Source organism: Puia dinghuensis (assembly GCF_014642875.1).
GTDB classification, from domain to species: Bacteria; Bacteroidota; Bacteroidia; order Chitinophagales; family Chitinophagaceae; genus Puia; species Puia dinghuensis.
This window is the reverse complement of record NZ_BMJC01000002.1, coordinates 512,586-570,256: the sequence shown is the minus strand read 5'-3', so window position 1 is coordinate 570,256 and position 57,671 is coordinate 512,586. Positions and strand designations below refer to the sequence as shown.

Here is a 57,671-nt window from a genome sequence, read left to right as displayed (position 1 = left end):
TTTCTTGTCGAGTCGCTGGTCATCACCTTTGTCGCCGGGTTCATGGCCATAACCCTGACCCAATTGGCTATTCCCGCCTTCAATATACTCACCAGGTGCAGCATCCACATCCCTTATGAAAGCCTCGTCTTCTGGGGCGTCATGGCGGTGTACATTTTTGCTACCGGCCTGCTTGCCGGCAGTCGTCCTGCGTTATTCCTCAGCTCCTTTCGACCGGTAATAGTGCTTAAAGGCGCGGCCCGAGCGGGCCGCGCCGCCACTCTTCCGCGAAAGGCGCTCGTCGTCCTCCAGTTCACCTGTGGCGTCGCCCTCATCATCGGCACCCTGCTCATCTATCGTCAGGTGCAATATGTCAAGGCACGCCCCGCCGGCTACGACGCCAACCGCCTCGTCCTCATCGACGGCAGCATCGATCTCAATCGTAATTACGCTGTCCTGAAGAGCGATCTTCTCGCTACCCGGCTCGTAACATCGGCAACAATGTCTTCCAGCCCGGTCAACGAGCTCTGGTCCTGGTCGGGTATAAAAGCCTGGAGCGGCCAGATCCCCGCCGAAACCCTCGGCCTCGCGGAGGTCGACATTGCCGATGATTATTTCAGCACCCTCGGCATACCCTTCGTCGCCGGCAAAAATTTCTCCGGCAATCTCGCGGCCGACAGCCTCAATGTTATTTTGAACGAATCCGCGGTAAAACGCATGCGCTATAAAGATCCGCTCGGCCAGACGATCACGATGTACGATCATGATAAAAAGATAAAGGTCATTGGTGTCGTAAAGGACGCGCTTATGCTGTCACCCTTCCAACCCGCCGAGCCTACGATGTTCGTCTATGACCCAAATGCCGGGAACCTCGCCTTCCGCCTTGCGCCCAATGCAGATATGCACGAGGCGATGCAGAAGATCGCACCGCTCTTCAACCGGTACAACCCCGCCTATCCCTTCCTCTATCATTTTGCCGACGAAAGCTATGCGCAGAAATTTCAACTTGAAGTATTGGTGGGAAGCCTTGCCGGGCTCTTTGCCGGACTGGCCATCTTCATTTCCTGTCTGGGATTATTTGGCCTTTCAGCCTATATGGCAGAACAACGGACCCGGGAGATCGGTATCCGCAAAGTGCTGGGCGCCTCTGTCACCCATTTATGGCTCCTCCTTACCAGGGATTTTATCGTGCTCGTAGCGATCAGTTGTATCGTGGCGTCGCCCCTGGCCTACTACTTTCTCCACAACTGGCTGCAAAAATATTCGTATCGCATCACCATCGGCCCCGGCGTCTTTTTGGTGGCAGGTGCAGTCGCCCTTGTAATCACCATCCTTACTATCAGCTTCCAGGCCATAAAAAGCGCCACAGCCAACCCTAGCCGCAGCCTGCGATCGGAATAGGGCTAATTCAAACTCGGGTCCTGGGCCATCTGGTCGAGATCGACATCCTTGTAATTCCTGATCTCGTTATACAGGGTGTCCCGCTCTACCGGCTCCCGCCCCACCTGCCTGATCAGCGACACCAGCTGCGTCGTCGACAGACTCGGCGTCTGCTCCTCGCTGCCCGCCATCGAATAGATCTTCGTCGTATCATCGATGGTGCCGTCGAGATCATTCACCCCAAAGGCCAGCGTCAGCTGCGCATTCTGTCTACCCAGCATCGGCCAGTACGCTTTCAGATGCGGGAAATTATCCATATACAGCCGCGCCACCGCGTACAGCTTCATATCCTCCACCACCGTCGACTCGGGCACATGACTCATATCATTGTCCTTGTTGCGGAATTTCAGCGGGATAAAGGTGTTGAAACCCTTTGTCCGGTCCTGCAGTTCGCGCAACCGGTTCATATGGTCGATGCGATGCGCATAGGTCTCGATATGCCCGTACAACATCGTCGCATTCGTATGCATCCCCAGCCGGTGCGCCGTCTCATGGATAGCCAGCCAGCCATCGGCATCCACCTTGTCCGCACAGATCACCTTCCGCACATCCGGGTGGAAGATCTCCGCACCGCCACCTGGCATCGAATCAAGGCCGGCTGCATGGAGGCGTTTCATTCCTTCCTCTATCGACAGCTTTGCCTTGCGGAACATATAATCCAGCTCTACCGCCGTAAAACCCTTGATGTGCAGGTCGGGCCTGTGCGTCTTTATCTTCTGCAACACTTCGATAAAAAACTCCAGATTCATCTTGGGATGAACCCCGCCGACGATATGCACTTCCGTTACAGGCTTGCCGTCATAACTCCTGACAATATCCAGCATCTGCTGCTGCGACAGCTCCCAACCCTCGTCACGGTGCGAATAAACCCGCGAATAGGAACAGAAATTACAGGTGAAAACACAAACGTTGGTTGGCTCTATATGGAAGTTTCGATTAAAATACGTTTTGTTGCCGTGCAGGCGCTCACGTACCCCATTTGCCAGGGCGCCAAGAAAGGGTAGGGACCCCTTCTCAAAAAGCAGGATGCCTTCCTCCGGGCTGATCCGCTCCCCTGCATTTATCTTCTCGCCTATGCGCTGTATGTCCTTATCCGTCGTCTTCAACAAAATATCCGATCCCTTTGTCATGGTATTCATATGCCGTGATTTAAAAGGCAAAAATACTGTATCTTCCATTCTTGTACTAATTATATAAAGCATCGCATGAGTATCAAATTCCGCCTCATTGTAATGAACTTCCTCGAATTCTTCGTCTGGGGCGCCTGGCTCATCTCCCTTGGCGGATATATGTTCAATGTTCTGCATTTCAATGGCGTACAAGTAGGAAGCATCTATGGTACCATGGGCATCGCCTCCATCTTCACCCCTGCGCTCTTTGGCATCGTGGCCGATCGATGGCTCAATGCCGAACGCGTACTCGGACTCTGCCATTTCATCGGCGCCGGCATGCTCATCTGGGCCTCTACCCTCCATGACTACGGTACCTTCTACGTCGCGATGCTGCTCAACTCCTTCTTCTTCATGCCCACCATCGCGCTCAATAACACCGTCTCCTATATCATCCTCGAAAGAAAGCATCTCAGCGTCATCAAAGACTTTCCCCCCATCCGCGTATGGGGAACAGTGGGTTTCGTTTGTGCGATGTGGCTGGTCGACCTCACCGGGTGCAGCCTCAGCCCTCTGCAACTATACATCAGCGCCGGCGCCGGCGTCATCCTGGCCATCTATGCCTTCACGATGCCTCCATGTGCACCCGTCCCCAACACCAAACGCAGCTTCGCCTCTTCACTCGGTCTCGACGCCTTCACCCTGTTCAGGCGAAGAAAGATGCTCATCTTCTTCATCTACGCCATGCTGCTTGGCTTCGCCCTGCAGATCAGCAATGCCTTCGCCAGCGGTTTCCTCAACGATTTCGCCCGTGATGCCCGCTACGCCGATTCCTTTGGAGTGCGTCATTCCGTTCTGCTCATCTCCATCTCACAGATATCCGAAACGCTGTTTATCCTCACCATCCCCTTCTTCCTGCGCAGGTTTGGCATCAAGCAGGTGATGATCATGAGCATCTTCGCCTGGGTCTTCCGCTTTGGCCTCTTCGGCATCGGCAACCCCGGTAGTGGCCTGCCCTTTCTCGTACTTTCCATGATCGTCTATGGCATGGCCTTCGATTTCTTCAATATCTCCGGCTCTCTCTTCGTCGAACGGGAAGCCGATATAAAGATCAGGGCCAGTGCCCAGGGACTCTTCATGCTGATGACCAATGGCTTTGGCGCCTGGATCGGCACCTATATCAGCGGGCGGGTCGTCGACTATTTTACCACAGATGGCGTAAAGGACTGGCACAGCATCTGGCTGACCTTCGCAGCCTACGCCCTCGCGCTGGGTATCACCTTCCCCCTGGTATTCCGCTACAAACACGACCCAACAGCGGCTACCCCTGCCTTTCAACATTAAAAAAATGAAAAAGCCAACGGTCATCCTCGTCCTCACCGCAGCGCTGCACCTCGCAGCAGCCGCCAACACCCCCGCACCAGCCGGGCACGCCGCCAACACCCCAGTCGCAACCGCGCAAAGCGACACCACTGCCTGGCCGCAGGCCGATCTCTCCAATGGCTTTCTCCACGCCCGCTTCTACCTCCCGGACGCGCGTACCGGCTACTATCGCAGCACCCGTTTCGACTGGTCGGGCGTCATGCCCGTCCTCGAGTACCAGGGCCATACCTATTTCGGCCAGTGGTTTCCCCAATACGACCCCACCATCAACGATGCTATCATGGGCCCCGTGGAATCTTTCTGGCCCCTCGGTTATGACCAGGCCCAGCCCGGCGGCATCTTTGTGCAGATAGGCGTGGGCATCCTCACCCGGCCCGACACAGCCCGGTACAACCAATTCAGGTATTATCCCATCCGTTACCCCGGCAACTGGTACGTTACCAGGGCGCCCGGCGCCATCGAATTCCGCCACGACCTCGCGACCCCCGGCTATTCCTACATCTATATAAAGAATATCACCCTCACCCCGGGCAAACCCCAGATGGTCATCACCCATACCTTGAAGAACACCGGTCAGAATACCATCGAAACCGATGTCTTTGACCACAACTTCTTCGTCATCGACACCCAGACGGTAGCCCCCGGCCGGGTCTTAAAACTTCCCTTCCCCATCACCACCGAACAACCCCGGGGCATGGGCGAACTCGCCGACGTCCGCGGCGACTCCATCGTCATCCTGCAACCCTTCGCCGCAAAGCAATCTGTCTACGCCATCATTCATGGCTATAACGACAAAGCCGACGACTACGACTTTCGTTTGGAAGAACACCGGACAGGTGCCGCGGTGCGCATCAGATGCGACCGGCCGCTGGCAAGGCTCGCCTTCTGGGCTTCGGTAAAAACCCTCTGCCCCGAACCCTTTATCCATATCAAGATCGCCCCCGGTGAACTCTTCACCTGGACCCTCACCTACGACTTCTATACGTTAACACCATAGCCCTGGAAAAATCGGTACATTTATCACACCATGAGAAAATTGATCCCGCTCCTGGTATCAGTCCTCGCCTGCTCCCTGGTAGCCCGTCCGCAATCCAGCCAGGAAGCCATTTCTATGTCGAACGCTATCCAGGAGGCAAGCCGGCTGACAAACCCCGCCGACGCCGCCAGCTATAACCGCACCGGCAGTTTTGTATCCTGGCATGGTGGTGACAAGGATTCTACAAGAGGCAGCCGCCTGCTGTTCTACAACTGGCCAAAAGGCTATGTCATCGGTATCTACGACACCGTCTTAAGGGACGACCGCCTCTTTCTCAACTACGACAAGATCTCCCATGTCCTCTATTTTACCGTCGATGGCAAGACCATCATAAAGGTCCAGACGACCCAGGCCCGCGAACTCCACTTTGTCGACAGTGGCAAACAAACCGTCCTCGTCCGCATCGACGGCATCGACCCAAAAATCTTCTTTGAGCGATTGAGCGACTCATCCGGAAATTATCACTACACTCTCTACCGCGAGATAAAGACCCAATACCGCCGCGCCAACTACGAGACCAATGGCCTCACCTCCACCGGCAACAACTACGACGAGTATGTCGACACCTACGAATATTATATCGTCATGCCCGGTGACAGACTCTATACGCACGTCAGATTAAAGAAAAAGGACATCCGTCAGGCCCTCGGCCCCAAAGCCGATGCCTGGCTGGCGGTTCACTCCTCGGACCCGATAAACGAAGCCTTCCTCATTGGACTGGTAAACCAACTTAATAAGTAGTAAGGATATAATTAGGGTATTAGTCGTAAATTAATCACTCTGTTAAGCCCGCTCTGCTTACTTGCAAACGCATTTCCAGTACATTTAAATACAACTTCCATATGAACGATCGCATTCCCCGCCGGCAGCTCCTGAAAATGGTAGGCCTCGGCTCCGCAGCTACCGTCTTCAGCAGCCTCGCCGCATCCGCGTCAGCATCCCCCACGCCCCCCATCGCCGCAACACCCCCAGTGCCTCACAGGGACTCACCCCCCGGGGAAAACCGCACTGGCCTGCCCCCGGTCACTATCCGATCGGTAAAAGCCATCGGTACCGCCCCCCAGGGCGCCAACCTCGTCGTCGTAAAAGTAGAGACCTCCGAACCCGGCCTCTACGGCATCGGCTGTGCCACCTTCACCCAGCGTGCCGAAGTCGTCGTCACGGCCATCAATAATTATATGCCCGACTTCTGTGTCGGGAGAAATGTCGATGATATCGAAGACCTCTGGCAGGCCTTCTTCGTCAGCTCTTACTGGCGCAATGGCCCCGTGCTCAACAATGCCCTCAGCGGCCTCAACCAGGCCCTATGGGATATAAAAGGGAAAAGGGCCAATATGCCTGTCTACCAGCTGCTGGGCGGCAAGGCCCGCTTCGCGGTCGACTGCTATGCCCACGCGGACGGTCATACGCCTGAAGAAGTAGCGGCCAATGTGCAGAAATTCATGGACCAGGGCTTCCGTCACGTCCGCATCCAGCAAGGCGGCTATGGCTCCCTTCAATTGGCGAAACAACCCGACTGGCGCGATGCCGGCTTCGGCCGCCCCACCGACGACTTCATGGACGCCCGCGCTTATATCCAGGCCGTGCCCAAACTGTTCGCCACCGTTCGCAAGACCTGCGGCGAAGAGGTAGAGCTGCTTCACGACACGCACGAACGTGTCCAGCCACAGGACATGATCAACATGTGCCGGCGCCTCGAAGAGTTCGACCCTTACTGGATCGAAGACCCGCTCACACCCGAGAACATGCACCTCTTCCCTCAGCTGCGCGCCGCCACCACCGTACCCTTTGCCATGGGCGAATTGTTCAACAACCCCAACGAGTTCGTGGACTATATCGCCAGACGCGACTTCGATTATTTCCGTTGCCATGTCTCGCAGATCGGCGGCATCACACCTGCCATAAAAGTGGCCCACCTCGGCGAGTTCTTCAACGTTCGCTCCGGCTGGCACGGCCCCGGCGACGTCTCACCCGTTGGCCACGCCGCCCAATGTCATATCGATCTCGCCATCTGGAACTTCGGGGTCCAGGAGTCCGTCTTCTTCAATGATGTGACAAAAGAGGTGTTCCCCGGTACCCCCGAGATAAAAAAAGGCTATATGTATATCAACGAAGCCCCCGGCCTTGGCGTCGACATCAACGAGAAACTGGCTGCAAAATATCCCATCACCAACAACGCCGGCAAGTGGACCCTCCGTGGCCGTGACGGCACCATCATCCGTCCCTGACATGCAACACGCCCATCCGAACCTCACTCGCCTCCCCGGCATGCGCGCCCTCCTCGCGGCCGCCCTCTTCGTCCTCACCGCCTGCACCCACCGGCGCAACACCGACTATCCCGCATACGGGGGTAACAAAGAAAATAACCGTTACTCCCCGTTAACCCGGATAAACCCCGGCAACGTCAAAACGTTAAAGCTCGCCTGGATCTACAATTCCGCCGACACCGGGGCCGCCGTGGCAAAACACGAGCACGAGAACCAGTGCCAGCCCATCGTCGTGGGCGGCATCCTTTATGGCACGAGCTCTACCCTGCAGCTCTTCGCCCTCGATGCTGCTACCGGCGCCCAACGCTGGAAATTCGATCCCTTCGCCCACACAAAACCCCGCATCAACCAATGCCGCGGCGTCACTTACTGGACAGACGGCAACAACGATCACCGCCTCTTCTATGCCGCGGGCCCCAACTTGTATGCTATCGATGCGCTAACCGGTACGCCCATCCCAACCTTCGGCGACAGCGGGAGGATATCCCTCTACACCGGGCTCGATATCAATCACCCTGTCGAAGGGCTCTATGTCACCGCCACTACTCCTGGCATCATTTATAAGAACACGCTCATCATCGGCACGGCTGTCTCCGAATCCGGTGACGCGGCGCCCGGCTATGTCCGCGGCTTCGACGTCATCACGGGCAGGCTCATCTGGACTTTCCACACCATCCCTCAGCCCGGTGAACCCGGCTATGACACCTGGCCCGGAGACGCATACAAATGGGCGGGTGGAACCAACAACTGGAGCGGTCTCTCCCTCGACGAAAAAAGGGGTGTCGTTTACTTCGGCACCGGCTCGCCTTCCGCGGATTTCTATGGCGGCGATCGTCCCGGCGACAATCTCTACTCCGACTGTATCCTCGCCCTCGACGCCGCCACGGGCCGGCTGGTCTGGCACTTCCAGACGATGCACCACGATCTCTGGGATCGTGACATCCCCTGCCCGCCGAATCTCGCCACCATCGAACACGACGGCAAAAAGACCGACGTCCTCGTCCAGGCCACAAAGGACGGCGTCATCTATGTGCTCGACCGTGACAATGGCCAATCGCTATTCCCCATCGACGAGCGCCCTGTCCCCACCACCGGCGGCCTGCCCGGAGAACACCCGGCTTCTACCCAACGCTATCCGCGAAAACCGCTGCCCTTCGCCCATCAGACCATCACCGACAGCGATCTCACGACTATCTCCCCCGAAGCTCATGCATACGTCCAACGCATCTTCAACCAAACAACCAACGCGAAAACCGCTCCCAATAAATTCCTTCCGCCCGACACCACCGGCACCCTCCTCGTCGGCTACAGCGGTGGCGCCGAATGGGGCGGCAACGCCATCGACCCCGATGGCATCCTTTATCAAAATGGCAACGACGCCCCCTGGTTGCTCAGAATGATCTCCAAACAACAACGCGAAAAACAAGCGGCCGCCACCCGCAACACCGGCAGCGCCCTCTATGCGGTCAGCTGCGCCGCATGCCACGGCGCCGACCGCAAAGGCAACGGCCACGAGATACCCGATCTCACCACCGTCGGCAAACGCCTGAGGCCCGCCGACATCTTCGCCATCCTCGCGCACGGCCAGAACCGCATGCCTTCCTTCCCGCAACTGTCCGACCCGCAGCGCGCAGCTATCATTCACTACCTCCTCGATGGAAACAACTCCGGCAACACTCGCGGCGGCAACAGCAATCCGAACGTTGCCGTCCAAAACCGCGACGCAATGCGAAACCGCGACCCGGCAGCAATCGTCGCCGCCCAAAACTCCCCCTTTCCCTACCAACCCGCCTACTCGGCAGCCATCTGGGAAAAGCTCACCGACTCCGACGGCTACCCTGGCATAAAACCACCCTGGGGCACGCTCAACGCTATCGACCTGACCACCGGTGACTACCGCTGGCGGGTGCCACTCGGCGAATTCCCCCAACTGACAAAGAAAGGCATCCCACCCACCGGTATGGAATCCTACGGCGGTCCGCTCGTCACCGCCGGCGGCCTCCTCTTCATCGCCGGCACCCGTGACGGCATGATCCGTGCCTTCGACATCCGCACCGGCAACATCGTCTGGCAATACCACCTCCCCAACGCGGGCTTTGCAACCCCCATCACCTACGAAGTGGACGGCTTTCAATACATCGTCATCGCAGCAGGCGGGGGTAGGGGACTCCCCACCGGAGGCAATTACCTCGCCTTCGCCCTCCCTCACTAAAAAAATCTTCGAAATAACTCCTATTAATCACTGCATTAATGGATAATTAAAGCCTCCGTTAACCCTGGCCGCCTTCTTTTGTAAACAAATTATTTGCTGTATGAAAAAAATGCTGCTCCTGCTGCTATTAATAGCAAGCCTCCTTCGATCGTCTGCCCAAAACCAGGCGATCAGCGGTAAGGTCACCGACGAAGCCGGCAAACCCCTCGCCGGCGCCACCGTCACCATCAAAGGCACGACCCTCTCCGCTACAACCGACGAAAACGGCATCTTCCACATCAACACCGGCCCTCAGATCAAACCCGTTTTCACCATCTCCTTTGTAGGCTATGAAAGCTTTGACTACACCTATAAAGGCAACTCCAACTTCACCATTTCGCTCCACCAGGACACCCGCACCCTCGGCGACGTCATCGTCATCGGTTATGGCGAACAGCGCAAGCGGGATGTCACCGGCGCCACGGTCACAGTAAAAGCCGCCGACATCGTCAAAAAACCGATCGTGCGCGTGGAAGAAGCGCTGCAGGGCACCGTACCCGGTGTCACAGTGCAGAGCGTCAATGGTATGCCCGGCGCCGGCCTCGCCGTGCGCATTCGCGGCACCGCCTCTATCAACAATAACAACGATCCCCTCTATGTCATCGATGGCCAGATCGGCGGCGACATCTCCACCATCTCGCCCAACGACATCGAGTCGATTGAGGTTCTCAAAGACGCCTCCGCCACCGCCATCTACGGTTCCCGCGGCTCCACCGGCGTTGTCATCATCACCACCAAGCTCGGAAAGGAAAACAAGACCCGCATCGACATCAACCCCTGGGTGAAAAAGGAAATGATCGCGAAAGAACTGCCCCTCATGAACGCTTACCAGTTCGCCATTGCCACCAACGCCCAGTACGCCACCACCGGTCAGCCACCTGCTTTCTCCGATGCCCAGATCCAGTCATTCAAGACCAACCCGGGCACCGACTGGCAGCATGCTCTCCAGGATAAACCCTGGGTCCAGAACTACCAGGTGTCCGTCTCCGGTGGCAGCAACGACGTCAAGTACATGGTCTCCTACCTGCATCTCGACCAGCCCGGCCTCATCATCAACCAATGGTACCGCACCGACATCGCGCGCGCGAATTTTCTCATCAAGGCCAGTGACAGGCTCAACCTGCAATTCAATCTCACCGGGTCGCTCCCCCACAACCGCAACACCTGGTACCAGGGCGACATCACCGACCCCTTCGCCGAGGCCTATGCCTGGGACCCCACCTCCCCGATAAAGGATGCCAACGGCAATTTTATCCTGGAGTCATCGCATGCCGCACTGGGCATCAACCCCATCGCCCAGGAGACCAATGGACTCAACGATAACAGTTCGACCAACCTCACTGGTACGGGTATCCTTACTTATCGCATCATAAAAGGCCTCACTTTCACATCCAACAACACGTACTCCAATAGCTCCAATATCAACAGGCAGCTTTACGGACCCGGAACCAGCACCTATCTGGCTAACTCGAGCAACGGCTTCGCCTTACAGAACACGAGTGGTGGCCACAGCTTCCAGAACAGTAACTATTTTACCTATAAGGGCTCCTGGGGCGACCACGATCTCACCGTTACCGCGCTCTACGAACAGTCCAGCGGAACAGGGTATAACAACTGGAGCAAGGCCACTAATCTCTCCACCTATTCCCTGGGTTACTATAACCTCGGCCTGGGCGCTACACAAAACACCAGCTCCGGGTATTCTTCGCAGGCCCTGCAATCCTATATGGGTAGGGTAGAGTATAAGTTCAAGGACAGGTACCTCCTCAATGGAACGATCCGCGATGACGGCAGCTCGGTGCTTACCCAGAAATACAGCGTGTTCCCCTCCGCCGCCCTGGGCTGGATCATCTCCAAGGAAGACTTCCTGGCAAGCTCACGCGTGATATCCTTTTTGAAACTGCGCGCCAGTTATGGCGTGACGGGCAACCAGACAGTGGGTGCGTATAGTTCCATTCCCAAGATCAATGTCGGCGGGGTCGAAAATGCGACAGGCTATCCCTTCAATGGTAATCAATCTGCCGTATCTATCTACACTCCACTTGGCGGACCTGTGTCTACCAACCTGAAATGGGAGCGCGATAATCAGACCGATGTCGGCATCGATGCCGTCTTCCTCAATGGTCTCATCACCTTCACAGGAGATTACTACTACCGAAAAGTGACCGATCTTTTATACAATCTCACCGCCCCTTACTATAATAGCGGCCAGAACTATCAGATCAACCTGGGCAGTCTCTACAATAGGGGCTTCGAATTCAATCTCGGCGCGACCCCGGTCAGCACCCGCAATTTCAAATGGACCACCTCGGGCATAATATCTTTCAACACTAACAAGCTGCTTACCCTCAATGGCCTCGACAATGTGATCACCAGCAATATCGGTTCGGCGCAATCGGGTATTTCCATCCTGAAGGTCGGTATGCCGCTGGGTGAGTTCTATGGCTTTAAATTCCTCGGCACCTGGAAGTCCAGCGAAGCCGCACAGGCCGCCGTGTACGGCAACAAGCCCGGCGACTCCAAATATCTCGACGTGCTGGGCACACATACCATCAATGCCACCGACGACCGTATTCCCATCGGCAACGGTACCCCCAAGTACACCTTCTCCTGGTCGAATGACCTCACCTACGGCAATTTTACGCTCACCATGCTCTTCTATGGCAGCCATGGCGGCCAGATCTATTCGGGCACTCTGCCCTATACCTATGGCGGCCTGGGTGACGCGCGCAATGCGACCAATGCGGGCATCCTCAACGTCTGGACGCCACAGCATGAGACCGACGTGCCCACTTTCAGCCCCTCAAGCAACAACTATATCAACAGTAGCCGCTGGGTATTCGACGGCAGCTTTATTAAGCTAAAGAACATCGCTTTGTCCTGGCATGTCCCGCAACAGTGGATCACCCCGGCGAAAGTCCGCAACCTCGAGATCTATGTCAGCAGCCAGAATGTGTTCACCATCACCAACTATCCCGGCTATGACCCCGAGGTCACCAATATGACCAACGGCATCACCCAAGGCCTCGAAACTGGCGTCATCCCCAACCCACGTTCGTTCACCTTCGGTCTCCGCGCCGGTTTCTAAAATCCTCAAAACGAAAAAGCATATGAAATGCGAAGCATTCATGAGCACCTATAAAAAAAGACATTATGAAAGCGAATAATAATAGATATCTTCTCGCCATAACCACCCTCGGCCTGCTTCTGGCAACAGGCTGTCAGAAACTCGATGAGGATCCCAAGTCCAACCTCACTCCCAGCACCTATTTCAAAACCCAATCCGATCTCGACGCTTCGGTGGCCGCCGTCTATGCCGAGCTGACGCCTGATTATGCGTTTGGCTTCACCACCCGGATGACTTCCTGTTTTGGCGCCGACGATCTGACGACAGACCCGGGACTTAACAAGGCGATCTTCCGGGAATTCGATGAGCTCAATGCCTCCAGCAACAACTCAGGCCTCATCAACCAATGGCAGGGGCCCTGGGCTTCCATCTACCAGGCCAACAATGTACTGGCCAACTATACAAAGGTCACGGGCAGCACGCAAACAGCCCTGCAACAGTCGGCAGGCCAGGCATTTTTCTTAAGGGCCTTCTCGTATTACTACCTGGTGCGGGTCTTTGGACCGATACCCGATATCACCGCTCCCATTGCGGCAAATGCCCGGCCGCAACGCGACTCCGTGTCCAAGGTCTATGCGACCATCGTCAGCGACCTGCAGCAAGCCGCTGCGTGGCTGCCTGCTTCCTGGCCCAGCCAGCCCGGCCGTGCTACCTCCGGTGCAGCCCGTTCACTACTCGCCGACGTATACCTGAGTATGACCGGCTGGCCCCTCAACCAACAGCAGTACTATGCACAATCCGCCGCTGAAGCGGACAGCGTTATGACCTCGGGCGCCTATTCGCTCGACCCCGACTTCAATACCAACTGGACTACCAACAATGGACCGGAATCCATTTTCGCCCTCCAGTTCAATGTCACGGCAGGCGTACCCGAACGCAGCTTTGGGTCGACCTCTGTTCCCCTGGATGAATCCGGGCTCGACGGTTCCGGCGGCTGGGACGATTTTTATCCCGAGATCAATTTCTATCTCAATTCGCCTAAGTGTTACCGTTCGTGGTGCACCTACTACGACACCCTCAAACTCCTCAACTCCGACAAAAAGACCTTCACCCTCGTGCCGTGGAACTCGCCGCTTACTCACGCCGGTCATCCCTATTATAAGAAGTTCAGGCATGGTCTGGTCACCGGTGGCGTTGCCGATGGCGTGAAGGAGACAAGCAACTCCATCCTTTCCATAACCCCCAGCACTAACAAGGCCCAGGATTTCATCCGCTATGCCATGGTTCTGTTGGATTATGCGGAAGCTTCCGACATGGCCGGCAATGGCCCCTCGGCAGCGTCATATAGCGCAGTCAACCTCGTCCGCGAACGCGCCGGCCTCCCCGACATGACGCCCGGCCTTTCGCAACTGGCCTTCCGCGATTCCGTCGTACAAGAACGTGCCTGGGAATTCGCCGGTGAAAACGGCGTCCGCTGGTTCGATATCGTCCGGTTACAGATGCTGCAGAAGATCAATGCGGCCCGTAGCCCGCTGGAGAATCCCATCAACTCGAGCAATGCTCTCAGTACCCGTTATATTGCGCCTATTCCGTTCCAGGATATGAGCAACGACCCTAATTGGAAGCAAAATCCAGGCTATTAAAAAGTGCGGCGCCCCCGTCGGGGGCGCCGCCTTCAAACTCGCATATGAAGCATCTTTTCGCAATCCTCCTTTTAAGCATTTCCGCGACCCTTTCCGCTCAATCTCCCGCCCGCTATATCGATCCTACCATCGGCAACGTCGGCGCCCTCCTCGAACCCACCCGGCCTACCGCCAGTCTGCCAAACCAGCCCGTCCGCGTCTATCCTATCCGGAAAGACTACCTCGACGATCAGATCACCTGCTTCCCCCTCACCGCCGTCTCCCATCGCCTCGGCGAAGCCTTCGCAATCCGGCCCACCATCGGTGACGTCACGCCGGATGCCTGGTCGCAACGCATGCCCTACGATGACGAGATCACCCGGCCCTGGTATTATTGTACCCACCTGCTCAACACCGGCATCACCGTGGAATACACCCCCGGCCGCCTCACCGGCTTCTATCGCTTCACCTTTCCGGAGAACACAACACCCTCCATTCTCCTCGACAAACTCAACGGCGGTCCGGCCGGCTGGCATTTCACCGCGAATGATAAACTCGACGCCACCGAAACCTGGCAGGGCAACGTCAAAATATACGCCCACATCGAATTCACCACGCCCGGCAAACCCGACACCAGCCAGGCAAGTCCCGCCATCACTTTCCCCGCGGGAACAACAACCATCGGACTTCGTTACGCCATCAGCTTCATCAGTCCCGATCAGGCAGAAGCCAACTTCCAAAAAGAAATAGCCCACACCACCTTCGACGCCGTAAAACTCCATGCCGAACAAGCCTGGTCGAATATCATCAACCGCATCCGGGTTGAAGGTGGTATTGAAGCGCAGCGCCGGGTTTTCTATACGGCCCTCTACCGCTGTCACGAACGCATGGTCGACATCACCGAGGATGGCCGTTATTATAGCGGGTACTCCCATAAAATAGAAACCGATTCACGTCCCTTTTATGTCGACGACTGGTCCTGGGACACCTATTTGGCCCTCCATCCCCTCCGGACGATACTCCACCCGGCGCAGGAAGAGGACATGCTCGATTCCTATGTTCGCATGTACAAACAATCCGGCTGGATGCCCACCTTCCCCGTACTCTTCGGCGACTATGCCTGCATGAATGGCTTTCATTCCACCGTCATCTTCCTCGATGCCTGGCGAAAAGGTCTTCGCAAAGTCGACATGACGACAGCCTACGAAGGCATGCGGAAGAATGCCACTGACGCCACACTATTGCCCTGGCGCAACGGCCCTGCTACTTCCCTGGATAGCTTCTATCGCACCAACGGCTGGTTCCCCGCCCTCCGGCCGGGCGAAAAAGAGAGCGTCCCGCAGGTACATCCCTTCGAACGGCGTCAGGCCGTTGCCGTCACTCTCGGCGCTTCCTACGACGACTGGGCCCTGCAACAGCTGGCAAAAGACCTGGGCAAAACTGCCGATGCACAGACCTTCGCCGCCCGTGCGCACGACTATACCAACCTGTGGAGCCCGGAAAGAAAATTCTTCCTTCCCAAAGACGATAAAGGCGCCTGGATCGACATCGACCCGAAATTCGACGGCGGCCCCGGCGGTCGAGATTACTATGACGAGAACAATGGGTACACCTATCTCTGGCAGGTGCAGGAGAACATCCCCGCCCTCATCCACCTGATGGGTGGCAAAAAAGCGGCCGAAGAAAGACTGGATCAACTCTTCCGCGAAGGCCTCGGCCGCAGCAAACAAGAGTTCTGGAATAAATTCCCCGACGCCACCGGGCTCGTCGGGCAATACTCCATGGCCAACGAACCTTCTTTTCATATTCCTTATCTCTACAACTATGTCGGCACGCCCTGGAAGACCCAGGAAAAGATCAGGCTCCTGCTCTCCACCTGGTTTCGCGACGATATCTTCGGCATCCCTGGTGATGAGGATGGCGGCGGGATGTCTGCCTTCGTAGTCTTTTCCTGTATGGGCTTCTATCCTGTTACCCCCGGTCTGCCCGTCTACACCATCGGCAGCCCCGTGTTCAGCAAGGTCACCATCGCTCTCGACAACGGTAAACAGTTTACGCTCATCGCCCATCACTGTTCAACGGAGAACAAGTACATCCAAAGCGCCCGTATCGACGGCGTGCCACTGAAAAGTCCTTGGTTCACCCATCGCCAACTCATGGCCGGCGGCACGCTCGAGTTGGAAATGGGTCCAAAACCCAATACGCAATGGGGCGTCGAAGCCACACCACCGGGTACAGCCGACTGACGGCAGGAGCCGCCAGGACTATTCGCGCACATAGGTCTGCCTGTGCTTTCCGCGGGAAATCCTCTATCTTTATGACAGTTTATGAAGAGGTTACTTAATTGCATTGCTGCCGTTCTCCTGTTTGGTACAAGCGCGCATGCCCAATCCTATGGTCTGGTATTCAGCAGCCATGAAGTTGTACAGGAAAAGCGGACCGCTCTCGACCTCAGCCCCGACGACTCCCTCTGCCTCGCAAACGACTTCGAACTCTCTTTCGATCTCAACTTCCTTCCACACCACGAGATCTACTTCGGCTATGTCTTCCGCATCATCGCGGTCGGCAACGGCGGCAGCGATCAAAATATCGACCTCATCTACAATCAGGCGCTGCGCGCCTTCAAGGTCATCGTCGGCGAGAACTTCTCCGGCATCAGCTTCACCGTCGACAGTAGCAGGCTCTACCGCGACTGGAACCGCTTTACGCTTCATGCTTCTCCCGACAAGCGCCTCATCCAATTCTCCGTCAATGGCCACGTAGTCGGCAGTAGTCCCATACCCGTAATCGGCAGCTGCTTCAAATTTCTCTGGGGCGCCAACGATTACCGTAAATTTCGTACCCGCGACATCCCGCCTATGCAGGTAAAGGACATCCGCCTCACCAGCGGTGCTCAGCAGTATTACTGGCCACTCGACGAAACGACCGGCGAGACAGCCATGGATAAGACCGGCCACCACGCCGCCAGGATAAAGAACCCCATCTGGCTCAAACCGAAATACCAGCAGTGGGAGCTCGTCGGCTCCTTCGCTGTCAATGGCTATGCGGGCGCGGCTTACGATCCAAAACAGGATAAGCTCTACATCACCGGCGCTGACACCCTCACCGCATACACGTTTACGAAAGACGGCTACGCCTTGGATTACATCCCCACCCGTCACATGGAATTCCTCATCGGCCATCAGAATATCTATGACACCTTCACCGGTCGCCTGCTCGATATCTGCATCGATCGCAAGACCGTCTCCACCTTCTCCTTCACTACCCGCGCGTGGGACCCGAACTTCAGCTTTGGTCCGCTCACCGAATACTGGCACGCCAATAAATTTCTTTCGCCGGCCGACAGTTCCCTTTACATCTTCGGCGGCTATGGACAGCTGCGATATAAGAACCGTCTTCAACGCTATCATTTTCCCACGCATCATTGGGACACCGTAAAAACTACCGGCGACTACCTGCCGCCCCGCTATCTCGCCGCCCTCGGCGCCAGCGACAAATACGCGTATATAGCTGGGGGCTATGGCAGCCTCTCCGGCGACCAGATGCTCGACCCACGCAACTACTACGATCTTTTTCGCTACGATATAAAAAAGCGATCGTTCAGGAAACTGCTTTCCCTTAAAACCCTTAGCTATCCTTATACTTTCGCCAACAGCATGGTCGTCACCAATGACAACTGGTATGGTCTCCTCTTCGCAAACGACACCTACAACTCGCAGCTGCAGCTCGTAGAAGGCAGGCTCACCGACTCCACCTATCGCCTTGTCGGCAACGCCATCCCTTATACCTTTCACGACATTCAGTCCTTTGCCGATCTCTTTTACTCTCCCTCCAGCAACAAGCTCATCGCCGTCACGCTCTTCTATTCGAAATATACCGCCGACAACCAGAAGGATAAGAACACCCTGGTGCATATCTATACGCTCAACTATCCTCCCGAACCCGCAAGCCTCGCCATCACTACGGCCACCCGTCGCGTCCGCGATAACGGCACGCAGCTGCTCATTCTCATCGGCGCGGTCATAGTCGTAGGACTCACTCTCTTCCTGGTACTGTTCGCCACAGCCCGCATTGGCCGCCGCCGCCGCAAAACCGCCGCCGCAACCAACACCATGGCCACCAACACCGCGGCCAACACCCCCGCGGCCAACACTCCCCCCGGCCTTGGAACATCCGCCGCCGCAGGCACCACGATAGCCGCCACTGCGCAAATCCCAGCCACATCCGCAAGAGAAACACCATCTGTCGGAGAGGCGCCACCGCAACCGATTGCAGGCTGGCCCTCCACCGCATCCCAACCTGAACCCGAACTCTCCGCTGGCTTCACCGACCCCGCTGCAACCCCCAATGCCAGCCTCCATACCTCTGCTATCTACCTCTTCGGCCCCTTCCAGGCCTTCGACCGCGATGGCCACGACTGCACCCGCGCGTTTACCCCCCTGCTAAAAGAACTCTTCCTCATCATAACCACCTACACCATCCGCAATGGCCGCGGCATCTCCTCCGAGGGCCTCAACGAGATACTCTGGCATGATAAGGCCGAAAAAGACGCTAAGAACAACCGCTCGGTCAACCTCGCCAAACTAAAACCTATCCTCGAGAAGATCGGCAACTGCAGCATCACCAAAGCCGCCGGCTACTGGCAGCTCCAGGCGCAGGACGACACCTTCCTCGACTATAAAAGATTTGCCGGCCTTCTCGGGGAAACAACTACACCTGACGCCCGTCAGATACATGCCCTCATCGACATCATAAAAAGGGGGCCCTTCCTCCTGCAAACAGAATACAACTGGCTCGACGACATAAAGTCCGAAGTTTCGAATGCCGTCATCGACCGATGTCTCAGCTATCTCCGCCACCATGGCAGCACCGAAAACCCCGAATTCATCATCGAGATCACCAACTGCATCTTCTACTTCGATCAGCTCAACGAAGATGCTCTCACGTTCAAATGCAAAAGCCTCATCCATCTCAAACGCCATAACCTCGCCAGCAACACTTATCTGAAATTCGCAAAAGATTATAAGGACATCTACAACGCCGACTTCTCCCGGTCGTTCCAGGAGATCATCGCCTGAAAATGTTCCCGTTAACCGGAAAATTAAACCTCCTGTTAATCGCCTGCGCCCATCTTTGCAGCTATGAGCTATTGCTATCGCCTGCTTGTCACCATTCCTGTTCTCCTGATCTTTCTTTCCGCCCGGCCTGTGCATTTCCTAGGAGCCACCTCCGGTGGCTCGACCGAAGGTCAGACATTAGCCCTTTGCGCGAATAGGTCTAATTTTGAGAATAGGCCTATTCGCGCACATAATCCTCCCGTGCCGCCTTACAAAGACCCCCGTCTCCCCATCGCCCGCCGCGTAGAAGACCTCCTCGCACGCATGACCGTTGACGAAAAGATCCGTCAACTCGACATGTACTGGGGAAAAGAGCTCGCCATCATGTCCGGCCCCAAAGCCGATGGCCACGAAGCTGCAGCCTATGACCCCGCCAAAACAGCCGCATGCCTCGGCACTGAAGGGGCGGGCTCCATCCACGATTTCTACCCCCTCACCGCCGACATCGCCAACCGCATCCAACGCTATGCGCTGGAAAAGACCCGCCTGGGCATCCCCGTCCTCTTCATCGAAGAGGGGCTCCACGGTTATAGCGGCAAGGGCAGCACCACCTTTCCTATCCCTCTGGAGCTCTCCGGCGCCTGGGATACGACCCTGCTCCACGACGTTGGCCGCGCTATTGCCACCGAAACCCGTGCTCATGGCATCGACATGCTCCTGGCGCCTGTCCTTTGCCTGCCCCGCGATCCCCGTTGGGGCCGCGTCGAAGAAACCTATGGAGAGGACACCTGGCTCGACGCCCGCAACGGCGTCGCTATGGTCAAAGGCCTCCAGGGCCTGGGCGTCGACCACCCCGATGCCGTCATCGCCGAACCAAAACATTTCGCCGTTCATGGCATCCCCGAAGCAGGCAGCAACACCGCACCCGTCAACATCGGTGAGCGCGAAGCCCGCAGCTCGTTTCTCTATGTTTTTGAAAAAGCCGTCCGCGAAGGCGGCGCCCTTGGCATGATGGCCGCCTATAGCGAACTCGACGGCATCCCCTGCGTGGACAACAAATGGCTTCTTACGGACGTCCTCCGCAAGGAATGGGGCTTCAAAGGCTTCGTCCTCTCCGACCTCGGCGCCATAAAAATGTCCTTCGAGAACCACCACGTCGTCGCCAGCCCGGCCGAAGCCCTCGCCCGCAGCCTCAAGGCCGGCCTCAACATGCAGTTCTATGATTGGCCGCATGTGGAATTCCGCTCAGCCATGCATACGGCTATCGGGCAACACCTCCTCTCCATCGCCCAGCTCGACAACGCCGTCCGCGATATTCTTCGTGTAAAATTCCTGCTGGGCCTCTTCGATCATCCCTATACGGACACCACGCTCATCACCCGCGTATTCCATACCCCCCAACACCAGCAGCTTGCTCTTAAAGCCGCCGCCGAAGGCATCTGTTTGCTAAAGAACGACGGTAACCTCCTCCCCATAAAACAAAACATTCACAGCCTAGCCGTCATTGGCCCCCTCGCCACCAGCACTTATCTCGGCGGCTATTCCAATAGTGAAGGCAAAGCCATTTCCATCCTCGATGGTCTTCGTCAGAAGGCCGGCGCCAACCTGTCCATTCGCTACGAACCCGGGTACACACCCGGCAACCCCGACGCCCCTGACAACCCCGGCGCCCCCGGCAACCCCGACGCCACCGGCAACCCCGGCGCCCCCGGCAATCCAACGGATAGCACCACTGCCGCCCGCCCCGTCAACGATCAGCTCTCTGCCGCCCTCAGCGCCGTCCGCGAGGCCGATCTCACCATCGTCGCTCTTGGTGAAGAACCCGCCATCGTCGGCGAAGGCAAAGACCGCGCCCATCTCCAACTCAGCGAGCAGCAAACCCAACTCATAAAAGCAGTCGTCGCCACCGGGAAACCGGTCGTCGTTACGCTCGCCAATGGCCGGCCTCTCTGCATCGACTGGGTCGCCGGACACGTTCCCGCCATCGTCGAGACCTGGTTCTCCGGCGAACAGGGCGGGCTCGCCATCGCCGACATCCTCCTCGGCAACACCAACCCCTCCGGCCGCCTGCCCATGACCTTCCCCCGATCGGAAGGCCAGATACCTTTCTACTATAATCATAAACCGACAAGCCACCATCACTATGTCGACGAAAAGGATACTCCCTTATTCGCCTTTGGCCACGGCCTCAGTTATACTCATTTCGATTATGCCAACCTGCAGGTGACCCCTGCAACGATCCCCATTGACGGGTCGGCCGACGTCCGGGTCACCGTGACCAACACCGGTTCCCTCGCCGGCGACGAGATACCCCAGCTTTATATCCGCGATGTCGTCAGCAGCGTCACCACACCTGCCATTGCCCTGAAAGGCTTCGCCCGCGTCACGCTTGCACCGGGAGAAAGCAAGACCCTCCACTTCCGCCTTGGTCCCGATCAATTAGCCCTCTGGAATGTGGCCATGCGCCGCGTTGTCGAACCCGGCGAATTCCGCATCATGGTCGGTGCTTCTTCCACCGATATCCGCCTCACCTCAAGCCTCCTGGTCAAATAATTCTTCAGCCATGCCCAAAGCCTCAGCCAAAGACACCACCACCACAACCGCCGCCCGCGCCGCTACCCCAGCCGTACCACCCTCGCGCCTTCGCCTCTTCCGGCTCATCGCCCTTATCCTGCCGATAGTCCTCATCCTGCTCCTGGAAGGAGTCCTCCATCTCTTCCATTACGGCTACGATACCTCCGTCTTCATCAATGCCCCCGGCAACAAGGACTGGCTCATCTTCAACCCCGATGCCTCAAAACGATACTTCACCGATGAGGGTATGGCCACCACCGGCAACCGGGAGCCCTTCAGAAAAACAAAAGAACCCGGCACCCTCCGCATCTTTGTCCTCGGGGAATCTACCACCATCGGCTATCCGTACTTCCACAACGGGTCCTTTCATCGCTGGCTCCAATATCGCCTGATGTGCAACAACCCCGGGAAAAGAATAGAGATCATCAATGTTTCTCTCACCGCCGTCAATTCCTACACCGTCCTGGGCTTTGCCCGCGAAGTCGCGAAACAACAACCCGATGCCGTCCTCATCTACACAGGGCACAACGAATACTACGGCGCCCTGGGGGTGGGTTCTACCGATCGCCTCGGTGGTACCCCCTGGCTCGTCGACACGCTGCTTTGGCTCCGCCAGTGGCGCTTCATCCAGCTGCTCACCCGGGTATATCGTGCTATGATGCACCTCTTCTCCTCCGGCCCGCCAATGACGGGCCGTACCCGTATGGAGCTGATGGTTGCCGACCAGCAGATCACCTACGGCTCCGCGCTTTACACGCTCGGCATTCAGCAGTTTAGCACCAACATGGACAAGACCCTCGCGCTCTTTCACCAGGAAGGTATTCCTGTCTTCCTCAGCAACCTCGTCTCCAATCTAAAGGATCAGCCCCCCTTCAGCAGCACCACCACTAAGGGGCCTGACTCCACTACCGCCGGCTATAATTTTACGCTGGCTAACCAGGCCTGGCAACACGGCGACTACGGCACCGCCAAACAAGACTATACGCTCGCAAAGGACATGGATGCGCTCCGCTTCCGTGCCCCCGAAGCACTCAGCGACATCATCGAAAAGCTCTGTCGCAAATACAGTGATAACACCCATCTCGTCGACACCCGCGCAGCCTTCGACTCCGCCTCCGCTCATGGCATCATCGGCAACAGCCTTATGCTCGAACACGTTCATCCCAACCTGATGGGTTATGCGCTGCTGTCCGACGCCTTCTATCAGGCCTTGCAGCAGTATAGCATCATTCCACCGGCCGCCAAAAACGACCTTACCCTGCAACAGCTCATCGCCGAAATGCCCATCACCCGGGTCGACTCGCTCAGCGGCGCCTATAAGATCGACAATCTGAAAAACAACTGGCCTTTCAACGTTTCCGGTCGCGATGGCGGCCCCCCTTCCCGGCAGGCTTACCACCTCACCACCGAAGAAAGCGATCTGGCCTATGCAGTCGCCTTCGAACATCTCCCCTGGGAAGACGCCATGCGGCAATTGTATGATTATTACAGTAAGACAGATGATTGGGCGAGAGCCGCGGCCGTCATGGAAGCGCTTTGCCTCGAACATCCGACAGAAGCGGGGTTTTATGAAAAGACCGCTATGCTTTATGGGAAACTTAACGAGAGAGAAAAAGCCATCCGCTATTTCCGCCTGGCCTTCGATCGCGAGCCTTCCTTCGACAAGGCCCGTTACCTCTTCGTTCTCTGCCTGCAGACCGACCAACCCGCCGCCGCTATGCCCTATCTCGACTATGCCATCGCCAACAATACTACGGGTATCAACCTCCGATCGGTCCGCGTCGCCACCCTCGGGGTCATCGGCCTGGAAAGAGAACTCTCCGGCGATTCGGCCAACAGCACCATCCGCGACTCTATCGCCAACACCTACGATCGGATGGGCAACCACCCCGCCGCATTAAAATACCGGGAAAGTATTCAGAAAAAATAAACTTCAATACAATGGAATTCCTGAAAGAACTCTGGCTCTTCCTGCGCACCCGCAAAAGACTCTGGCTGCTGCCGTTGATCATCCTATTGCTCGCTCTCAGCCTCATCATCGTCCTCGGCGGCTCTACAGCCCTCGCTCCCTTCATCTATAGCCTGTTCTAAACACCATGCCAACTATCCCTTCGGGATAGCCTGCTGCGATGGCTACCGGTAGTGCGGCATATGTTCATCCGCAAACTTCCGCTCGGCGTCGTTAAAATCGTTGACTGCCTGCGATCTCGCGGCATTCACCTTCTGGTTGGTCTGGTTGAACCCTTTCACCGAAGCGTTGATATCGTTCACGGCTTTGTTGTAAGCATCCACATCCTCCTTCGTACGCCCGCTGCCCTTCGCATCAAAGGACTTCTTCAGCTTGTCGAATTCCTCCGACTTCACATAGAAATCCGTCAGCTTCGGGACATCCTTCTCGGCTTCCTGCTGGTAGAACTGCAACGCCCGCCGGCACGACGCGATCAGTGACGCATCCCCTTCAAAAGGCTTCACCGTATCAAGGTCCTTCAAACCCTGCGCGGCATAGCTCGCCAGCGCGCTCCGCGCCTGTTCCATATCGTTCACCTTCTTGTCATTCATCGCCTTCACTAATTGGTTGTCCTCCCAGTTGCATTTGAAGAAGGCCAGGTACACCGCGTTGATATGTTTGTCCAGCTTGTCGGCAGTCTCCAGCTTTTGCCCCAGCGGGCTCGCCTCCGATGTCAGCGTCACGTGATATTTGTCGGCAAACGCCTTCGTTGCCTTGTCCAGATTGGCCCAGCCTTCGGTCAGCTTTTGGCTCACCTTGTCCTGTAACAACAGGTAGGCCTGCATCTCATCCACCGACTGCTCGGCCAGTTCTTCCACATCGACTATCTTCTTGTAATCCTCGCTAAAGACGATATAGACCAGCTTGATATAGTCGATGCCCGCCTGCCGCAGCGAATTGTCGCCCTTATACATCGGCAGGTCTGTCATCTTATACCGGCAATCTGTGATATTGTCCAGCACCTCCTGCCGCAGCTTCTCCACCTTCCTGGCCCGGCGGCCATGCGCGGCGGCGCTTACATACGCCATATACTTGGCGTCCATAGCCCCAAGCGTCTTGCTGACGGCTGTCACATAAGTGCCGGGATTGTCCATGTCTTGCGCAACGCAGGGAATCGAAAACAGAAGGGTGCCCAACAAGGGCAGGAGTAAGAGTGTAGACTTCATATGTCAGGTTTGGTTTAGGTCGTTTGCCGAAAATAGAATTTTATTTGATCATGCCGGCAACTAATTGGTAAGCCACCAGCAAATAAGGATCATATAGTACGTCCTTCTTCCGCTCTTCGTTCATCTCTTTCAAGGTCGCATCGGCCTGCAACCGCTGATTCTCATAGGCCGGGTTCGACACCGTATACAGCACATTCTTCTCTTCTTCCTTCTTACCTCCGGCCGCCAAAGCAACGCCCCGACTCGCCGCCCGTTTCTCCGCTACCAGGTCATCCAGATTTAGCGATCGGTCGCTTTCAGTTTTTCTCTCCCGGCCATTGCCGTTAGCGCCACCCGCCGCACCAGTCCCGCCACTTGCTCCACCCGCCCCGCCGTGCCCCTCACCGGCTCCATCATGCGAAGTCCCCGATGCGGCCTTGAAGAACGCCATCCCGCTCATCGCCTGCGTCGCGATCACCCGTTCGGCCTCGACTGGTAAAGGCGCCAGCGGCAAATAATATTTATTGGCGGCAATCGGTGTCGGCGGCAAGGCAAAAGGCTCATCCGACTCCCGTTGCGTTCGTGCATCCGGCGGGTCGGGCAGCAACACATCCGGTTGCACCCCTTTCATCTGCGCTGTCTTCCCGTTGACGCGATATAATTTGGAGATAGTGACTTTCAGATAGCTCGACGCTTCCTTTTTGGGATCGAAATTCTCCAGGTCGATGCTCGTATCCATCGGCAGCACCACCTGCGCCGTCGCCTTCCCGTAAGTAGGTGAACCGACGATCAGCGCCCGGTTATAGTCCTGCAGCGTCCCGGCTACCATCTCCGATGCCGAAGCGCTGCTGCCGTTGACAAGCACCAGCAGCGGCCCGTCCCACACCGTACCCCTGGTGACGTCCTTAAGCGTAAATACCTTTGCGTCGCGGGATACCACTTGCCCAACCGCACCCGCATCGATGAATAGTCCCGACAGCTGCACTGCCTCATCCATCGATCCGCCGCCATTATAGCGGAGGTCGAGTATCAGTCCGCCCATATTCTCCTTCTTTAGTTTGATGATCTCTTTTGCCACATCGTTCGCACACCCGTTGACCCCCTTGCTGTCTTCCCAGTCCGAATAAAAGGCCGGCAGGGAGATATACCCCACCGTCTTCGCTCCCTTCAGCAGAAATCCCTTCACCTTGTCTTCTTCCTCCTCTGCCGCCGTACCGCTAACGCGTTGCTTCTGCAGGCTTACCTCCCGCGTCGTCCCATCCGCCTTCCGGACGCCCAGTATGAGCCGGTCACCGCCTTCGGTGCTCAATATCCCGTAGAGGTCCGCAACGGTGGCATCCGCCACATCTATCGCTTCCTTCCCATCCCAGCGCACCGCAACGATCTTGTCGCCCTCGCTAAGCGCCCCGCTCTGGAATGCCGGTCCGCCGGGCAGAAGATGACCCACCCGTGGATGTCCATCCTCGTCTTCGGTAAGCGTCAGTCCGTAGGACAAAGGCTTGTTGCCGATCTCACTCTCAAACTCCGCTTTTTCGTCGGGGGAGAAATAGGCCGTATGGGGATCGTAACACTCCGCAAGCGATTGACAATATACGATGCCGATCATATTCCCGATGCCCGTAGGGCTCTGCAGCAAGCGTTTGATCATCCGCTTGATAGATACCACCGCCCTCTTCCGCAGCTTCGGCTCCAGGCTGTCGATCAACTGCTGCCGCGTCTTTCCACCTGCCTTCACGGCCCCGCCCGTGTCCTGCGCAACGATCGCCGCCGCCAACCGGCTTCCAACCGACAACTTCAACAACTTATATAACTTCACCCGCCGCGCCGCCAGGTCAGCAGGGTAGGAGGTGTCCTCGGCCACCGTCAGCACCTCTTTCGCACTGAAAGTAAAAGGTTTTTGGGTAAGCCGCTCTATCATCGTATCCGTTTCTGTCAGCCGCTGCTGATAAAGGCCGATCAGCAGTTGGAGAAAGGCCGTCTTCCGTCCGAGTATCTCCTCGTCCAGCGTATACCGGTATACCGACAACTTTGCAATATCTGCCTGGGTGAAAAATAGCCGCTGATCATCCATTGCCCGCAATAGCTGGCCATAGATGGCCGCCGACATCGTCTTGTCCAAAGGCCTTGGCTGCACGTGGAATTTCTCCACCATGCGGGTGATGACATATGCATCAGTCGCCTTACTATCCGGAGCCTGGGCGTTTAACAGGACAGGAACAAACAAAAGGGTCAGGAAGACTCGCATAGCCCTAAAATAGCAAAAAAAAGCCCCGCGCGAAGCGCGGGGCGAAATATTAATATCGAATAATCTTACAGATGCGATTCGATCTTCTTCACAAAATTCGACTTCGGTTGTGCGCCAACCAGCTTGTCCACTACCTTACCGCCCTTGATAAAAAGGATGGCAGGAATGCTCGTAATACCATAGTTGATCGACAGCTGCGGATTGTGGTCGACATTCACCTTACCCACATTGATCTTCCCGTCATATTCCTTCGATAATTCCTCGATAACCGGCCCGATCGCCCGGCAAGGACCACACCATTCTGCCCAAAAATCTACCACCGTCAACTTGTCGGAAGAGATCACCTTGTCCTGGAAATTAGTATCTGTTAGTTCTAAAGCCATAAAAGAGTGTTTTTTATGTTATGTGATTATTTTATTACTGTACAAATGTCTGTTTATTTCGGCAACTTTTTCGTCGGATTCCTGACAATGTACAAAAACCCTTCCACGGCTCCTGCACGGTTATCCCGTCACTCCTTTACGCTCCAAAGGCGGTGGAACCGCCTCGTCCGAAGGACAATATTTCATGTCGTGACAACCTGTACCTCCAGCTCAGGCGTCCGCTCCAAAAAGACGGACAATTCGTCATTCATCTCAAATCCGCTCCCCATCGTGAACAGGCTTACCCTGGCATGCGTCTTCGACTCTATTATATTGAATTTCAACCCCGCCTTCCCCGGGTACTTCTTAACATTCGTTTCCAGGAAGCGCACTAATTCTTCATTGACGAACCTTGCCTCCACATCCATGATCACCTGCTTGGTAAGAATTGGCTTTATGCTTTCCAGCAGCATCATCCGGTCGATCTTGAACTCGAATTCCGCTTTGTTGAATCTAGGCCTGAAGCTACCCGTCAGGAAGAGGTTCTTTCCCTTCTCCAGGTAATTGCTATACCGTGCATAATCCTCGCTCCATAGCATAAATTCCGCCTTGCCCGTATAATCCTCAATTATAAACGAGCCAAACTGCTTCCCGGTCTTGCTCACCCGGTGTTGCGCATCGACGACAAGTCCTGCCAGCCGGTAGGGTTTCCCCGGGTTGCTCTGTAGCGTCACTGCCTCCTTCACCTCGTTGAATTCTCCTAATTGGGTAATGCCATAATGCGTTATCTCGAACTTGAAATGATCCAACGGGTGCCCGCTCATAAACATTCCCGTGACGTCCTTCTCATGTTCCAGCAATTCCGTCAGTGACCAGGGCTCACAGTTAGGTATCTTAGGCACGGCAATTTCCGGCATCGTCAACTCCCCGAACAGGCTGTTGCTGGTCTGGTTGGAATTGGTCTGGTACACGTTACCAAATTTGATGATCTTCTCCAGCCCCGTCGAAGTATCACCCTGCGGCATGAAGAAATACTGCGCCCGGTGCATCTCCTTGAAACAGTCGAAACTTCCCGCATAGGCAAGGTTTTCCAGCGTCTTCTTGTTCACCGTCCGCTGGTTTATCCGCTTGATCATATCGAAGATGGAAGTAAAATTCCCCCCCTTGTGACGTTCGCTGATCACCCCCTCCACCGCGGCTTCGCCAACGCCCTTCAGCCCGCCGAGTCCTACCCGGATCTCGCCCTTCTGATTCACCGCAAAGCCTTTCTTCGACTCGTTGATATCCGGTCCCAATACCTTAAGCCCCATTCGCTTGCACTCTTCCATAAAAAAGGTGATCTTTTCGATGCTGCCCGCATGGTTCAGCACCGCCGCCATATATTCGGAAGGGTAGTGCGCCTTCAGATACGCCGTCTGGTAGGCGACAAAGGCATAACAGGTGGAGTGCGATTTGTTGAAGGCGTATTGCGCAAAAGCCTCCCAGTCGGTCCAGATCTTTTCCAGCGTCCCGGCGGCAAATCCCTTGGCGGAAGCTCCCTTGACAAACTGGCTCTTCATCTTATCCAGTATGGCTTTTTGTTTCTTCCCCATCGCCTTCCGTAACACGTCCGCATCCCCCTTGCTGAATCCGGCCAGTTTCTGCGCCAGCAGCATCACCTGTTCCTGGTAGACGGTGATGCCATAAGTATCCCCCAAAAATTCTTCCATCTCGGGCAGATCGAAGACGATGGGCTCCCGCCCGTGCTTCCGGTCGATGTAATTGGGAATATACGCAATCGGGCCTGGCCGGTACAAGGCGTTCATGGCGATGAGGTCGTCAAACTTGTCCGGCTTCAGGTCCTTGAGATATTTCTGCATCCCGGGCGACTCGAACTGGAAAGTCCCGATCGTTTCACCCCGCTGATACAACTCGAAGGTTTGCAAATCATCCAGCGGAATGTCATCGATCACAATCTCCACCCCGTGATTTTCTTTAATAAGTTCCAACGCCGTCTTCAGGATATTCAGCGTACGCAGTCCAAGGAAGTCCATCTTTATGACTCCCGCCTCTTCGATCACGCTACCTTCGATCTGAGTAACCAACAGATCGGAATCCTTTGCCGTACAAACAGGCAAAATAGTCATAAGATCGTCCGGCGCGATGATGATCCCAGCCGCATGCAATCCCGTATTGCGCACCGAACCTTCGAGCCGCTCGGCCTCATGCAGCACCTTGCTCCGCATATCCTCACCGTTATAGATGTCACGCAGCAACTTAACATTTTGCAGATCATCCGGGCCTACGCCATCCTTTTCCTCCAGCGACTTCTCGCCGTCCTTTGCCGTCATCGGGGCATGCAACACCCGCTTCAGCTCGATGCCCGGCCGTTCAGGAACGAGTTTGGCCAGCGCATTCGACTCGGGCAGCGGCAGATCAAGCGCCCGCGCGACATCCTTGATACTCATCTTCGCCGCCATCGTACCATAGGTGACGATCTGCGCCACCTGGTTCTTGCCATATTTCCCCACCACATACTCGATCACCTTGCCACGACCCTCATCGTCAAAGTCAGTATCGATATCCGGCATCGACTTACGGTCGGGGTTGAGAAAGCGTTCGAACAGCAGCTTGTATTTGATGGGATCGATATTCGTGATCCCGATGCAGTAGGCGACAACGCTTCCCGCCGCCGAACCACGACCCGGACCTATAAACACGCCCATATCCCTCCCCGCCTTGATAAAATCGCTCACGATGAGGAAGTATCCCGCAAAACCCATCGTCTTTATCGTAAACAGCTCGAAATCCAGCCGCTCCTGTATCTCCGGCGTCAGGTCGCTATAGCGCAGCTTCGCCCCTTCATTCGTCAAATACTTTAAATACTCCCATTGGTCCAGGTTGCTATCGTTATGTATCTGGAATTCCTTTGGAATGGGGAAGGCAGGCAGCAGGATGTCTTTTTTGAGGTTCAGCACCTCCACCCGGTCGACGATCATATTTGTATTCTCTATCGACTGTGGCACATCGCTGAACAAGGCCTTCATCTCCTCCGTCGTCTTGAAATAGAACTGGTCGTTTGGGAATTTGAACCGGCGGTTCTTGGTGTTGAGGTCGTCATTCACCATGTCGTCATAGCCCGGGGTAGCTTGCTTTTCACCCGTATTGATACAGAGCAGGATATCATGCGCGTTGGCATCCTCCTTGTCGGTATAGTGGCTGTCATTCGTTGCGATCACCGGAACCCCGTATTTCTTCGCAAAGCCCAGGAGTACATGGTTTATCTTCTCCTGTTCTTTTATGTTATGGCGCTGCAGCTCGATAAAATAGTCTTCGCCAAAAAGGTCGAGCCACCATTGGAATTCCTTCTCCGCCTTCTCCTCGCTTTCGTGCAGGATCGTCTGCGGCACATAGGCCCCGATGCAGCAGGTGGTGGCTATAAGCCCCTCGTGATATTTGAGGATCAGCTCTTTGTCAATCCGCGGATATTTGCTGTAAAGCCCTTCGGTATAACCCAGCGAGGTCAGTTTGATAAGGTTCTGATACCCAACCTTGTTCTTTGCCAAAAGTATCTGGTGGTAGCGTTCGTCCCGCTGCTCCTTGGTAAAGGTCTTCCTGCTCCGGTCTTCCACCACATAGAACTCGCACCCCACTATCGGCTTCACTTTCAGCTTTCCGTCCTCATTCTTATGCTTGTAGGCTTCCGCTACAAATTCGAAGGCCCCGAACATATTGCCGTGGTCGGTGATGGCCAATGCCGGCATGCCATCCTTTATCGCCTTTTTATACAGGCTTTGGATCGACGCCGCCCCGTCAAGCAGGGAGAATTGCGTATGGGTATGAAGATGGGAAAATTTGCACATAGGACCTGCAATTAACAAACAAACCACGACAAACATCGTTCACTTCCAGGGTAATATGGCACATTCTTTCCACAGCATCACAACGCGCCAAAAACCTCTTCCAGGTCAAGCTCGAATCCGGGGAGGATGGGGGTGGTAAGGATATTGTCTTCAGTCAAAGGCCGTGCGCCAGCATAACGCCCATTGCCGTTGCGGACATACTGAAGGAGAGCTTGTATTTCGGGCAGGAACAACCAATATTCTTTTACCCCTGCCTCTTCATAAACATCATATTTAATCTCCAATTCCTTTTTATTGTTACCGGGCGAGAGAATTTCGATTACAATATCCGGCGCGCCCAGGCATCCCTTATCATCTAATTTGGACGGATCGCAGATAACACACAGGTCCGGCTGGACAACAGTTATAATATCCTTGTCATCCTTTGATTTCCGTGGCAGCCGCACATCAAAAGGCGCGGAATACACCTCGCAGGTTTTGCCCTTTAAGAAGTTAATCAACACCCCAAAAATCTCTCTCGACAATTTCTGATGCATCCTGTTCGGTGCAGGACTCATCTTGAATATCTTACCCTTGATTATCTCCAGCCGTTCTTCAAACGTCCACTTCAAATAATCGGCATAGCTGTACTCTTGGGAAAGATCAAGATCAGCAAATTCCATATTTTAAGGTTTTTATCCCTACAAATATACCTAAATTCTTTAGGAATTTGGAATACCACCCCCGGCCCTGCCACTCCCCGCCATTTTGGCAACATTTTTGTAATTTTTATCTATATTTGCGCCCATGCCAATATCCTCATTCTGAATAACATGTTGAGAATTATCCTTTACATAGCACCCATCGCCTGTCTCGCCGCAAGCTGCAGTGTCTTCAAACCGGCAGCCACAAAGCCAGCAGCCCAATCCACCGCGGACAACCCCAATGGCGTACAATTCATCTCCAACATCTCCTTAAAGCCTGACGGCCATCAGGATAAGTCCGGCAGCACGCTGGAGACCACCGCCAATTCCAAAACCGCCGCATATCCCGAAACCTCCGCCGGCGCAACCAACATCGAAGCCTATTCCGCCCTCAAATTCAAATACGCCATCCTCGAGAACTGCTCGGTCGAAGAGCTCGACAATCCCAAATTATTGAACTTCATGGACTCCTGGTATGGGGCCCCTTATCGCTATGGCGGCATCAGCCGCGATGGCGTCGATTGCTCCGGCTTCGCCTTTCTGCTCATGACCACCGTCTATGGTATTACCTCCCTGCCCAGAACGTCAAAAGAACAATACGAAGCCTCCCAGCATATCTCCCGCGATCAGCTACAGGAAGGTGACCTCGTCTTCTTCCACACCCTCGGCAAGCGTATAGCTGTCACCCATGTCGGCGTCTATCTCCGGAATAATAAATTTGTCCATGCCTCCGTCTCGGGTGTCATGATCAGCGATATGAACGACGGCTATTACGACAGGCACTTTGTCGGCGCAGGTCGCGTCATCGATCCCGCTCAAACCCAAATTCGTACCCCGGCGACCGCAGCCGGGGGGCTCTAGCCACCCACCCTCTACAGCCGGCCATCTCACCTACCTTACGTATCTTCGGGCATGCTCCGCATCAGCAACCTGTATATCTATCCCATAAAATCAATGGGCGGCATCCCGCTCGACACCGCCCGCGTCACCGACCGCGGCCTGGAATACGACCGCCGCTGGATGCTCATCGATGAAAATAACATTCAGCTGACGCAACGGGAATTTCCCCTCATGGCCCTCCTCCAACCCACCTTCACACCCGATGGCCTCACCGTCACCTATCGTCCTGCAAACACCCAACTCTCCATTTCCTTCCAGCCCCGAACAAACAACTATACCGAAGTCCGATGCTGGGATGACATCTGCCGCGCCCAATTCGTCAACCCCGAAGCCGATAGCTGGTTCAGCAATATCCTGGGAACTCCCTGCCGCCTCGTCTACATGCCGGAGACAACCATGCGCCAGACCGATCTCAACTACACGCCCGAAGGCCACATCACCTCCTTTTCCGACGGCTATCCTTTCCTGCTCATCGGCCAGTCTTCGCTCGACGAGCTAAACAGCCGCCTCGAACAACCCCTCCCCATGGATCGCTTCCGGCCAAACATTGTCTTCACCGGCGGCGAACCCTTTGAAGAAGACCAGCTCCACGACTTCACCATCGGCGCCATCCGGTTTAGTGGGGTAAAACTCTGCGCCCGCTGTGTCATAACCACCACCGATCAGCAAACGGCCAAAAGAGGCAAGGAACCCCTGCGCACGCTTGCAACCTGGCGCGCAAAGGATAACAAGATCTTATTCGGCCAAAATCTCATCCATCATGGCCTCGGTCAGCTTACCGTTGGCGACGAGCTCGTCCCTGCGACCCCATAACCCCCCGCATTAACCCTGCTTCCTCACCACGATATAAAAATTCCGGTCAACCGAAAAATTCTCATCTCCCGCACTCCCGTTACCCGTAGCCCCCACTGTCAGGATACCCGGTCCGGAACCCCTCGGGTTCGCCCGCCCGCCCGTAGCCTGGCCCACCGGTGACAGCGACTTCAGATCGAGCTGTGGTGTCTCCAGGGTCTGTCCTGCCGTGCCGGCCTTCATCGTCTGCCATTCGTCGGTCGGCGTGATCCACTGCTCGGGCAGTCCGCCGACATACACTTTCACCGGCATGTTAAACCCTTTTACACAATTGCTCCAACGATAGCTGATCATATCCCCGTTGGACTGGTAGGCCAGCACCGGTATCTTCGTCGTTCGCAGGTATTGATCGAATATCTTCGAGAAGTCCTTGTGCGCATATTCGCTCATGTACGCCTCTATCTCCTGCGTCGTCACCGTCTTGTGATAGAAGGTGCTCTGCAGCCCGTGCAGCATCCCGCGGAAAGCCGAGTCGCCTACGATCTGGCGGATCATGTGCAGCATATTCCCACCCTTGTAATACATGTCGCCCGATCCCTCTTTATTCACGCCATAGATGCCGATTATCGGTTTGTCGTTGTCGATATTCTTCCGAGTCCCGATGCAATAATCGTTACCCGCCTCCTCGCCATAGAGATAAGTCGTATACAAGGTCTCCGTATAATTGGTAAACCCTTCATGCACCCACATATCCGCCGCGTCCTTGTCGGTGATGCTGTTGCCAAACCATTCGTGGCCGCTCTCATGCACGATGATAAAATCCCATTTCAGCCCCCAGCCGGTGCCGGAGAGGTCACGGCCAAGATAGCCATTGGCAAAATGATTCCCATAGGCCACGTTGCTCTGGTGCTCCATCCCGAGATGTGGTGCCTCTACCAATTTATAGCTATCTTCATAGAAAGGGTAGGGGCCCATCCAGTATTCAAAGGCCCGGAGCATCGTATCCGCCTGCTTGAACTGCGGCTTTGCTTTCTCGAGATCATAATCCAGCACCCAGAAATTACAATCGAGTTTTCCCTTCATCCCGTCAAACACCGACGACCAGTTCACATATTTCCCGATATAAGGGATGATGTCGTAAGAGTTTATCGGGCTGGTCACCACCCAGGTATAGGTCATAGTACCGTTACCGTTAGCTTTTTTGTCCTGCAGCCGGCCGTTACCGATGCCCACGAGGCTGTCCGCACAGGTGATATGCATCACCACCCCGCTATCCGGTTCGTCATACAGGTGATCTTTACAGGGAAGCCAGCAGCTGAGCCCAAGGCCCTCATCTGCTACCGTCATCCAGGGCCTGCCCTGTGCGTCCCTGGCCCATATCCAGCCGCCATCCCAGGGCGGACGTACCGCCGCCCGCGGGACACCCTCGTATTGCACCATCACTGTCTCTGTGCTTCCTGCCTTTACCTTCCGGGGAAAACGCACGTGAAAAACATTGCCCTCCCGGGTAAAGGTCAGCGGCTTTTTCCGCCAGGTGGCCGACACCAGACGCATGGGCTCCTGCAGGTCGATCTGCAAGGTCTGCCCCTCGCTCAGCGCCACAAAACTGATCGCATTGCTCCCCCGTACCGACTTTTCGGAAAAATCCGGCGTCACCTGGATTTCATATTTCAACAAGTTCCACCAGGCCCGTTCGGGCCCGACGCTGCCCCGCAGACTGTCCGCATGGTTATAGGCGGCCTTCTCCGGGGTTAATAACTGCGCCCGGCCGGACAAAAAAGAAAAAACACAAAGGGGAAGGGCAAGCTTCAATATGCGACTCATTGGTTATCTTTATTTTGCGATGAAGATAAATAATCCTTTTCACTTGTCCCTGCTGCCCATCATTCTTGTGAGCGCCGCTTGTCACGCACCCTCATCCTCATCCCATAAAAAAATATTCACCTACAACGAATCCGACGGCATCGCCACCCTCGACCCTGCGTTTGCCAAAAACCGGTCGATCATGTGGGCCGTACACCAGCTTTACAGCACCCTTGTGGCCACTGACGACAAGCTCAACATCGTCCCCGACCTGGCCCGCTCCTGGGAAACCTCCGCCGATCGGAAAACCTGGACCTTCCGCCTCCGCACCGACGTTTTCTTCCACGATGACCCCGCTTTCCCCGGAGGCCAGGGTCGCCGGCTCACCGCCGCCGACATCGTCTATAGCTTCAATCGCCTCCTCGACCCCGCTACCGCCAGCAGCGGCGCCTGGATCTTCCACGATCGCATCGACACCACCAATCCCTTCACCGCCACCAACGACTCCACCTTCCAACTAAAACTCATCCGCCCCTTCAACCCCATCCTTGGTCTGTTCAGCATGGAATACTGTTCTGCCGTCCCCCGGGAAGCGGTGGAGCACTATGGCAAGGACTTCCGCAGTCATCCCTGTGGTACCGGCCCCTTTCGCATTAAGTCCTGGGAAGAGAACCAAACGCTCATCTTCATCAAGAACGACCGCTACTTCGAACACGACAGCGCAGGCCGCCCGCTGCCCTATCTCGACGCCGTAAAGATCACCTTCAACGACGAAAAGGCAACCGAATTCCTGCAATTCGTCCAGGGGCAGCTCGACTTCATCAATGAGATCGACCCCAGCTTCAAAGACGAGGTCCTCAGCAAAAAAGGACAGCTGAAAAAAGATTGGCAGGGAAAGATCATCTTATCGGTGGCGCCCCAGCTAAACACTGAATATCTTGGCATCCTCGTCGACTCGACCAACCCCCTCGTCGAACAGTCGCCATTAAAGCTAAAGCAGGTGCGGCAGGCTATCAATTACGGCTTCGATCGCCGGAAGATGATGCTCTACCTGCGTAACTCACTCGGCCTGCCCGCGGAAAGCGGCTTCGTGCCCGCAGGGCTCCCTTCATTCGACAGCACGAAGGTCCATGGCTATCATTACGATCCCGAAAAGGCCCGCGCCCTTCTTTCTGCCGCCGGTTATCCCGGTGGAAAGGGCCTTCCTCCCATCCGGTTGCTTACCATACCCATCTATGGAGATTTTGCCACCTTCATCGCCCGGCAGCTCGAAGACATCGGCATCCATATCAACCTCGAAATAGTCCAGAAAAGCCTGCTTCTCGAAGAGACTGCACAATCCAAGGCCCTCTTCTTCCGCGGCAGCTGGATTGCTGACTACCCCGATGCGGAGAATTATCTCAGCGTCTTCTATTCCAAAAACCCGGCGCCGCCCAACTATACCCGTTATAGTGACCCCGTCTTCGATCGCCTGTATGAACAATCCCTCCTCGAGAACACCGACTCCGGCCGCTATCGCCTCTATCGCGAGATGGACCAGCGCGTCATCGACGCTGCCCCGGTTGTTCCCCTCTGGTACGACGAGGTCGTCCACCTCATCAACCCCCGCATCCGCGGCCTCAACCCCAACGCCCTTAACCTGCTCGAACTCCGCCATGTCGATATCGTCGCACACTGACCGAACACCCCCTGTATCATAACCGCACAGCCCGCCTTCCGGCCATCCTCTCAACTCCCTGTGTCTCAACCAGACACAAACCCGGCACCATCTTGGCAACCCAAACCTCAAAACATTGCCCTTGCTCAAGAACTATTTCATCGTCGCCTGGCGCAACCTGACAAAGAATAGAGTCTATTCGGCCATCAATATCCTCGGCCTGGCTGCAGGTATGGCCGTCGCCTTGCTTATTGGACTTTGGATCTGGGACGAAGTCTCCTATAACCAAAATTTCGATAATTACAACCGCGTAGTCAGAGTGATGGAGAATTCGACGCACGGCAGCCAGAAATCCACATTCAATTCTGTTCCGATACCCCTGTCCGTCGAGCTCCACACCACCTACGCCGCCGATTTCCGGCGGGTGTCGATGGGCTCCTGGAATGTCAGCCATGCCCTCGCCTTCGGGGACAAACAGATCATAAAGAATGGGATGTATGTCCAGCCGGATTTCCTGCCCATGTTCTCCGTCCGGCTCATCGCAGGCTCCATGGCCTCCCTCAACGACCCTCGTTCGATGATCCTCAGCCGCACGCTCGCCACAACCATCTTCGGTAATGATGATCCCATAGGAAAGACAATAAAGGTCGACAATAGAAGCAGCCTGAAGGTGACAGGCATCTATGAAGATTTCCCGCACAATTGCGAATTCGGCGACACGTACGCGCTGATGGCCTGGGATGGCTACGTAGCCGACTGGGACTGGGTGAAGAATTCGCAGACGAATTGGGATAACAACTCGTGGCAGCTATATGCGCAATTGCAGGATCATGCCGACCTGAAAGCCGTAAGCGCCAAAGTAAAGAGGGGGCTGGAAGGGCATGACAGAAAGGACAAGCCCGAAGTGGTCTTGCATCCGATGAGCAAATGGCGGCTGTATAGTGAATTCAAAAATGGTGTAAATATAGGCGGCGCCATCCAATTTGTAAACATGTTTGCGGTGGTCGGCATCTTTGTGCTTCTGCTCGCCTGTATCAATTTCATGAACCTGAGCACCGCCCGCTCGGAGAAAAGGGCCAAGGAAGTAGGTATCCGCAAGGCCATCGGTTCGCTCCACCGCCAGCTGGTCGGGCAGTTCCTGGGGGAATCCATGCTCATTACGTTCGTGTCCTTTTGTCTCGCCCTCCTGATAGTGCAGCTTGCCCTGCCCTTTTTCAACGAATTGGCCGACAAACAAATGAACATTTTTTGGGATAAACCCCTGTTCTGGTTGTCGGCCATCGGGTTCATCGTTATTACCGGCTTCATCGCCGGCAGCTATCCTGCCTTCTATCTTTCTTCCTTCAATTCGGTTAGCGTATTAAAGGGTACTTTTAAGGCGGGCCGGTTCGCATCTATCCCCCGCAAAGTGCTTGTCGTCCTGCAGTTCACCGTTTCGGTATCGCTGATTATTGCAACCCTCGTGGTCTTCCGGCAGATAGAGTATGCAAAAGATCGTCCCATTGGCTACGATCGGGAAGGCTTGCTTACTATCGGTATCAACACACCCGATCTATACGCGCATTATGGTACCCTGCGCAACGATTTGCTAAGCAGCGGTGCCATCGAAGACATCACCGAGTCGGGAAGTCCTACTACCGCCGTCTATTCCGGCCAGAGCGGCTTCGATTGGCCGGGGAAGGACCCCAACCTCAACCCCACCTTTGCCGTCATCCCCGTGACACACGATTTTGGCAAAACGGTGGGCTGGCAGTTCAAAGAAGGACGCGATTTTTCCCGCGACTTTGCTACGGATTCGGCCGGCATGGTCCTCAACGAAACGGCCGTAAAGTATATGGGATTGAAGGAACCTGTGGTAGGCCAGACAGTGAAATATCTCTACAGCAGCCGAACGGACAAGAATTTCCGCATCCTCGGCGTGATAAAGGACATGGTCATGGAGTCTCCTTTCGAGCCCGTTAAGCAAACGGTCTTTCTCATGGACACTTCCAGTGTCGGGATGAACATTATCACGCTCAGGATCAACCGCAACATAGGCGCCGCAAGAGCCCTGCCGGCCATCGCCGCGATATTCAAGCGATACAACCCGGGTACTCCCTTCGATTATACCTTCAATGACAAAGACTACGAGAAGAAATTCGATTTCGAGCAGCGCATCGGCAGTCTCGCGAGTGTCTTCACCGCCTTCGCCATTTTTATCAGCTGCCTGGGACTCTTCGGTCTCGCTGCTTTTATGGCCGAACAACGCACAAAAGAGATAGGCGTGCGCAAAGTGCTGGGCGCTTCGGTGCTGCATCTATGGGGATTGCTTTCGAAGGAATTCCTGTTGCTTGTATCCCTCTCGTTCGTGGTTGCCATCCCGCTTTCCTGGTATCTTATGAACGGCTGGTTGAAGCAATACGACTATCGGACGACGATCTCAGCCTGGATATTCCTGGTTACTGCTGCCATGGCCCTGCTGATCACGCTCATCACCGTGAGCTTCCAATCGATAAGGGCCTCCATGGCCAATCCTGCCAGGAGTCTGCGCAGCGAGTAAGGAGGCTCACCCGATATAATGCTCCGCACCAGGCGCGCCGCGTCACTCGGAATGCCCACCGCTTGCCAGCATACCGATGACGATCACCACTGCCAGTATCGCCACACCGACAAAGGTCCAGTACGGGGTTTTCGCCTGTGTTGCGACATTATCGTAGGCCAGTCTCAGGGTAGGAGGCATCTGCTTCGATTTCAGCACCTGCTTACAGTGCGCGCATTGGGAAGCGCCGGTTTTGCCTATCGGGAAGAAAGGGATCCAGAATACGTGGGCATATTTCTGAAAGACATACACGGTCAGTGTATTGTAGTTTTGACAATGTGGGCAGGATTCGGCGACAGGTTCTCTGGAGAGTTGGATAGACTTCCATCCGTAGATGATCATGGTTAGGAGTTTTTGGCTAATATAACAATAAACCCTCGCGGAGCGAGGGTTTATAAAACCAATTTATTTCTCCATCGTATTCTTCTTCAGCTTATCATGGAACACCTTTTCGAATTTCTCCACTTTCGGCCTGATAACCAGGTAACAATACGGCTGCGAGCCATGGTCATTGTAATAGTTCTGGTGATAGTCCTCGGCGGGATAGAAGGTACTGGCCGCCGTTATTTCCGTCACTATCGGCTTGGGATAGGCGCCTTCCTTGTTCAACCGTTCCTTGTACTCTTCCGCCTTCTTTCGTTGTTCTTCGTTATGATAGAAGACAGCGCTGCGGTACTGGGTTCCGACATCATTACCCTGCCGGTTAAGTTGGGTGGGATCATGCGACTCCCAAAAAACTTCCAGCAGCTCGTCATAGCTGACTACGGAAGGGTCATATACTATCTGTAAGCATTCCGCATGCCCCGTCGTCCCCGTACAAACTTCTTCATACGTGGGGTTCGCCACCGTTCCCCCCATATACCCGGACGTCACCGAGATCACCCCTTTCAATTCCTGGAAGATCGCCTCGGTACACCAGAAACACCCGGTACCAAAGGTCGCCGTCTCTGTTTTTACCCCTGCGGGCATCTTGTTGTCGTTCATATTGCACAATATAACATCCCTTCAGGACAAAAGTTGTTCCAATATTTTGTAAAGTAACTTTATAAGTTTACCTTCGTATTATGAAAAGCCCAATAGCTCCGGACGCCATCACCCATGGCCCCGGCTCCCGCGACATCGAACTCGCCTCTAACTTCCGCATCACCATCCACCGGTTGGTCAAACTCCTCCGCCGCCAAACCCGCAACGACGCGCAACTCTCTCTTACCGAACGCTCTACGCTTGGTCTCCTTTATCCCGACGCCCAATTGGCGCCCTCCGACATCGCCCGCACCGAAAAGGTGACCACCCAGTCGATGTCCCAGGTGATCAATCATCTCGCCGAGCTGAGCTATATCGAAAAGACTCCCTCCGGCGAAGACAAGCGCAAAGTGCTTCTTTCCCTGACAGCGGCCGGTAAAGCCTATGTCGAACAGATCAGGCAGGATAAACAGGAATGGCTGGCCCGGGCCATGCAGGAAAAACTAACTCCGGCAGAAAAGGACACCCTCGCCGCCGCTTTGAACATCTTAACAAAACTCATCGATGAATAGGCTCACCGCTTTCCGCGCCATGCACAGCAGAAACTACCGGTTGTATTTCTATGGCCAGTCTGTTTCTCTCATCGGCACCTGGATGCAGCGCACGGCCGTCAGCTGGGTTGTCTACACCCTCACGCATTCCAGCTTCATGCTGGGGCTCTCGCTTTTCTGCACCCAATTTCCTTCGTTTCTGCTCTCGACAGCCGGTGGCGTTGTGTCCGACCGATATGATCGCTTCCGCGTCCTTCTTTTCACCCAGGCAGCCTCCGGTGTTCAGTCCTTACTGCTCGCCATCCTCATCTTCACAGGACATTACAATGTTTGGGTTATCCTCGGGCTGGGCGTCGTCCTCGGCTCAATCAACGCATTCGACGTCCCCGCCCGCCAGGCTATGGTCTACGATATGGTTGATGACAAGGAAAACCTGCCAAACGCTCTTGCCCTCAACTCGACGATGGTCAACCTTGCCCGGCTTGTCGGTCCGGCCATTGCCGGCTTCATCCTGCACAAACTGGGCGATGGCGTCTGCTTCGCCCTCAACGCCGCCAGCTTCATCGCTGTTATCATCTCGCTGTTGCGGATGAAACTGCCGCCCTATGTCCGCAAGATCCATAAAAAAGCACCCCTCACGGAGTTGAAGGACGGCTGGCACTACCTTCGGAATACCCCGTCCATCGCCCGCGTCATTCTTATGCTCGCCGCGATGAGCCTCTTCGTCATCCCCTACGCGACCCTCCTGCCCATCTATGCAAAGGTCATCTTCCACGGGAATGCCGCCACCTTCGGCGTCATCGACAGCTTCATCGGCCTTGGCGCCATCAGCGGCGCCCTCTATCTTGCCTCGCGCACCAAGAATACGACGGCCAGCCGTAAAAAGATCTTGCGTACCAACACCATCATCTTTGGTGTCGGCCTCATCTGTTTCTCCTATACCAGCTATTTTCCCCTCGCGATGCTTTTTGCCGTCGTCGCCGGCTTCGGCATGATGGCGCAGACAACGATAACCAACACCATTATTCAAACCACCGTTGCACCTGAAATGCGTGGCCGCGTCATCAGTTATTTTGCCATGTCTTATTTTGGCATGATGCCACTCGGAAGCCTTCTTGTCGGGACTGTATCCCAATACGCCGGCGCACAAAACACTGTCCTGGGCGAAGGCCTTGTCGCCCTCGTCGTCGTCGCCATCTATTGGAAATACCTCACCACGGCGGCAAGAGACCATGCAAAAACCGCCGCTGAAAGAACATCTGCCACTGTCAAACAAATCAATACTGATACAACATGGAAAAAAACAGCCAGGCTCTAGCCACCGCACTGCTCGTGATGGACATCCAATCCCCCACGATGACGATGGTGGGTGAAAATGCGTCCGCACTCATCGCCACCCTCAAACAAGCCATTGCCGCCGCCCGCAAATCCGGTATCCCGGTGTTTTATGTCGTCGTCGGCTTTCGCAAAGGCTATCCCGAGTTGAGCCCGTATAGCAAGATGGCCCCTACTATCAAAAGTGGCGCTTTAGGTAACTTGGAAGATCCTACCGTCGACCCGGCGCTCGGACTCCAGCCGGAAGACATCGTCATTACAAAACGCCGCCTCGGCGCCTTCTCCGGCAGCGACCTCGACGTCCTGCTGCGCGCCAATCGCATCTATAACCTCGTCCTCGCCGGCATCGCCACCAGCGGCGTCGTACTATCTACGTATACCGAAGCCATTGACAAGGACTATCTCGTCACCATTCTGTCCGATGGCTGCGCCGACCGTGACCCCGAAGTGCATAATGTCCTGCTGGGCAAGGTCTTCCCCCGCCGGGCCGACGTCCTCACCACCGAACAATGGATCGCCGGTCTCAACAAATAACCTCAATCTTTTTTGTACCTTTGCTAGCTCAAAAAAGACCCGGGCCGGAGGCCCGGGTCCACCCAAAAGATTGAATGAAGATTTTTCCCGAATCGGCCCTGCTGCAACTCGAATTCGACAAAGTAAAGGCGCTCCTGGCTGAACACTGCAACACGGAATACGCCCGGTCTATGGCCGAAGATCTCCGCATCCATACCCGCCGGGATTTCATCGAGCTCGAACTGCGGCAGTCCCACGAATTCAAGCTCCTGCTGCAGAACGGACAGTATTTTCCCAATGATCATACGCTCAACCTCGCACGCGAACTAAAGCTGCTCTCCATCCCCGGCGCCGTTCTCTCCGGCGAACAATTCCTCCAGGTGCGCCGCCTCGCCGAAAGCATGGATTCCATCTTCCGCTGGTTCGACTCCGAAAGAAGAATTGCCTACCCGGCACTGACAAAAGTCATTGAGAACACCCATTACGAAAAAGCTATCGTAAAAGCCATCGACGAGATACTCGATGAATCGGGCACCGTCCGCGACACCGCGTCCCAGGACCTCGCCGACATCCGCCTCAGCCTCTACCGCAAGCGCAACGAACTCCGCCGCGTCTTCGACCGCATACTCAGCAAGCTCGGCAAGGCCGGCTATGTTGCCGACATTGAAGAATCCTTCCTCAACGGCCGCCGCGTCGTGGCCATCTTTGCCGAACACAAACGGCAGGTCAAAGGCATCCTTCACGGCGAAAGTGACACCCGCCGGACAAGTTTCGTAGAACCCGAAGAGACCATCGAACTCAACAACGAGGTCTTCTCCCTCGAACACGCCGAAAGCAAGGAGGTCAACCGTATACTGCGCGAACTCACTGCCCGCCTCTCCGGCTATGCCCCCCTGTTACAGGTGTGGCACGACATTCTTGGGGAATACGACTTCATCCGCGCAAAAGCCCGCCTCGCCATCGACATGAACGGTAATTTCCCCCAACTGCTGGATAAGTCCCATGTCGGCCTGAGACAGGCCTACCATCCGCTATTGCTGCTGTACAATCGCAAGAACAATAAACCCACCATCCCCACCGACATCACCCTTAATGACAAAGATCGGCTCCTCGTCATTTCGGGGCCCAACGCCGGTGGAAAGACCGTGACGCTAAAGACCGTAGGCCTCCTGCAGCTGATGCTCCAGAGCGGCCTGCTCGTCCCCGTCCACCCCGACAGCGAGATGGGCATCTTCAAACAGCTGATGATCCACATCGGGGACACCCAAAGCATCGAATTCGAACTCAGCACCTACAGCTCCCATCTCAAGAATATGAAGTATTTCATGGAGAATGCCAATGGCAGGACCCTCTTCTTCATCGACGAGCTGGGCAGTGGTTCCGACCCCAACCTCGGCGGCGCCTTTGCCGAAGTGATATTGGAAGAACTCGTCCGTAAGCACGCCTTTGGCATCGTCACTACACACTATCTCAACCTAAAGGTCATGGCCGGCAAAACAGCCGGTATCATCAACGGCGCCATGGCCTTCGACGAAACAAATCTCCTGCCGCTCTACAAACTCACCGTCGGCAAACCCGGCAGCTCTTATACCTTCTCCATCGCCGAACGCATCGGCCTTGAACCCCGGCTCATCCAACGCGCCCGCACACTTGTTGACGAAGACCACTTCCGTCTCGACAAACTGTTAAACGCCACCGAGCAGGACCTCCGCGATCTCGAGAAGAAAGAAAAAGACCTCAACCGCCTTCTCAGGGAGAACGAAAAACTGAAGAAGGAAATGGAGGCGCTCATCCATCGTGAACGCCACGAGCAACAGGTCGAATTGCTCAAACACCAGAACAAGATCACCGAAGAACGCATCGCCTATCTTAGGGAGATGGAGCGTAAGCTCCGGCAAATAGTCCTCGACTGGCGCAAGGCCGAAGACAAGAACGAGGTCATCAAACAAATGCAGGCCCTTCTCTTCAAACAAAAGGAAAAACAGGTCAACGAAAAGGTGCGGAAGAAATTCGACGCTAAATACACCGAGGTCGGCGGCAGCGTGGAATTAGGCAACAAGGTCATGATGAAAAAGAACCACCAGGTCGGCACCGTAAAAGAGATCCGTGGTAAAAAAGCCATCGTGCAGGTAGGCCTCGTCCCCATCACCGTCGAACTCGCCGATCTCACCGTCGTCCAGGACAAACCCCAGGAGGCCCTGGACGACTAGCAGTCGTCCGGCCGAAGGCCCGACATTAGCCCGGCCGGCTAACCCTAACCCTCAATGCCTATGCACCCACGTATACGGAATATTCGTGAACTTCCCGTTGCTGATATTCACCGTGTCTACCTTGAACCCACCCAGTCCGGCAGTCGTATCGACCGTGATCACAGCGGCAGTAAAACTAAAGGTTCCTGAAACTTTCTTGGTGGTCGCACTCGAAGCGGTGACCGTCGCCGACCCGCTCTCCGCAATGCCCTGGTGCTGCCATACCGAGTCGTCGTGGATCTTGATCTTGTCAGCCAGGAAACTAAACTCCGCGCCCGGCCAGGGATACCCAACTACATATTGATGGACGCCGATGCTGCTGTCGGTGGCCGTCGTCACCGAAGTATCGTGTAATAGGACAACGATCTGTGTGTCTGCGCTAAAGCCGCTGATGGTCATCGTCTTGCCGCCCGGGTGGTCGTCCGAACCGAGCAATACCGCGGCTACGGAATCCGCATTCCAGTTTGTCCCGGCAATGGTGGCCGAAAAAATAGCCGTTGAGTCGGAGGTTGCTGTCAGGCCCTTATTAACAGATTTTTGACAAGAAAGGCAAAGGCAGAGAAAAACGACAGGGCACAATAAGGCCACCCAGCCAGATGGTCTGGTTTTCATAAAACGCTTTTTTTAAATGTGAAAAATGGTTAAGATAGCTACTCTTCTTTACTGTACGGAATCACGGCCGGAATGGTTGCCGGACAGAAAATTGGCATTAGCTTTGCCTTCATATTATCATCTAAATCTCAAAGCGTATGAAAAAACTACTGTTAGCAGGAGCCGTCTTCATAGCAACTGCTCTCGTAAACCACACACAGGCCCAGGTTTCATTATCCGTCAACATCGGCGCCCAGCCTTCCTGGGGCCCCACAGGCTACGATCATGTGGAATATTATTATATTCCCGACATCCAGTGTTATTATTATGTTCCCGATCATCAATTCATCTATCAACGGGAAGGGCACTGGACATTCTCCCGCGAGCTGCCTCCCCAATATCGGGGCTACGACCTCTATCACTGCCACAAGGTAGTCTGCAACGAGCCGCAACCTTACCTGCACTATGACGAACATCGCCGCGATTATGATCATTTCCGCGGCGAACACGATCAGCAGGAGGTCATCCGCAACAACCATGACGATCGTTATCAGGATCACTGGCACGACCAGCACGAAGCCGACGAAGAATGGCGCCACCACGATAATGGCCACCACTACGGCCACGATCGTCACTAAAGAAATAGAGGCCCCGCCAAAAGCTGGGCCTCATCATTTAAGGTTTCACGACAACGATCTTTTTACTCCCAACACTCACCCCTTCATGCATCACCTGCAGAAGATAGGTCCCCGCCGCTATCCCCTCATCCAACACAAAATAATGTTCACCGGCTCCACTCACCTCCTGGCTCTTCACCAGCCGCCCACGCAGATCAAAGAGATGTAGCACCGTCTTCTCCCCGGCCTTGGCCGGCAGATAAACATAAAAGCCCATTCTCGCCGGATTCGGGAAGACCCGGATGCTCTCCGCACCCGCCGCAGCCTCGATCGTCGCTATTGAAAATACACCGGTCCGGGCCTGGCCGACAACCGCCATTGTATAACGACCTTCTACAACCGACACATCACCAGCCGCCATCCTGTCCCATCCCTTTCCGTCTTCGTAACGAACAATCCCTGCATGGCTCCTGTCAAATCCGGGAAGCTCATCACCGGCATCCCAATCCGCGATCATCACCAGGTCGTTCGTTCCGGTTGTAAGCTCCTTCAGCTCCCAACTGACGTTCACCGCTGCACTTGTCAGGGGAATACCGCTCTCGCCATTAGATAATATCCCCGGCATCGCCCTCAACCCGATATCATGTATTGTGCCCGCTTGTGAAAGAGTTAGTGGATTATACCGGTCACCGGAGCCCCCCACCGGGAAAGTAAAAGCGGCATGTCCCAGCGCTCTCCTGATCAACATTCCCTGCCCGTTGGTGATAAGGTAGTGGTCCTTATCATAGCCGGCGATGACTGCCCCGGCATCGAGAAAAAGGTTCGCTGCGTTGAGGCTCATGCTGCCTGTGCTGAGAACGAGCCGGTTGCCAATATGGACATCGCCTTCCAGAGAAGCGCCCGCTTTATTGTCCAATTGAAGAGTAGGGATGAGGAAACCATTCATATTCACCTGTTGCAGCGACACTCCCTTTAACAGTACGGTGCCCGGCCCGAGAATGTCCGCCTTCGAATCGATGTTCCCCTGCACGGTGAGGATCGCTCCGTCGGCTACATAAAGAATACCCCTGTCCTGCACCTGCAATTGCGCCCGGCCCGTGGTCCCTGCAAACAGCGCCAGCACGATAAAAAATTTTCTTTGCATAACCAGCCGTTATTGGTGATGAATGAATTGATCGATGAGCCGCCGTTGCTCCGCGACTATTTTTTTCAGCTCTTCGATTTGCTGCTGCTGCTCCTGGATGGCCTTCACCATCGGCATGATAAAGGCTTCATAGCTGAGGCTGTAGTGGTCTGTAGCGCTCTTGGGCTTCTCGACCCCCGTAAATTCATACCCTGCATCCTCCGCAGCCTTCTCTACTTCCTGGGCGATAAAGCCTGTACGCCGCAGGGCCATAGCCTGGTCATAACCGGTGTAGCGGGCAAAGGTCCCGCCCTTCGACTGCTCGGCGAATTTCCTGACATCGAACTGGTAGCTGACGGGCCGCAGCCGGAGGATGAAATCCAGTCCCTTGATATCTTGCTTTATATTGAACTTGAACCGGCCATCCGACGGCGTCGTCGGTAACACCTGTCCTTCTATGACGGTTACGCTGCTGTTGCCAATGCGCACCTTATTCGAAGCATCCACCAATGCGCCTGCGCCGAGGGCCGTGGCGTTGGTGAGGTTTTCCGCTGTCACATCCGCACCCGACCCGACGGCTGTATTGTTGGTGCCCGAGACATTGGTCCCCAGGGCGTAGTAACCCAAGGCGGAGTTGTTGTTCCCGGTGCTGTTTATACCTATCGCATTGTACCCGACAGCGGCATTGTTGCTGCCTGTGCTGTTGCTCACCAGCGCCGTAATACCAACACCGACATTGGAATTGCCCGTCGTGCTGTTGGCAAGGGCGCCACCGACCGAACAGTTGTAAGAGCCTGTTGTGTTGGCATAGAGGCCCCATGCCCCCAGGGCCGTATTGTACGATCCGCTGGTATTATTGAACATCGCCTTCGTGCCCAGGGCCGTGTTCTGGGTATTGCCGCCGCTTTCCGTGAACAAAGCCGAATCTCCGATGGCGATCTCGTCAGCGCTTCCCAGATTTTTTTGCAGCGCCCCGGTGCCGATGGAAATGTTGTTGTAACCCGTCTGGTTGGTCATCAACGCCTGGTGGCCGATGGCGATGTTGTTATTCCCGGTGGTATTGCCATAAGCGGCCGACCGGCCGATGCCGATATTATAATTACCTTGGGAGTTCCAGTTCAGTGCCTGTACCCCCACCGCGGTATTATTCGAACCCGAGGAATTGATATTTAGGGAATTCAGGCCAACGGCTGTGTTGCTGACACCTGAAGTGTTGTTCTGCAGCGCCTGAACGCCAAAGGCCGTGTTCAGCGAACCGTAAGTATTTTGGAGCATTGCTTGCCAGCCGGTGGCAGTGTTATAGTACCCGCTCGAATTGTTCAAGAGGGCCCGGACGCCGGTAGCCGTATTGTAGACACCATAGGTTACCACATTCATCGCCTGGTATCCATATGCTGTATTGCCGGCGCCGGCAGCGGTATCATACTTGCCCGCGCCGTAGCCAAAGAAGGTGGATTGGCTCACTGAATCCAGTTGCCCCGCCCATTGGTTGTTGATCCGCAGCCGGAGAGCATTGTTGTCCGTAGTTCCGAGAAAATTGATAGCTGGCACGATCCCCGCGTTGCCGCCCACCAGCCACGGGTCAGTGAGCGATGAGTTTATGATTATGGCCGGCGTCCCGAAGGTTCCATTAGCCCGCAATACCTGCGTGCTGTCGCCGGTAAATCGCAGGCTGAATACCGTGCCGTCGGCATTATGCCGCAACAACCCGCTATCCTTGCCATTGGACAAAGTATCTACACGGAGTCCGCCGGCTACATGTAATTTTTGAAGGGGGTGAGTCGTACCGATACCGACATTCTGAGCTTGCATCCGCAGGGTGACCGATAGGCATAGCACGGCCACCAGAAAAGGGGTCTTTTTCATTGAAGAAGGTTGAGGGGTTAAAAATTTGTTGCCCGGAAGTTCGTTGCAACAGGTGCAAGTTACGGGCATAGCCTCGCCCGCACCATACCACAATGTGGTGAATTTTTTCCCCCCTGACCTCTTACTGCATCGTCCCGCTGATCGCTACCTTCTTCTTCCCGTAATCGAAACTGCTCTCATCATCTATCGATACTGCCTGGCCATCAAAATGACAGGTCATCGTCTCCGTATGCGGACTCTCGATATAGCGAAGCACCAGCTCCAGCGTATTCTCGTCCTTCCAGTGATAACTACCGGCCGTCATCACCGCAGGCATCCCCACAAAATGATGCTGCGCCCCATATAATAAATTCGGCCCCAGCCTCGTCGTCGACGTCCGCAACCACTTCCCATCGCCAAACGGAAAAGAGTATTCTGCCGAATCCCCCTTCACCGTCACCTGCCAGGAATTGTCGTCCTGTAATCGAAATCCGATGGCCGTCATCCTCTTTTCATTCGTCTGCAACGTATAGGTCTTCCCGTTGATGTTAAAATCCGCCCCTGTGGCCGCACCCTTCCTCGGCGGCAACGCCAGTGACGCAAGTAGTTGTTTCAACTTCCCATCCGCATCCGCGTCATCCTTCAACGACCAGTTCACCATCGGTGGTAAAAGATATTGCCATACCAGGTTGATCTCATCCTGCATATCCGGCGTCTCTGCCGTGATCGCAACCACCGCATCCTGGTCAGGCAGCATAATAATGAACTGCCCAAACGCCCCGTCGGCCCGCACCCCGTTATGCCGGCATCGCCACATCTGGTAACAGTAACCTTGCACCCAGTCTCCGTCGTTGTCCGAAGGCGACGGGATGCCCGGGTTCTGCAGTATCTTCGCCGTCGTAGCCTCCTTCACCCATTCCCTCGGCAGTATCTGCTTGCCCTTCCACCGCCCGCCCTGCAAATACAACAACCCGAACTTTGCCATATCCTCTGTCTTCAGCCGCAACCCCCAGCCCCCCGTGCTTACGCCCTGCGGGCTTGTCTCCCAATCCTCACCCGTGATACCCAGCGGATCGAACAGGCGCGGCCGCAGATAATCCAGCACGGTCTGCCCCGTCACCTTCTGCACCACCGCGGACAACATATATGTCCCCGTGGAATTGTACAAAAACTTGGCCCCCGGCTTATTCAAGATCGGCGTGGCCATAAATGTCTTGGCCCAGTCGCCCGTGCCCACCACTTGGTGGGTTGGGTCGGGGTCCTGTCCGTCGGACATTATCAATGCGTCTTTCACCGTTAGTTCGGCAAGAAAGGGCGGCACCGGGTTGGGCAGCTCCTCAGGCGGGAAGAACGAAATGACTTTGTCGGTGAGTTTCAGTTTTTTTTCGGTCAACGCAAGGCCTACCGCCGCCGCCGTAAAGCTCTTGCTCGTCGAATACAACGTATGTTTCAGGTTGGATGCATACGGGTTCCACCAACCCTCCGCGATCACCTTCCCATGCCGGACAAACATAAAACTGTGGAACTCTGTCTTGCTTTTCCCCGCTGCCTGGATAAAATCCATGATGGCCTGTGCGGGCACTCCCTCTTTTTCCGGTGTGCTCCGGGGTAGCGGATCTATCTGGGCGGCAGCGCTTAACCCAAAAAACAACAACAAAACCCATCCTTGTCTTATGATATTAAAAGCAATCATATCGTGTGATTTTTCAATCAATTTAATCGGTAAGTTTGATGCAAACAAATTCCATGCGTTTTTATTTGCTCCTGGCCCTTTTCTTCACAACCGCGGGCCTCTCTGCCCAGATCACCGATTCTACCCAAAAAATGATCCCTGGTCGCAGCAACAGCCCCGAACAGGAGCAAAAACCCTATGTCATCTTCATCTCCGCTGATGGTTTCCGCTACGATCTCGCCGATAAATACCAGGCCACCCGTCTCCAGGCTCTCCGCGCAAAAGGCGTACAGGCTACGGCGATGACCCCTTCCTATCCATCCGTCACCTTTCCCAATCACTATAGTCTTGCCACCGGTCTCTATCCCTCGCATCACGGCCTCGTCGACAACACCTTTTTCGATATGCAAAAGGGTAGGGGTTATACCATCAGGGATCGCGCCGCTGTCGAAGACCCCTACTTTTATGGCGGCACGCCCATCTGGGTTCTTGCCGAACAGCAGCAGATGTTGACGGCTTCCTTCTTTTGGGTCGGTTCCGAAACCGCCATCGACGACATTCGCCCCACCTACTACTATCGCTTCAACGACAGAATATCCATCGACACCCGCCTGCAGGCCGTTAAGGACTGGCTCACCCTTCCCGAAGCGCAGCGTCCCCATCTCATCACCTTCTATCTCTCCTGGGTAGACCATGCCGAACACCTTCACGGACCCAATTCAGCCGAAGCTGAAGAAGCTGTACACCAGGTCGACAACGCTATCGATCGACTCACCCGGATCGTCGATTCTCTCCACCTTCCCGTAAACTATGTCTTCGTCTCCGACCATGGCATGGCGCAGGTGGATACTACCCACGGCATCACGCCGCCCGCGATCGACACGTCGAAATTCATCGTTTCCTACGGCGGCACGATGATCCATCTCTATGCAAAGGATAAAAAGGACATCGCTCCAACCTACGCCGCCCTCAAGGCCACGGCGAAAGACTACTACGTCTATCTGCCCAATGAAACGCCCGCTTACTGGCACTACAGGGAAAAAGACGACCACTATCATCGCATCGGCGACGTCCTGCTGGTCGCGCACTTTCCCCTTATCTTCCATTCCGGCGGCCACATGATAGCCGGCGAACATGGCTATGACAATGCTATCCCCGACATGGGCGCCACCTTCTACGCCTGGGGACCGGCCTTCCGCCAGGGCATGGCTATCAGCCCCTTTGAGAACGTCAACGTCTATCCGCTGATCGCGCACATCCTTGGACTAAAGATCACCCAGCCCATCGACGGCTCGCTAAAAGTGCTCAGCAACACACTCAGTAAATAAGTAACGCTATGGAACCATCCGGCAACATTCTGGCCATCGACATTGGCGGGTCACATATAAAAGGCACCATCCTAAACTCCGGGGGCGAACAACAGACGGAATATAAAAAATTCCTCACGCCTCCACATGTCAACGCCACTGGGGTCATCGACATCATCCAACAACTCGTAAAGGATATGCCTGGCTTCGAAAAAGTGTCGGTTGGCTTCCCGGGTTATGTGCGCAACGGCATTGTATACACCGCGCCAAACCTTTTCACCAGCAACTGGAAGGAGGTCCCCCTGGGGCAACTGATCAGCAACACGCTGCAGAAACCCGTCCGGCTCGTCAACGACGCCGATCAGCTCGGCCTCGGGGTGGTCAGCGGTAAAGGCCTCGAACTCGCCGTGACCCTCGGCACCGGATTCGGCTCCGCCGTGATCTTCAACGGGCAGCTGCTCCCGCATCTCGAAATCGCCCATCACCCGCTGAGCAAAGGCCGCGATTATGACGTGTACATCGGCGCAAAAGCGCTCGAAGAAGAAGGAAAGAAAAAGTGGAACCAGCGGATGTCAAAAGTCCTCAACGTATTAAAAACCGTATTCAATTACGACCGACTCTACATCGGCGGCGGCAGCGTCGGCAAACTGGATATCCCGCTCGAACCCAATATCCACATCTTCTCCAATCTTGATGGGATAAAGGGGGGCGCCCGGCTCTGGGCGATGGAGGAAGGGTATTATATTACCACCAACCATCCCGCCGGTGTTATTCTACCGCAATAGAATATGCCTCCCCGTTGACCCCCAGGTGATTCGCTGCCCCGTTCTTCCAATAGGTGACATAACTCGTGCCATTGACGTCCTCCGACCCGGCCACATATACATCCCCATGGAATACGGTAATGTAGTTAGCATTGCTGCCCCGCGATCCAAGGCCAAGGGTGACCCTGGCGCCATTCTTCCAGTAGGTGGCGTAAGAGGTGTTGTTGCTGTCCACATACCCCGCTACATAGACGTCATTGCCGGTTACATAAATAGAATTGGCCCTCGAAAAGCTGCCCGGTTGGCTGAGCCGGGTTACTTCTCCATTCTTCCAGTATAGAGACTGGTTCTGTGAGGCGCCATCGATAGCCCCCGAAACATAAACATCCGTCCCGGCGACAGATATACCCGTTGTCTCCGGATAGCTGATAACCCGACCCCCGCTGCTCTCAACCAGTCCTTTAGTGAGATTCACCGGTACGCCATTCTTCCAATACCTCGCAAATTGATAGGTGGAATCCAGCCCCTGTACAAATTCATTACTTCCTCCGGCGACATACACGTCGCTCCCCGAAATAGCAAGCCCGCTGACATATTCTGCATAGAGCCTTTCCCCGTTGCCATGAACCACTCCGGGACCGAGAGCGTTGCCGGGCAGATTCATCGGGATCCCATTCTTCCAGACCGTGACTATATAACCCGTTGGCGGATACAGGGCGGTGGGGGTTGTGTAAGGAGTATGGGAGTTTTGCGGATAATAGGTCGTTCCGGCCACATACACGTCGCCCCCCGACACTGCCACGGCGAAGGCGCTGGCATTACCCGTTGTATCCGGCAGATGGGTGATTACCCCGTCCTTCCAGTAGAAAGCCCCGGTCGAACTTCCGGATATCACCGCGTTCCCGGCAACATAGATGTCAAACCCATTTATGGCCATCGAGCGCACAACTCCCGGCCCTGTGTTCGCGGGAAGCGGCAGCGGTATTGCAGTGCCATTTATCCAGTACTGGGTCGTGATATCGGTCTTTCCCAACACAAAAATCTCAGCAGGGTTGGGAAGCAGTGGAGAAGAGGAGGGATTGTGCTTTTTACAGGCCGCGGACAAAAGGATGAAAAAGAACAAAACGGCGTACAAGGCGGAAGCTGATCGGCAGGGCATAAAAAGGAATTAGGTTTAATAAATTTACCCGATCTCAAACCAATCAGATAATCGCTACGATTATAAATGGATTAAAGCTTCGCCGGTTAAAGGGATACCTATAGCTGCTTTATAAAGGTTGCACTGTCCTGAAAGGTCTCCCACTGCATCTCGACAAAGAAGTTCTTCACCCCACCCGTCTTAGCCGCGTGAAAGAACGCCGCCCAATCAATAACCCCTTTGCCGATGGGAACTTCCTTCTTGTCCGCCGTCCAGTCCGACAGATGCGAAGAGATGAATCGGCCGGGATATTTCTCGAAATAGGTCTCTGCCTTATAACCAAGATTGATCACCTCCGTCTGGAATTGCATCTTCACCAGCGATGGATCGAAGGTTTGCATCAGCGCATCATAGATCAGTGATCCGTCAAGCGTGGCAAATTCGAATTCATGATTATGAAAACCGGCTTGCATACCCGCTGACTTGATTGTCGAAGCCGCCTTGTTCAGTTTGTCCGCGGCATCGGTATAATCTTTCAACGTACTTCCCTTCGGCAGCCAGAATGTGGAGCAGATCATCTGGCTCAACCCAAGCTGATGGGCAAACTCGATAGTCTTGTCTATCTTGTCAGGCGCCAGTTCGCCAAACCCAAAATGACAGCTCGGACATTGGAGCCCTGCGTCGTTTATCACCGAGCGAATCTCTTGTGGTGATTTATCCTTCAAAAATCCAAACCCTATCTCGGCATAGCCCGCAGGCGAACACATCTCTACCAGCCGGTAACCAAACCCGGCCATCGTCTTTAGCGTACCGGCAAAATCTTTCCCAAGCCGATCTCTGATCGGAAACGTCTGAAAGCCGAGTGGAATATCCATTGCCGCCGTCTGAGCTTTCACCCATTCCGGCAATTGTGCAATGCCGATTGCAGCACCAAGCGCCACCGCGCCCTGGCCAATAAATTTTCTGCGGGTTGTCTTTTTCATAATTACAGCGGTATCGTTAATGTCACTAAATATACTACATTCGCCTCCATTTTTGATTCATCACTCTTGACAATACGAAATCATGAGCAACCACAGCCCCGAGCAAAATTTTAGCTCCCTACATCTGACCCTTCCTCCTGCCCCTGCTCCCATGGGCGTATACAAACCCTGTCTCATCGATGGCAAATATTTATATGTATCCGGTCATGGTCCCCTGCGTGAGGACAAGACGCTCATCACCGGCCGTGTCGGTAAAGACCTCGATGCCGAGCAGGGCAAACTGGCCGCCCGTCAGGTAGGCCTCGCTATTCTCGCTACGGTGAAAGGACAGCTCGGCAGCCTCGACAAAGTAAAACGCGTCATCAAAACTCTCGGCATGGTAGGTTGTACACCTGATTTCGAACGGCATCCTTACGTCATCAATGGCTGCAGTGAACTCTTTGCGCAAGTGTGGGGCCCGGACAATGGGGTAGGGGTGCGCAGTGCCGTCGGCATGGGCTCCCTCCCCGGCAATATTCCGGTGGAGATCGAAGTGGTTTTTGAACTACATTAGCATAATGGACTGGTACAAACTGACAAATCCCGAATCGTTCGATACTCCCGCGCTGGTCGTATTCCCCGACAGGGTAAAGGAGAATATCCGCCTCGCCATCGAAAAGGTCGGTGATCCCTCACGCCTGCGGCCACATGTCAAGACGTATAAGAACCCCGACCTCACCCGTCTTTTGCTGGCCGCCGGTATCACCCGGTTCAAATGCGCCACCATCGCAGAAGCGGAAATGCTGGCCCTGGAAGGTGCGCCCGACGTGTTGCTCGCTTATCAGCCCATCGGCCCGAAGGCCCAACGCCTGGCGGCACTGATAAAAAAATACCCCGCCACTGCCTTCTCCTGTCTCATCGACAACTCCGCTGCCGCCGCCGCCATGGCGCAGACTTTTGCTGCCGCCGGCATCAACGTACCGGTATATCTGGATATCAATGTCGGGATGGATCGCACCGGCATCGCACCCGGCGACGAAGCGCTCCAACTCTACAACACGGCAGCCCGGCTCGATGGCATCACCCCTGTCGGCCTCCATGCCTATGATGGCCATATCCGCGACACCGATCTTGCCGAACGCACGCGCAAATGCGACGAAGCCTTTGATTTGATCACCAGGTTAAATCAAAGGCTTGGCCTCATCGTCATCGCCGGCGGCTCACCCACCTTTCCCATCCATGCCCGTCGCGCAGCCGCCATCCAATGCAGCCCCGGAACATTTGTCTACTGGGACAAAGGCTACGGGGACAGCTTTCCCGACCAGCCCTTTCTGCACGCCGCCCTCGTCGTCACCCGTATCATATCCCTGCGTGGCGACACCCGGCTCTGTCTCGACCTCGGCCATAAATCTATCGCCCCCGAGAACGAACTCTCCCGCCGTGTTTTTTTCATCAACGGTCCGGGACTAAAGCCCGTCGGCCAAAGCGAAGAACATCTCGTCGTCGAAGCGGGCGTTGGCCATGGTTATTCCATCGGCGACGTCTTTTATGGGGTGCCCTACCATGTCTGCCCGACTATCGCGCTCTATGACCGTGCGTTCACCGTCGAAGCAGGCCACGTCACCGGCTCCTGGAAAAATATCGCTCGCGACCGTAGCCTCACCGTCTGACCCCCCGCAACCCACCCAGCCATTCCTACGGTTCGTCCCAAAAAACCCCGGGTTCGCCGACTTTAACTACTTTCCCGGTTTTGCCCTGATTATCTTGGTTTTTGTTTCGACCCAAAAACAATTTTGTTCGAAATCTGTTTAATTTTGTTAATTCAACCAACTCAACTCTCTAAGCGGACCAAGGGTCCGCTGGCCGAAGGCCCATCATTAAACCGTGCACCGGAGATGGGTTAATTTTCGGGATAAACCATCTCCGGCGCACAATTCAACCATTTAAAACATTCTCCAACATGGAAGTAAAAGAAGCGGCCGGGCGTTTAGGCGTCCTGCTCCCCGGGATGGGTGCCGTGGCGACTACCCTCATCGCGGGGGTGGAAGCCATTAAGAAAGGCAGTGCTCAACCCATCGGTTCCATCACCCAAATGGGCCACATCCACCTGGATCGTAAGAATAATGGTGACAACTACCCCCGTATCAAAGATTTCGTTCCCCTTGCCAGGTTGGAAGACATCGTCTTCGGTGGCTGGGATGTATATGAAGATAATGTATATGAAGCCGCCAGCCGTGCCAA

Annotated in this window: 42 protein-coding genes (2 of these 42 cut by a window edge); 27 read left to right on the top strand and 15 right to left on the bottom strand. The window is 55.2% G+C overall.

The window, feature by feature from the left end; translation table 11 throughout:
* Nucleotides 1-1,380, top strand: the 3' portion of a protein-coding gene (locus IEY39_RS10605; RefSeq protein ID WP_188931243.1) for an ABC transporter permease. Its footprint begins 1,008 nt before the window's first position; the window shows 1,380 of its 2,388 coding nt (coding positions 1,009-2,388); its start codon lies off the left edge, out of view; its stop codon occupies nucleotides 1,378-1,380.
* 2 nt (nucleotides 1,381-1,382) lie between these two features.
* Here the strand turns inward: IEY39_RS10605 and mqnE are convergent, their stop codons facing one another.
* On the bottom strand, nucleotides 1,383-2,558 hold the full coding sequence (mqnE, locus tag IEY39_RS10600; RefSeq protein ID WP_229688864.1) for an aminofutalosine synthase MqnE: 1,176 nt from the start codon (nucleotides 2,556-2,558) through the stop codon (nucleotides 1,383-1,385).
* Nucleotides 2,559-2,624: 66 nt separating this feature from the next.
* Between mqnE and IEY39_RS10595 the strand changes: the two genes are divergently transcribed.
* From IEY39_RS10595 to IEY39_RS10540, 12 genes are all read left to right on the top strand, one after another.
* Nucleotides 2,625-3,872 (top strand): nucleoside permease, encoded by a 1,248-nt coding sequence (locus tag IEY39_RS10595; protein WP_188931241.1) that lies wholly within the window; start codon nucleotides 2,625-2,627, stop codon nucleotides 3,870-3,872.
* A 4-nt stretch (nucleotides 3,873-3,876) separates the two neighbouring features.
* A complete protein-coding gene (locus tag IEY39_RS10590; protein WP_188931239.1) occupies nucleotides 3,877-4,908 on the top strand; it encodes a hypothetical protein in 1,032 nt (343 codons plus the stop codon).
* A 30-nt stretch (nucleotides 4,909-4,938) separates the two neighbouring features.
* Nucleotides 4,939-5,688 (top strand): hypothetical protein, encoded by a 750-nt coding sequence (locus tag IEY39_RS10585; RefSeq protein WP_188931237.1) that lies wholly within the window; start codon nucleotides 4,939-4,941, stop codon nucleotides 5,686-5,688.
* Between the two features lie 101 nt (nucleotides 5,689-5,789).
* On the top strand, nucleotides 5,790-7,175 hold the full coding sequence (locus tag IEY39_RS10580) for an enolase C-terminal domain-like protein (RefSeq protein ID WP_188931235.1): 1,386 nt from the start codon (nucleotides 5,790-5,792) through the stop codon (nucleotides 7,173-7,175).
* 1 nt (nucleotide 7,176) lies between these two features.
* Nucleotides 7,177-9,426: an outer membrane protein assembly factor BamB family protein gene (locus tag IEY39_RS10575; protein WP_188931233.1), complete on the top strand. Its 2,250-nt coding sequence runs from the start codon at nucleotides 7,177-7,179 to the stop codon at nucleotides 9,424-9,426.
* A gap of 100 nt (nucleotides 9,427-9,526) precedes the next feature.
* The gene (locus tag IEY39_RS10570) at nucleotides 9,527-12,553 is read left to right on the top strand and encodes a SusC/RagA family TonB-linked outer membrane protein (RefSeq protein WP_188931231.1); all 3,027 of its coding nucleotides are present in this window, start codon (nucleotides 9,527-9,529) and stop codon (nucleotides 12,551-12,553) included.
* Nucleotides 12,554-12,618: 65 nt separating this feature from the next.
* Nucleotides 12,619-14,175, top strand: coding sequence for a RagB/SusD family nutrient uptake outer membrane protein (locus tag IEY39_RS10565; protein ID WP_188931229.1), 1,557 nt, complete (start codon nucleotides 12,619-12,621; stop codon nucleotides 14,173-14,175).
* A gap of 44 nt (nucleotides 14,176-14,219) precedes the next feature.
* Nucleotides 14,220-16,400, top strand: a complete 2,181-nt coding sequence (locus tag IEY39_RS10560) for a GH92 family glycosyl hydrolase (protein WP_188931227.1) — start codon at nucleotides 14,220-14,222, stop codon at nucleotides 16,398-16,400.
* Nucleotides 16,401-16,481: 81 nt separating this feature from the next.
* A complete protein-coding gene (locus IEY39_RS10555; protein WP_188931225.1) occupies nucleotides 16,482-19,232 on the top strand; it encodes a Kelch repeat-containing protein in 2,751 nt (916 codons plus the stop codon).
* Between the two features lie 63 nt (nucleotides 19,233-19,295).
* Complete coding sequence (locus tag IEY39_RS10550) at nucleotides 19,296-21,764, top strand: glycoside hydrolase family 3 N-terminal domain-containing protein (RefSeq protein WP_188931223.1); 2,469 nt, start codon at nucleotides 19,296-19,298, stop codon at nucleotides 21,762-21,764.
* A 10-nt stretch (nucleotides 21,765-21,774) separates the two neighbouring features.
* Nucleotides 21,775-23,715 carry an SGNH/GDSL hydrolase family protein gene (locus tag IEY39_RS10545; protein WP_188931220.1) on the top strand — a complete coding sequence of 647 codons (1,941 nt, stop codon included), beginning with the start codon at nucleotides 21,775-21,777 and terminating at the stop codon, nucleotides 23,713-23,715.
* A gap of 11 nt (nucleotides 23,716-23,726) precedes the next feature.
* Nucleotides 23,727-23,876 (top strand): DUF5989 family protein, encoded by a 150-nt coding sequence (locus IEY39_RS10540; RefSeq protein ID WP_188931218.1) that lies wholly within the window; start codon nucleotides 23,727-23,729, stop codon nucleotides 23,874-23,876.
* A gap of 42 nt (nucleotides 23,877-23,918) precedes the next feature.
* Here IEY39_RS10540 and IEY39_RS10535 read toward each other — a convergent pair whose 3' ends face one another.
* The 5 genes from IEY39_RS10535 to IEY39_RS10515 form a co-directional block, all read right to left on the bottom strand.
* A complete protein-coding gene (locus IEY39_RS10535; protein ID WP_188931216.1) occupies nucleotides 23,919-24,959 on the bottom strand; it encodes an LIC11966 family surface protein in 1,041 nt (346 codons plus the stop codon).
* A gap of 40 nt (nucleotides 24,960-24,999) precedes the next feature.
* Nucleotides 25,000-27,183: a S41 family peptidase gene (locus IEY39_RS10530; protein ID WP_188931214.1), complete on the bottom strand. Its 2,184-nt coding sequence runs from the start codon at nucleotides 27,181-27,183 to the stop codon at nucleotides 25,000-25,002.
* Between the two features lie 65 nt (nucleotides 27,184-27,248).
* A complete protein-coding gene (gene trxA / locus IEY39_RS10525; protein ID WP_188931212.1) occupies nucleotides 27,249-27,566 on the bottom strand; it encodes a thioredoxin in 318 nt (105 codons plus the stop codon).
* 182 nt (nucleotides 27,567-27,748) lie between these two features.
* Nucleotides 27,749-31,387 carry a DNA polymerase III subunit alpha gene (gene dnaE / locus IEY39_RS10520; RefSeq protein ID WP_188931209.1) on the bottom strand — a complete coding sequence of 1,213 codons (3,639 nt, stop codon included), beginning with the start codon at nucleotides 31,385-31,387 and terminating at the stop codon, nucleotides 27,749-27,751.
* A gap of 77 nt (nucleotides 31,388-31,464) precedes the next feature.
* Nucleotides 31,465-32,049 (bottom strand): Uma2 family endonuclease, encoded by a 585-nt coding sequence (locus IEY39_RS10515; protein WP_188931207.1) that lies wholly within the window; start codon nucleotides 32,047-32,049, stop codon nucleotides 31,465-31,467.
* A 150-nt stretch (nucleotides 32,050-32,199) separates the two neighbouring features.
* Between IEY39_RS10515 and IEY39_RS10510 the strand changes: the two genes are divergently transcribed.
* Together IEY39_RS10510 and IEY39_RS10505 are read left to right on the top strand one after the other, a co-directional pair.
* Entirely contained in the window at nucleotides 32,200-32,931 is a 732-nt protein-coding gene (locus IEY39_RS10510; RefSeq protein WP_188931205.1) for a C40 family peptidase, read from the top strand.
* 51 nt (nucleotides 32,932-32,982) lie between these two features.
* On the top strand, nucleotides 32,983-33,783 hold the full coding sequence (locus tag IEY39_RS10505) for an MOSC domain-containing protein (protein WP_188931203.1): 801 nt from the start codon (nucleotides 32,983-32,985) through the stop codon (nucleotides 33,781-33,783).
* Between the two features lie 9 nt (nucleotides 33,784-33,792).
* On the opposite strand, the gene IEY39_RS10500 is transcribed toward IEY39_RS10505, so the two are convergent.
* Nucleotides 33,793-35,586 carry a M1 family metallopeptidase gene (locus IEY39_RS10500; RefSeq protein ID WP_188931200.1) on the bottom strand — a complete coding sequence of 598 codons (1,794 nt, stop codon included), beginning with the start codon at nucleotides 35,584-35,586 and terminating at the stop codon, nucleotides 33,793-33,795.
* On the opposite strand from IEY39_RS10500, the gene IEY39_RS10495 reads away from it, so the two are divergent.
* Nucleotides 35,576-37,243, top strand: a complete 1,668-nt coding sequence (locus IEY39_RS10495; protein WP_229688863.1) for an ABC transporter substrate-binding protein — start codon at nucleotides 35,576-35,578, stop codon at nucleotides 37,241-37,243. The two genes, IEY39_RS10500 and IEY39_RS10495, sit on opposite strands and share 11 nt — an antisense overlap.
* Nucleotides 37,244-37,364: 121 nt before the next feature.
* Nucleotides 37,365-39,761 carry an ABC transporter permease gene (locus tag IEY39_RS10490; RefSeq protein WP_188931198.1) on the top strand — a complete coding sequence of 799 codons (2,397 nt, stop codon included), beginning with the start codon at nucleotides 37,365-37,367 and terminating at the stop codon, nucleotides 39,759-39,761.
* A 42-nt stretch (nucleotides 39,762-39,803) separates the two neighbouring features.
* On the opposite strand, the gene IEY39_RS10485 is transcribed toward IEY39_RS10490, so the two are convergent.
* The gene (locus tag IEY39_RS10485; RefSeq protein WP_188931196.1) at nucleotides 39,804-40,142 is read right to left on the bottom strand and encodes a zinc-ribbon domain-containing protein; all 339 of its coding nucleotides are present in this window, start codon (nucleotides 40,140-40,142) and stop codon (nucleotides 39,804-39,806) included.
* Nucleotides 40,143-40,205: 63 nt separating this feature from the next.
* Nucleotides 40,206-40,784 (bottom strand): peptide-methionine (S)-S-oxide reductase MsrA, encoded by a 579-nt coding sequence (gene msrA, locus IEY39_RS10480; RefSeq protein ID WP_188931194.1) that lies wholly within the window; start codon nucleotides 40,782-40,784, stop codon nucleotides 40,206-40,208.
* Nucleotides 40,785-40,864: 80 nt separating this feature from the next.
* On the opposite strand from msrA, the gene IEY39_RS10475 reads away from it, so the two are divergent.
* From IEY39_RS10475 to IEY39_RS10460, 4 genes are all read left to right on the top strand, one after another.
* Nucleotides 40,865-41,335: a MarR family winged helix-turn-helix transcriptional regulator gene (locus tag IEY39_RS10475; protein WP_188931192.1), complete on the top strand. Its 471-nt coding sequence runs from the start codon at nucleotides 40,865-40,867 to the stop codon at nucleotides 41,333-41,335.
* Entirely contained in the window at nucleotides 41,328-42,632 is a 1,305-nt protein-coding gene (locus tag IEY39_RS10470; RefSeq protein ID WP_188931190.1) for an MFS transporter, read from the top strand. Before IEY39_RS10475 ends, IEY39_RS10470 begins: the two co-directional genes overlap by 8 nt.
* Complete coding sequence (locus tag IEY39_RS10465) at nucleotides 42,608-43,183, top strand: cysteine hydrolase family protein (RefSeq protein ID WP_188931188.1); 576 nt, start codon at nucleotides 42,608-42,610, stop codon at nucleotides 43,181-43,183. The genes IEY39_RS10470 and IEY39_RS10465 overlap by 25 nt, the downstream gene beginning before the upstream one ends.
* Nucleotides 43,184-43,257: 74 nt before the next feature.
* Complete coding sequence (locus tag IEY39_RS10460) at nucleotides 43,258-45,372, top strand: endonuclease MutS2 (protein ID WP_188931186.1); 2,115 nt, start codon at nucleotides 43,258-43,260, stop codon at nucleotides 45,370-45,372.
* A 51-nt stretch (nucleotides 45,373-45,423) separates the two neighbouring features.
* Here IEY39_RS10460 and IEY39_RS10455 read toward each other — a convergent pair whose 3' ends face one another.
* Entirely contained in the window at nucleotides 45,424-46,023 is a 600-nt protein-coding gene (locus tag IEY39_RS10455) for a DUF6252 domain-containing protein (protein WP_188931184.1), read from the bottom strand.
* Between the two features lie 137 nt (nucleotides 46,024-46,160).
* Here IEY39_RS10455 and IEY39_RS10450 point away from each other — a divergent pair, with 137 nt between their 5' ends.
* Nucleotides 46,161-46,640 (top strand): hypothetical protein, encoded by a 480-nt coding sequence (locus IEY39_RS10450; protein ID WP_188931182.1) that lies wholly within the window; start codon nucleotides 46,161-46,163, stop codon nucleotides 46,638-46,640.
* Nucleotides 46,641-46,677: 37 nt separating this feature from the next.
* Here IEY39_RS10450 and IEY39_RS10445 read toward each other — a convergent pair whose 3' ends face one another.
* The 3 genes from IEY39_RS10445 to IEY39_RS10435 all read right to left on the bottom strand — a co-directional run bounded on the left by IEY39_RS10445 (nucleotide 46,678) and on the right by IEY39_RS10435 (nucleotide 51,280).
* Nucleotides 46,678-47,763, bottom strand: coding sequence for a T9SS type A sorting domain-containing protein (locus IEY39_RS10445; protein ID WP_188931180.1), 1,086 nt, complete (start codon nucleotides 47,761-47,763; stop codon nucleotides 46,678-46,680).
* A gap of 9 nt (nucleotides 47,764-47,772) precedes the next feature.
* Nucleotides 47,773-49,608 (bottom strand): tail fiber domain-containing protein, encoded by a 1,836-nt coding sequence (locus IEY39_RS10440; protein WP_188931178.1) that lies wholly within the window; start codon nucleotides 49,606-49,608, stop codon nucleotides 47,773-47,775.
* 121 nt (nucleotides 49,609-49,729) lie between these two features.
* Nucleotides 49,730-51,280 carry a serine hydrolase domain-containing protein gene (locus IEY39_RS10435; protein ID WP_188931176.1) on the bottom strand — a complete coding sequence of 517 codons (1,551 nt, stop codon included), beginning with the start codon at nucleotides 51,278-51,280 and terminating at the stop codon, nucleotides 49,730-49,732.
* Between the two features lie 53 nt (nucleotides 51,281-51,333).
* Between IEY39_RS10435 and IEY39_RS10430 the strand changes: the two genes are divergently transcribed.
* Nucleotides 51,334-52,587: an alkaline phosphatase family protein gene (locus IEY39_RS10430; protein ID WP_188931174.1), complete on the top strand. Its 1,254-nt coding sequence runs from the start codon at nucleotides 51,334-51,336 to the stop codon at nucleotides 52,585-52,587.
* Between the two features lie 8 nt (nucleotides 52,588-52,595).
* Complete coding sequence (locus IEY39_RS10425) at nucleotides 52,596-53,351, top strand: ROK family protein (RefSeq protein ID WP_188931172.1); 756 nt, start codon at nucleotides 52,596-52,598, stop codon at nucleotides 53,349-53,351.
* Here IEY39_RS10425 and IEY39_RS10420 read toward each other — a convergent pair.
* Both IEY39_RS10420 and IEY39_RS10415 read right to left on the bottom strand, forming a co-directional pair.
* Nucleotides 53,335-54,489 (bottom strand): NHL repeat-containing protein, encoded by a 1,155-nt coding sequence (locus IEY39_RS10420; RefSeq protein WP_188931170.1) that lies wholly within the window; start codon nucleotides 54,487-54,489, stop codon nucleotides 53,335-53,337. The two genes, IEY39_RS10425 and IEY39_RS10420, sit on opposite strands and share 17 nt — an antisense overlap.
* Nucleotides 54,490-54,587: 98 nt before the next feature.
* Nucleotides 54,588-55,451 carry a sugar phosphate isomerase/epimerase family protein gene (locus IEY39_RS10415; RefSeq protein WP_188931168.1) on the bottom strand — a complete coding sequence of 288 codons (864 nt, stop codon included), beginning with the start codon at nucleotides 55,449-55,451 and terminating at the stop codon, nucleotides 54,588-54,590.
* Nucleotides 55,452-55,533: 82 nt separating this feature from the next.
* Here IEY39_RS10415 and IEY39_RS10410 point away from each other — a divergent pair, with 82 nt between their 5' ends.
* The 3 genes from IEY39_RS10410 to IEY39_RS10400 form a co-directional block, all read left to right on the top strand.
* Nucleotides 55,534-56,004 (top strand): RidA family protein, encoded by a 471-nt coding sequence (locus IEY39_RS10410; RefSeq protein WP_188931166.1) that lies wholly within the window; start codon nucleotides 55,534-55,536, stop codon nucleotides 56,002-56,004.
* A 4-nt stretch (nucleotides 56,005-56,008) separates the two neighbouring features.
* A complete protein-coding gene (locus IEY39_RS10405) occupies nucleotides 56,009-57,100 on the top strand; it encodes a D-TA family PLP-dependent enzyme (RefSeq protein WP_188931164.1) in 1,092 nt (363 codons plus the stop codon).
* Nucleotides 57,101-57,390: 290 nt separating this feature from the next.
* Nucleotides 57,391-57,671 carry the beginning of an inositol-3-phosphate synthase gene (locus IEY39_RS10400; RefSeq protein ID WP_188931162.1) on the top strand. It continues 1,039 nt past the right edge of the window, so 281 of the gene's 1,320 nt are visible here — the first part of the coding sequence; the start codon lies at nucleotides 57,391-57,393; its stop codon lies off the right edge, out of view.

Excerpts from the sequence above, each read along its gene's own strand:
- mqnE (WP_229688864.1), bottom strand. The coding sequence starts at position 2,558 with ATGAATACCATGACAAAGGGATCGGATATTTTGTTGAAGACGACGGAT.
- IEY39_RS10595 (WP_188931241.1), top strand. The coding sequence starts at position 2,625 with ATGAGTATCAAATTCCGCCTCATTGTAATGAACTTCCTCGAATTCTTC.
- IEY39_RS10590 (WP_188931239.1), top strand. The coding sequence starts at position 3,877 with ATGAAAAAGCCAACGGTCATCCTCGTCCTCACCGCAGCGCTGCACCTC.
- IEY39_RS10585 (WP_188931237.1), top strand. The coding sequence starts at position 4,939 with ATGAGAAAATTGATCCCGCTCCTGGTATCAGTCCTCGCCTGCTCCCTG.
- IEY39_RS10580 (WP_188931235.1), top strand. The coding sequence starts at position 5,790 with ATGAACGATCGCATTCCCCGCCGGCAGCTCCTGAAAATGGTAGGCCTC.
- IEY39_RS10575 (WP_188931233.1), top strand. The coding sequence starts at position 7,177 with ATGCAACACGCCCATCCGAACCTCACTCGCCTCCCCGGCATGCGCGCC.
- IEY39_RS10570 (WP_188931231.1), top strand. The coding sequence starts at position 9,527 with ATGAAAAAAATGCTGCTCCTGCTGCTATTAATAGCAAGCCTCCTTCGA.
- IEY39_RS10565 (WP_188931229.1), top strand. The coding sequence starts at position 12,619 with ATGAAAGCGAATAATAATAGATATCTTCTCGCCATAACCACCCTCGGC.
- IEY39_RS10560 (WP_188931227.1), top strand. The coding sequence starts at position 14,220 with ATGAAGCATCTTTTCGCAATCCTCCTTTTAAGCATTTCCGCGACCCTT.
- IEY39_RS10555 (WP_188931225.1), top strand. The coding sequence starts at position 16,482 with ATGAAGAGGTTACTTAATTGCATTGCTGCCGTTCTCCTGTTTGGTACA.
- IEY39_RS10550 (WP_188931223.1), top strand. The coding sequence starts at position 19,296 with ATGAGCTATTGCTATCGCCTGCTTGTCACCATTCCTGTTCTCCTGATC.
- IEY39_RS10545 (WP_188931220.1), top strand. The coding sequence starts at position 21,775 with ATGCCCAAAGCCTCAGCCAAAGACACCACCACCACAACCGCCGCCCGC.
- IEY39_RS10540 (WP_188931218.1), top strand. The coding sequence starts at position 23,727 with ATGGAATTCCTGAAAGAACTCTGGCTCTTCCTGCGCACCCGCAAAAGA.
- IEY39_RS10535 (WP_188931216.1), bottom strand. The coding sequence starts at position 24,959 with ATGAAGTCTACACTCTTACTCCTGCCCTTGTTGGGCACCCTTCTGTTT.
- IEY39_RS10530 (WP_188931214.1), bottom strand. The coding sequence starts at position 27,183 with ATGCGAGTCTTCCTGACCCTTTTGTTTGTTCCTGTCCTGTTAAACGCC.
- trxA (WP_188931212.1), bottom strand. The coding sequence starts at position 27,566 with ATGGCTTTAGAACTAACAGATACTAATTTCCAGGACAAGGTGATCTCT.
- dnaE (WP_188931209.1), bottom strand. The coding sequence starts at position 31,387 with ATGTGCAAATTTTCCCATCTTCATACCCATACGCAATTCTCCCTGCTT.
- IEY39_RS10515 (WP_188931207.1), bottom strand. The coding sequence starts at position 32,049 with ATGGAATTTGCTGATCTTGATCTTTCCCAAGAGTACAGCTATGCCGAT.
- IEY39_RS10510 (WP_188931205.1), top strand. The coding sequence starts at position 32,200 with ATGTTGAGAATTATCCTTTACATAGCACCCATCGCCTGTCTCGCCGCA.
- IEY39_RS10505 (WP_188931203.1), top strand. The coding sequence starts at position 32,983 with ATGCTCCGCATCAGCAACCTGTATATCTATCCCATAAAATCAATGGGC.
- IEY39_RS10495 (WP_229688863.1), top strand. The coding sequence starts at position 35,576 with ATGCGACTCATTGGTTATCTTTATTTTGCGATGAAGATAAATAATCCT.
- IEY39_RS10500 (WP_188931200.1), bottom strand. The coding sequence starts at position 35,586 with ATGAGTCGCATATTGAAGCTTGCCCTTCCCCTTTGTGTTTTTTCTTTT.
- IEY39_RS10485 (WP_188931196.1), bottom strand. The coding sequence starts at position 40,142 with ATGATCATCTACGGATGGAAGTCTATCCAACTCTCCAGAGAACCTGTC.
- msrA (WP_188931194.1), bottom strand. The coding sequence starts at position 40,784 with ATGAACGACAACAAGATGCCCGCAGGGGTAAAAACAGAGACGGCGACC.
- IEY39_RS10475 (WP_188931192.1), top strand. The coding sequence starts at position 40,865 with ATGAAAAGCCCAATAGCTCCGGACGCCATCACCCATGGCCCCGGCTCC.
- IEY39_RS10470 (WP_188931190.1), top strand. The coding sequence starts at position 41,328 with ATGAATAGGCTCACCGCTTTCCGCGCCATGCACAGCAGAAACTACCGG.
- IEY39_RS10465 (WP_188931188.1), top strand. The coding sequence starts at position 42,608 with ATGGAAAAAAACAGCCAGGCTCTAGCCACCGCACTGCTCGTGATGGAC.
- IEY39_RS10460 (WP_188931186.1), top strand. The coding sequence starts at position 43,258 with ATGAAGATTTTTCCCGAATCGGCCCTGCTGCAACTCGAATTCGACAAA.
- IEY39_RS10455 (WP_188931184.1), bottom strand. The coding sequence starts at position 46,023 with ATGAAAACCAGACCATCTGGCTGGGTGGCCTTATTGTGCCCTGTCGTT.
- IEY39_RS10450 (WP_188931182.1), top strand. The coding sequence starts at position 46,161 with ATGAAAAAACTACTGTTAGCAGGAGCCGTCTTCATAGCAACTGCTCTC.
- IEY39_RS10445 (WP_188931180.1), bottom strand. The coding sequence starts at position 47,763 with ATGCAAAGAAAATTTTTTATCGTGCTGGCGCTGTTTGCAGGGACCACG.
- IEY39_RS10440 (WP_188931178.1), bottom strand. The coding sequence starts at position 49,608 with ATGAAAAAGACCCCTTTTCTGGTGGCCGTGCTATGCCTATCGGTCACC.
- IEY39_RS10435 (WP_188931176.1), bottom strand. The coding sequence starts at position 51,280 with ATGATTGCTTTTAATATCATAAGACAAGGATGGGTTTTGTTGTTGTTT.
- IEY39_RS10430 (WP_188931174.1), top strand. The coding sequence starts at position 51,334 with ATGCGTTTTTATTTGCTCCTGGCCCTTTTCTTCACAACCGCGGGCCTC.
- IEY39_RS10425 (WP_188931172.1), top strand. The coding sequence starts at position 52,596 with ATGGAACCATCCGGCAACATTCTGGCCATCGACATTGGCGGGTCACAT.
- IEY39_RS10420 (WP_188931170.1), bottom strand. The coding sequence starts at position 54,489 with ATGCCCTGCCGATCAGCTTCCGCCTTGTACGCCGTTTTGTTCTTTTTC.
- IEY39_RS10415 (WP_188931168.1), bottom strand. The coding sequence starts at position 55,451 with ATGAAAAAGACAACCCGCAGAAAATTTATTGGCCAGGGCGCGGTGGCG.
- IEY39_RS10410 (WP_188931166.1), top strand. The coding sequence starts at position 55,534 with ATGAGCAACCACAGCCCCGAGCAAAATTTTAGCTCCCTACATCTGACC.
- IEY39_RS10405 (WP_188931164.1), top strand. The coding sequence starts at position 56,009 with ATGGACTGGTACAAACTGACAAATCCCGAATCGTTCGATACTCCCGCG.